Below are 45,501 nucleotides of genomic sequence, written 5' to 3'. Positions count from 1 at the left end.
GTCAGCGCCCGCTTCGACGACCTGGTCAACCTCGTGCCGGCCCCCACGAGCTCGCGGGCGTCGAGCAGCGCCTGGCCCTCGTCCTCGTCGTCCTCGTCCTCGTCGAGGTCGTCGTCCTCCTCGTCCGGGTCGAGCGGCGGGAAGGCGGCGTAGACCGGCAGGGCGGCCGACGCGGGGACCCCCGGCCCGGCCTCCTCCCCGAGGACCACGGGCATGTCGGCGACCTCGGCCTCGAGGCGGGCCACGACCGCCTCGACCTCGGCGGCCGCCGTGCCGCGGGACCGCTCGAACGTCGCCGTCCCCCAGGCGAGGTCCGGCCCCAGGGCCTCAGCGGTGATCTTGACGTCGCTGCGGCGACCGCCGTCCTGACCGGTCCACTGGTCGGTGCGCAACCGGCCCTTGACGATGATCCGGTCCTTGACCCGCACCGACTGCTCGGCGTTCACCGCCAGCGCCCGCCAGCACGTCACCGTCGCCCAGGTCTCGGCGCCGTTGACCCAGGCGCCGGTCGCCCGGTCGAACCGGCGCTCGGTCGAGACGAAGCGGAAGCTCAGCAGCCGGGTGCCGTCGTGGGACTTGACCTCCGGGACGGTCGCGACGACGCCGGTCAGGGTCACGTGGGTCTCGTTCATCTCATCCTCCTCCGCCCGGCGCGGCGCCGGGTCGATGGAGGCAGTCCACCGCGGACGACCGACGTCGCGCTGGGCCCGGACCCGCGGCTGTGGACAGTGGGACGAACGGCGGAACTGTGGACGGGTCGAGCCCGCCAGGTCGTCCGGACCCGTTCGCGCGGAAGAGGTCCCGGACGCGGTCAGCGTCTCAGCGTGCGGACTCGAGCGCCTGCCGCGCGGCCCGGTGGTCCGCGAGGACCTCGGCGACCGGCGACACGACGTGCTCGAACGCGACGGCGGACACCGCCTGCCGCAGCAGCGCCGCGACCCTGGCCCGGCGCCGCCGCGCCCCGACGCGCACGGCCCAGCGCGAGCCGAGGGCCAGCGCGAGACCGCCGAGGAGACCGCCGTAGAAGAGCCACGACGGCACGTAGAACGGCCCCACGGTCGGGGTCTCGGGGAACGTCCCCACGGCCGCCATGACGAACAGGTAGAGGAACCACGCCGTCCCGACGGCCAGCGCCGCGGCGAGCAGGTAGTGCACGACGCGCACGACCGACCACCACGGCGGCGGCGCGTACTCGAGGTCGACGGACATGACGGCGCCGTCGAGCGCCTCGGCCAGGTCCGCCCCGGGGGCCGTCGACGCCTTGCGCACGGCGTCGCCCCACCGGGCGGGCAGCGCGTTCGCCGCCGACGACGTCACGGCCCGGACGGCGATCTCGACCCGGGCCTGCTGGGACGGCGACATCGCCGGCAACGAACGCCGGGTCAGCCGGCGCAGCTCGCTCTCGGCCTCCCCGAGACGCAGCTTGCGCAGCGGGTCCGGGCGCAGCGCGTGCCACCAGCGCACGAGCGGCCAGCCGACGAGGGCTCCTGCACGGCGCCGGTAGTCCGTCTCGACGGCGTTGAGGACGACGGGCAGCCCGGCGGCCGCGGCCAGCGCCCCGACGAGCTCGTCGGCGCCGTTGAGGGCACGCGCGTCCGGCTCGGTCGGCGACAGGCTCTTCTCGAGCGCCTCACGGGCGCCGTCCAGGTCGGCAGCAGCACGCTGCGCCGTCGTCGCCTGCCGCCGGACGACGTCCGACAGCACGCTGCGCAGGTCCTCGACACCGTCGCCGCGCGTCGCCGACGTCGCGACGAGCTTGACCGGGCCCAGCCCGTCGGCGTCGAGCAGCCGGCGCAGGTCGGTCAGGCAGGTCTCGGTGCCGGCCGGGCCGAGCTTGTCGACCTGGTTGAGCACGATGAGCATGACCGACTCGTGCCCGACGAACTTGCGCAGGTAGTTCGCGTGGAGCACCTCGTCCGCGTACTTCTGCGGATCGACGACCCAGACGAGCAGGTCGCACAGGTCGACCAGGCGGTCGACCTCGAGCCGGTGCGTGACGTTCGTCGAGTCGTGGTCGGGCAGGTCGAGCAGGACGAGCCCGTTGAGGGCCGCCTCGCGCTGCCCGTCGAGCACCGACTCGCGCGCCGTGCGGTGCCGGCCCGGGACGTCGAGCCAGTCCAGGAGCGGGTCGGCGGTGTCCGTGCCCCAGACGCACGCGACCGGCTTGCCGGTCGTCGGACGGCGGGCTCCGACGTCCGACAGGTCCATGCCCGCGAGAGCGTTGAAGAGGCTCGACTTTCCGCTACCGGTCGCGCCGGCGAGGGCGACGACGGTGTGCCGCGACCCGAGCCGCATCCGCTCACCGGTGCGCTCGAGTGCGTGCCGGGCCTGGGTGACCGCGGCCGGTTCGAAGCGGTCGCCACCGACCTTGAGGGCCTGCTCGACGGCCTCGACCCGGGCGGCGATGTCGGGGGCGCCGCGACGGCGTCCGCCGGATCGCCCGGACGACGCGCGCTCGGCCGCGGGGTCCGCGCCCGACGGCTCGTCGGTCGGGCTGCTCGTGGGCAGGGTCGTCGGTCCGCTGCTCACCGCGCCTCCTCCAGAGCGCCGACCGCGGCCCGGAGCCGGTCCCCCGCGTCGTGCAGGACCCCGGCGGCGTCGAGGACGCCGACGATGCGGGCCCGCTCGGACTCCATGAGGGCGTCGACCCGGGAGACGAGGTCCGCGTGCGCCTTCGCCGTGAGGCTGCGCACCGCCTGCTCGCCGAACACCGCGACGAGCATCCGGTTCGCCAGTGCTGCGGTGCCGGCCGCGGCCTCGGAGTCGTTGCCGTCGCCGAGGGTGTGGCTGAAGACGACGAGGGTGAGGATCGCGGCGGTGCCGTCGACGCCGAGCGAGAGCGCGCGGGCGGTGAGCCGGCGGCTCTGGCCCTCGACCTGGACGAGCTCGACGACGCCGGCGTGCCACTCGGCGACGGCCCGCGCGAGCCGGACCTCGAAGTCCGGCGCGAGCGTCGTCGTCGTCGCGGCCCGCTCGATGAGCGCGGCTCCCGCCGGGATCGCGCGCCAGCCGAGCACCGACTGCTCGAGCGTCGCCTGGGCGGAGGCCCGGACGATGGCCTGGACGCCGGTCTGGAGGGCCTCGCCGAGCGGCTCGACCGGTGCCGGCTTGCCGCGCAGCGACGCGGTGATCCGGTCCCGGATCCGGCCCATGCTCGACTCGAGCGTCCGCATGAACTCGCCCGTGCCGACCCACTCCTGCCAGCGGGCGAGGACCTCGCCGCGCAGGATCGTGCCGTCGGACAGGCGCTCGCGCAGGACGCCGGTGTTCTCGGCGAACGTGGCCTGGAGCGCCTCGCGCAGCGCCGCGTCGGCGTCGCGCTGGGCGTCCGCGGCGTCCGCGACGACGTAGACCCGCTCGCGGAGACTGTCGAGCGCACCGGCGAGGGTCCGCCGGACGATGACGTCCCGGGAGCGGGCGTCCTTCGCGAGCCGCTGCAGCCAGGTGAGCAGCGGTTTGACGACGGCGTCGGGCAGGAAGCCGTCGGACAGGCGCGCCTCGGGGATCGTGAAGAGCGGGGACGACGCGAGCCCGCGGTCGCGCAGGAGCGTCGCCAGGTGGGTCCGGACCTCGCGGATCGACTCGCGCGGCACCCGGTCGAGGATCACGGCGACGGACGCACCCCGGTCGGAGGCCGTCCGCAGCATCTCCCACGGGACGGCGTCCGAGTAGCGCGAGGCCGTCGTCACGAACAGCCAGAGGTCCGCGGCGGCGAGCAGCTGGACGGCGAGCTCACGGTTGGTGTCGACGACCGAGTCGATGTCGGGGGCGTCGATGATCGCCAGCCCTGCGGGGACGCCCTCGTGCGGCACGAGCCGCAGCGCGGTGATCCGCGGCGCGTCGACGTCGATCGGCTGGATCGGCTCGGGCGCCTCCGCGGTGACCCGCGCAAGGTTCGGCAGGATCCGCTGCGAGAGGAACGCACCCGAGTCGTACGGGTGGTGCACGAGGACCGGCGAGCGGGTCGTCGGCCGGAGCACGCCGGACCGCGTGACCTCCTTGCGCACCAACGAGTTCGTGAGCGTCGACTTGCCGGCGCCGGTCGAGCCGCCGATGACGGCGAGCAGCGGCGCGTCCATCCGGCGCAGCCGCGGGAGCAGGTAGTCGTCGAGCTGCGCCTGGAGCCGCTCCCGGTCGACGCGCGACTGGTCGACGTCCTCGACGACGAGCGGCAGGTGCAGCGCCGAGACCGCCTCGCGCAGCCGCTCGCTGGACTCGAGGATCCCGGGGTGGTCGAGGACCGGCGGCGGGCCCGCGGGCGCGACGCCGACGGGCGGGGTCGCGGCGACGGGCGACGCAGGTGCCGGGGCGGACGGCGCGGCCTGCTCACCTGTCGCAGGTGCGGTCTCCACGGCGGTCGCGGCGGCCGCTTCAGCCGTCGGCGCGGTCGGTACGGCGTCACTGAGGGTGCCCGACGGCGACGGTTCGCGGACGGCGTCAGCCTGCGTGTCCACGCGTCCCCTTCCCGTGCATAGCGGAACCCCCTCGGGCCAGGGAGCGCGCGCCGACCATGACGAGACGACATCGGCCGTGCTCACGCACCTGCCGACCGGCCCCGTCACGACGCTTCGGACCGCGCCCCGGAGGCTCATCTTGCCAAAGCGCGACGGTATCCGTGCATCGGATCACCGGGCATCCCACGGCGACCATCACATTCCGTCATATAGCACCCCGCATGATCACACTTCCGACCTCCTTGGCGACATACAGTCACCGCTCGTCGGTGCTGCCTACCGGATCCCGCGCGGGCTGTAGCCGCGGTTCGTGCCCTGACCGCCCCATGCCCGCCGGCGGGACGTTCAGTCCCCGGACCCGCCCGCCGTCCGGCGCGGGCCGCCGCCGGCCTTCTGTCGCCCGCCCACGCGGGGGCCGCTTCGTGGCAGCATTGCGGAGGGCCGGGGCGGGTCGACCGCCGGCGGCCCGGGCGCCCGTAGCTCAGTGGACAGAGCAGCGGACTTCTAATCCGATGGTCGCAGGTTCGACCCCTGCCGGGCGCGCAGCCTCTGACCTGCAACGATAGCCGAATCATGATCGTCCGATAGCGACTCCATGGATCAAATGTGGTGCGAACAGAACTTACGCTCGCACCATGGCGGTAGGACAGCAGCGACCACGACGTGCGCGCGGCTCGATCGAGCAGCTCTCCAGCGGCGCACTACGGGTGCGCGTCTACGCCGGCTACGACTCGGTGACCGGCCGCCGCCGATACCTCGATGAAGTCATCCCCGCCGGCCCGCGCGCGGCGACACAGGCGGAGCGGGCTCGCATTCGACTGCTGAACCAGGTCGCTGAACGGCGGCATCCCAAGACGAGCGCCACGATGAACCAGCTGCTCGACCGGTACTTCGAGGTTCTCGACGTCGATCCGAACACCGCCAAGACCTACCGGTCGTATGTAGACCGCCATGTTCGACCAGTCATCGGCCACCTGCCGCTCGCCCGGGTCGACGGCGAGACCCTCGACTCCCTCTACGCCCAGCTCCGACGCTGCCGGCGACGCTGCAAGGGCGCAAAGGGCCTGGTCGACCACCGGCTGAGCGGCGAGCACGCATGTACCGACAAGTGCCGACCGCACGCTTGCAAGCCCTTGGCCGCAGGCACCGTCCGACAGATCCACTGGATTCTCTCCGGCGCGTTCGATCGCGCCGTGCGATGGGACTGGATCAGCGTTACGCCCGCCGGGGCAGCGTCTCCCCCGCCCCCGCCACGTCCGAACCCGTCACCACCCACACCCGAGCAGGCTGCACTGATTCTCAACGAGGCGTGGCTCGACGAGGACTGGGGGACCCTGGTCTGGCTGGCCATGACGACCGGCGCCCGGCGCGGCGAGCTGTGCGCGCTCAAGCGCAGCCACTACGACGCTGCCACTCGCACACTGACGATCCCAGCCAGCGTGACCGGATCGCGGAACTCCCTGCGCGAGAAGGACACGAAGACTCATCAGCAGCGCAGGGTCGCGCTGGGCCAGGAAACCGCCGCCCTGCTCGACGCGATGCTCGAGCGGCAGAACAAGGCAGCCAGGAAGCTGGCGATCCGCCTGAGCGACAAGGCATACCTGTTCTCCAACGACCCCGACTGCTCCCAGCCGCTGCTACCCGGCACCGTGACCCAGCGATACAACCGCCTGGTAGAGCGCCTCGCGATAGAGACGACGTTCCACAAGCTGCGTCACTACAACGCGACGGAGCTCATCGCTGCTGGCGTCGACCTCCGCACCGTCGCCGGCCGCCTGGGGCATGGAGGCGGAGGTGTCACTACTCTTCGGGCGTACGCGGCCTGGGTTGCAGACGCCGGCCGCGCGGCCGCCGAAGAATTTGACGCGCGGATGCCATCTCGCCCGTCCCGGGCCTCCAAGAAGCGTGAGTGGGCAGTGCCAGAGTAACGCGGGCCTGCGCTGCAACACGTGCCCCTGGTTGCGTGAACGCGGTGTCCATTTCGGCGGCGGCCTCACGCGTCGAGAGCTGACCGCTCAACTCTACTCTCCTTGAAGCGTGACCCCCGAGATGTACGCAGAGTGCCCTGACACATGGCGAGTGACATTGCGATCTTTGATTCGTGCGAACTTGGACTTGAATCCGGCCTGACCCACCGCGGTCTCCCCCACCTCAGCGAGCGAATACAGCCAGCGAAGGACTCCGTCATTCTCGGACCAGTAGTTCCATACATGGCCTGAGACGGCCTGATCGAGGCATCGCCAATCCCCGTCGCGTCCCACTGCTGCACCGAGAAGGTGCATCGCCTCGATTCGCGAAGGGCCGGATCGGGTTCCTAAGGCCAACGCTGCCGTGACCATGACTCGGGCGCCCAGACTGTGCCCCATGAGCACATACGGACCTTCAACGCTCCGAGAGATCAGGTCTGCCAGCGCGGCTCCAGTCATCCCGGCCCTTACTTTCGCGATGGTCCAAGGATTCGTAGCCACGCCGTGAAGGCCCAGCAGCCAGCCGATTCCAGGAAGTCCAAAGCTCCTACTCCCCCGTCGAGCACCTTGGGCGACGATCTCATGGACGGCCGCCTTAACCGTGCTTGACGTAACGAGCGCTGTGAGGTGCTTGAGTTCCTTCGCACCCCAGTGCACCTGGTACACGGGTGCGTCCGGGTACCGAGTGTCGACGAGACGCTGCCACTCCTTCCAGCCCGCCTGTCCTTCGGTGAGGAAACCGGTCGCGAACACCACTGGACTCCCGGTCCCTGATCTCATCTGTTCGATACCGAAGGACGGGTCTGCGCCCGCGTATGCAGTCACGGTAGTGGCCCCCAGGACCCCGCCAAGCGCAGTACCTGTTGCGGTCACAACCGCGGCGCCTCCTGCCATCCCGAGGCCACCTGAAGCAACGGCGCCGCCTCCAAGCATCGCGAGACCATGACTCGTCGCAGCAGCGCCGGTTAGCGACCCGCCCAGCATCGAGCTCCCCAGCGCTGCGCCGACGGCCGGGGCGGCAAAGAACGCCATTGGCGCCACCACTGCCGCAGTTCCGAGCGTCCCTACTGTGATCTTGGTGATGCGAGCGGCGTTACGGACTTCGAAGCTCAAGAAGTCCTTGGAGTCGCCTAGCGTCTCGATCTTCGACCTAATCTTCTCGAAGCCTGGGATCGCGTGACGATGTGCGGCGCAGTAGCCCATGTTCACGCGAGCCCTCGTCGTGAGGGTCGCATGGTGGGCGCACCCGGGGACGCCGCAATTGACGGTCGGCGTTCCGCACGTACAGCAAAGGTAGGTGCGGAACGGACGCTCGGCGCCACGGACGTGTTGATGGCTCGTCTTCTCGAAGCACCCCGAGCACCAGGCGGTGACCGTGCGATCTCCCAATCGGACGACCATGTCAGCGAGGCCGAGCAGGTCCTTCCTTGCCGCGTCGGCGGCCGCACGATGACTCGCTCGCTTCTCGGCGGCGCGCGACCTGCGGTAGGCCATCTCGTTGGCGGCGAACCCCAGCGCTAGCGCCATGAGGGCAACATTCCGAGTGAGCTCAGGATCACCAGAGACTTGCGAGTCGCCGTCACCGACTCCTCGACCTTCCACGCATAGCTGGAGACTCCCGGCCTCCAGCCTCACCACGAAGCCGAGCCCTTGTGGACGGTAATCGACGGTCGCCACTATCGAACCTCAGACGCTAGGCACCAGCCGCGAAGACGTGTCAACACACACCCGAGGCTAGAGCGGGCGCCGAGTCCAGGGGGCTCACCTACACGAGTCTCGTACCTTCTCCGGACGCGACCAGCCCAGAACCGCCGGGAGCCGCGCGTCCTTGGCGCGCACCGATCGCATCGCCTGACGTGTCCGCTGCGACCACACCATCGATCACGCAGGTGCGACCGATGCCTTCATCACTACAGCGCCTGGTAGTAGTCGCGAATGATGGCCGCCATCAGGCGGCGACGACGAACCAGAAACTCTGGGTAGTCTCCAGCCGTAACATTGATCAGATCTTCCGGGACGGCGTTCTCGGCGAGGTTTGCGAGAAGATCGTCCTCGTTGGTGATCTCTCCTAGGGACAGCACCCCGGACTGTACCTGCGCGATCATCTCTGCCATGTACTGTGCCGGCGGCCTGTTGCTGATGCTGATGTTGATCGACGTCTCTGTAAGTGCGAAGTTGGCGACCTGGTTGTAGTCGCCTCGATCCGGAAAGCCATTCTTCTGAAGATAATCCTTCGGCACGATGTGATGGATGTCGCCGGACTGTTGAGTCATGGCGGACACGGTGATCGCCTTGGACAAGAATCCGCGCGCGTTGTTTACAACCTGAGCCGCGAGAAACGTCTGGAAGAACGGACTTACGGTACTAGTCGTTTCCAATGCCGCAGGCAGAGTCACGGCCCAGAACGCGTCAGAGAGCTCAGAGTCTTCCACTTGCTTGAGGTAGTTGGCGGCACCTTGGTCACCGATACGGCGTATGTCTTGCTCCCAGGTCGACTCAAAACTGCCTGAGTGCCGTCCAGTCAGCATAGACATCACGAACCAGCGCTTTACGATACGCTTTCGCTCTCCCTCGCTCATCGTCTCGTCTTGACGCAGCCTGAGATAAAGCGCATAGCCGAAGTTGAGCGCATTGCGCGAGTTGACCATTCCCGACGTGATGAACCCTGCCGACTTGATCAGCATAAGGAAGTTGTCGAAATGATACTTCCGAACGATCTCCAGCAGGGCCCGCTCCAACTTGTCGTAGGCGAGTGGGATCCGCTCCTCATCAACCTTGCGCGTCTCAGGGTCACGGCCTGAAAGTTCACTCACGATGCTTGACGCCTTGCCCCTGTGGAAGCCGACAAGCCCAGCTACTCGAATGATGTCGCTGTATTGAGGGTCGTATAGATCCTCAGCCTCATCCTTCAGCCAACTGATCGCCTTGAGGTATGGGGTCGCCGCGAACTCAGTGTCGTTCTCCAGCACGTCGCTGTACGCATGGGGAGCGACGGCCAGGTGACAGAAGTAGTCGATGAGCTTTCGAAGATTCCGCCCACGATCACCATAGGTGGCTATCTTGCTCATGGCGAAGTCGGCACTGCTAAGCGGTACACCCTTGGAGTTGATACGAATGAAGATCTCCGACACAGTCTCAACGTCCAGATCATCGGCGAGGCCGATGATTCCGATCTGAGCATTCTGAATGCTGCCCAGACGGGCGAGACTAGTTTCAAACAGTTTCGCGTCCACCCCGGGATTGCGCTCAAGGTACTCCCGGGCGAACGATAGAGGCGAGTCAGAGTTGAAGTACTCACTGATGTCTGCGATCCACTGCGGATCCTTGCGAATGACTGGCGTTGCGGTCGCGAACTCCTCCGTCAGAGGATTGAACGCGATGATGATCCTGATCTGCTTGTATCTCTTGTCGATGACCTTGAGGCCGGCAACCGCAGCCCGGAGCGCGGTGATGCGCTGCTGGCCGTCGATGAGGATCTGCTGGTGAGCAGCAACCTGCCCACCCTTCAATTTGGCCCCCACGGACTGCCACGTAATCAGGTATCCAACGGGATAACCTTTATACAGGGAGTCCATGAGATCACGGACCTTGACGCTGTCCCAGACGAAGGGGCGCTGGAGCTCTGGAATCGCAATCTTGTCGCTCTTGACGTCCGAGAGCAGTTGCGTGACTGCCGACTGCGTCACCGAGTACTTGGCCATGACTCCCCTTCGCTCGATGTGGCTCACGCTAGTGCAGTCCTCGCATGGATGTACTCGCTGCCGGCAACCGCAGCGAATGTCTGGGGGCCGACTCGCCACGGTTGTCGGAGGCGGCTCACATAATGCAGACGGCCTGAAGCAGCAGGCAGCGGATAGGAGGCTCGCATGTCAGCGACTGGCTACCTGGGCAGTGTTGGCGCGCCAGATTGGTTGAAGCACGAAGTTGATCTGTGGTTCTTGGCCGACGTCGCCAGGGCTATCCAGTGGGACGCCCGGTTCGAGGACTCGCTCGGCCTCGAGCCGCAGAGCCGCGAACTACATCAGCAGGTCGCTTCGGGAACCGTGGACACATTGCACTGGGTGCTGGGGGTGGTGCTGGTGTCGCCAACCAGCGGTCAGCGGTTCGTCGACCGGTCCCAGCACGGCCTCGTCGACGAGCTGGAGGTCACGATCGCGCGTCGCGGCCGAGCCGAGCGCGAGTCCTCGGATTGGTACTACCTGGGTGGGGTCGCCGACGCGCTGGAGTTCTCCCTCGGGCTGCGTCGAACGTTCTGGTGGGTGCCGCTGCCGGCGTCACTGATCGACGGCCCGCCGAGGCGTGACGAGCACGGTTTCAGCGCGTAGCGCCGACGATCTGAGAATCGGCTGTTCTGCCGGGTTTCGAGGCATCCCCGGGACGGGCGCCGCTCTGTTTCATAGGTTCGATGCCCTCGGGGCGGGCGAGAGACGCGGGGGCACGAGGTGCGGTTCTACCGGGAGAGTTCCTCGTCGACGCGGGTTTTCGGCTACCAGGATGACGGGACGGCCGCTGTGGTCGCGGACGTCACGACCGGCGAGCAGTCCTGGATCCTCAGCGAGTGGATGAGCACCGGCCGGGCCGAGCTGGAGACTGCCCTAGCACGCTTCGGCGAGCTGCCGGTGCTCGAGAGCGCCAGCAACTTCGTTGCGGCGGAGTCGACGACCACGTCGGCGACGGCGCAGGGAGTCGACTTGGCCGCTCAGGTGCCCGGTGCGGCGTTGCTCGAGGAGATCGCCGCAGTGTTCGCCGCGGCAGGTCCCGACGGATCATTGACAGAGGTACAGCGGGCTCGGGTGCTGCCCTTCGCTGCGGGCTTCGTCGGTGAGCAGGAACTGGCGCTGGAGCTCGCCCGCCTGGACTCGGTCCGGTGGCAGGTGCTGCACAGCGTTCGGGTGGGGGCCGGCGGGGCGGACGTCGACCATCTCGTGATCGGCCCGGGCGGGGTGTTCACCGTGAACACCAAGCACCATCGCGGGCAGCGCGTCCACGTCGCCGGGGCCGGGGCGGGCGGTGGTGCGATCTACCTCGGTGGGACGTTCCAGCCGTATCTGGCGCGAGCTCGCGCGGAGGGCGACAGGGTCTCCTCACGGCTCGCGGCGCGTCTGGGGCGCGATGTGCCCGTCCGGCCGGTGATCGCGGTGGTCGGTGCGCGTCTGACTTTCAAGGCAGCACCCACAGACGTGCAGGTGCTCGACGCGGCGCATCTGGTCGACTGGCTGTCGAACCAACCTGAGCTGCTCGACTCGGCGGCCGTCGAGGCGCTCTTCGCGGTGTCCCGGGACGCGGACACGTGGGGAGTTCTCCCGGTACGCGGGGCCTCCCCCGCGGTCGCCGAGCTCGCGCGCCGGCTCGCGCACGAGCACGCCGCGGCGGTGTCTGCCGGCCGCGGCTCGTCGAGGAAGCCATCATCCGGTGCGCGATCTGGCAGCGTGCGTCGTCGGCCCTCGGGCCGTGCAGCCGGGCGGAACAGCCGGCCCGGAGGGCGGCCGGGCATGGGTCGGCGGTCGCTGGTCGCGCGGTTGGCGGTTCTGGGCCTGTTCCTGGTTGCTGTGGCGACCGGTCTGGTGGGCGCGATGGGCGAGATGTTCGGCCAGGTCATCGGGTCGACGCTTGCCGATCAGGTCGCCGACTCAGCCACCCGCACAGCGGAGCCGACGCCGCGCTCAGGCGCGACGTCGGGTCCCGATCCGACGTCGACCAAGTTCCTCGCTCCGGTCTCGTTGCCGCAGAAACTGGTCGGCGCAAGCTGCACCAAGGGCGACCGGAAGGCTCGGCGCGGACAGCACCTCCTGGTGTGCCTGACGGATCCGGACACGGCTCGACGGACCTGGCAGTACGCCGACCCGGACAAGCGGCTTCCGATGGCTCTACGAGGGCAGCCGTGCGACCGTCGCGGAGACCGGGCACGGAACGCAATCGGCGTCGGGTTCCTGTCGTGCTCAGGGCCGGCGACGGCGCCAACCTGGCGCCTGTCGCCGGGACCCTCGCCGACTCCCTCGGCGGCACCGTCGTCAACCTGACGGCCGTTTACGCGACGCCGTCCTCGGCGCCGAGCCCCCCGGACGACGCTGCGACGTTGATGCCGTTGTCGGCGCCGTAGTCCACGCCGTGGTCCTCAGCGCCTGCGTCGTGCCAACGTCCGGTCTGGGCGACGGCGTCGTTCTCCGCATTGATCTGGGCGGACCGACGCGCGTCCCACGAGCCGTCATCAGCAGTGTCCTCGGTGCGAGCGGAGGAAGCGCGACCGTCGTCCGCGAGATCCTCGGTGGCAGTTGCGGCGGCGTTCTGGCTGGCCTCGTCAGCCAGGCGCTCGGCGGCTCGCACCGCGGCGGCCGCCGCGGCCTCAACTTCCGCGGTGGCCGCGCCGGCGGTCAACGAAGCGACAGCTGAGGGCCCGCCTGCGTCGTCCTCGGTGCCGGTGCGGGGTTCGCTGACTCGGCGGGCGGTGCCGGGGCGGCCGAGCCCGGCGCTGGCGAGGTGTTCGATATCGGCCAGGGCTGCGGCGACCGGCGGGCGAAGGCTCTCGTCCGTCCTGGCGGCGTCGGTGTCCGGCACGACCGGTGTCTGGACGTCGATCTCAAGGCCGTGGACGGCGGCGGCATCGATGATCTGCTGCCGCTCGACCTGTGTAACCCCGCGCGGCAGGCCCTCGGTGCGACGCCACCCAGCCCAGCGCACGTCCTCCGCCTCATGGAGTTCGGCGCTGTGGACCTCGCCGCCATCGAGCTCGCTGACATCGGACTCAGTGATGGTGCGGTGGGCGTCATCCTCGATGCGGGCGCGTTCTTCGGCCTCGAGCCACTCGCGGTACTGCAGGAGCTCCTGTGCGCTGGTGCGGTCTGCCTCGAGGCGGGGACCGAGGCCTCGGCGATAGAGCTCGGCCCGCGCGCTGTCCCCGGCGGCGAGCGTTTCGGTGTGATGGAGCAGCCAGCGGGCCCTGGCGTCGGCGACTTCGTCGAGTTGCGTGGCGGCGGAGCGGTGTTCGGCGGCGGCTGCGGCGAGCTGGTCTGCGTCGTCAGGGCGGCTCTGGGCTCGGGCGAGGACCGAGTCGCGCTCGGCCTGGTCGGCGAGACGGTGGCGTTCGCGTTGGGCCTCGTAGACGGCGGGCGGGGCGATGGCGCGGGCGCGTTCGGCGGCGCGGGCGCGGACGAGGAGCCGGCCTTCGGTCATCTCGGCCTCGGGGCGCTGTTCTTCGGGCATCCCTGCCGCGGTGTAGGCCGCGTGCCAGGCGGCGCGCTTCTCGGGAGTGGAGACGCCGGGGCAGCGGCCGAGCGCTATGTCGGGGTGGGTCCATCCGGACGCCTCGCGTTGCGCGGCGACCGCGCCGACGCGGGCGGTCCACTCTTCCCGGGTCAGCGCTGCCGGTCGCTCCACGTCTACCGCGCTGCCTGTTGACGCGTACGTGTCAATAGGGAGCGTCTGCCCGTCCTCCGTACGGACGTCGGTGGGCATCGGCTGGCCGAGCGTTCTGGTGACCCAGTTCGGGAGCGAAGCAGGATCGGCGTCGGCCACGGCGGCGAACTCGGCCCCGAGCTCACGGGCACGATGTGCGTAAAGGCCGTGCAGCTGCTCGAGGTAGGCCGCGCGCTGGTCGTGGACTGGGAGGGCCTTGCTGCTCGTCTCCACCGCGGCGTCTGTCGGCACGGCGGCCGGGGCCTGGGGCCAGGCGGCGGGCGTTGGCAGCGGGTGGCGCTTGTCGATGCGAGCGGCGACGACCTGAGACAGGGCGTTGACCTTGGTGAAGTCCCCGGCCGTGACACCGTCACGGAGCAGCTCGAGGGCGTCGGCGCCGGCGTGCTCGTGGGCCCGCAGGAGCTTCGCGAGGTGCTCTGTGCCTTGCTCTGCACCGAACCTGGCGCGCTCGGTGTCCGTGAGGAGGCCCTCCGCGGTGAGCGTGTCCAGGTGCTCGTCGAGGCGGGCCCTGGCGGCGAGGCGGGTCTCATCCTCTATGAGTCCGAGCAGTGTCCCGGCGTCGCGGCGTGCACGGGCATCAGCGTCGGCGATGTCGACGGCTGCGGCGTCCGCGCGTGCCCGCAGGTCCATGCCTGCGCTGGCCTCGTCCGCGCCGGTCTCGGTGGCCAGGGCGCGGGCGAGCAGTCCTCGGGCGGTGTGGACGGTCGTCCCGGTTGGGGCGTCGGGGTTGGGGATGCCGGTGTCGGTGATGGCCCAGGCGGTGTTGGACTCGCGGCCGCGGGTGAGGCCGACGTAGGCGCCGGCCCGGTCGGAGGTCGGGGTTAGCAGGAGGTGGCTGGTGTCGACGGTGCGGCCTTGGGCGCCGTGCGCGGTCGACGCGTACGCCAGGGACAGGTCGGCAGCGGCGTAATCGGCCGGGATGGTGTGTGACTGGCTGGTGCGGGTGCAGGTGGCGGTGAGGGTGCCGTGCTCGTCGACGGCGTCGATCCGGTAGACCTCGCGGTTCACCAGGCCAAGCTGGCGGTCGATCCGGCGGGCCTGGACCAGGTCGCCGACGCCGGCGGTGGTCCCGTCCCGGTCGAGCAGGATCGAGGCTTTGCCGACGTGGCCGACGTCGGCGAGGTGGCGGCGGACGGCGGCCGCGACTTGGGCGGCGTGCTCGTTGCTGCTGGTGATGACGACGGTGTCCTTGCCGGCGAGCCGGTCGGCGGCGGCGGCCCGGGCGATGGCGGCGATGGCGTCCTTCTCGCGGCCGGCGTCGATGAGGCGGCCGTGGGCGTCGTAGTCGGTGACGGCGTCGGCGTGGCCGTCTCGGAGTCGGAGGGAGGCGGTGGCTTCCCAGTCGTGGGTGAAGCGGCGGACCTCGCTGAGGGTGAAGGTCTGGGCGTTGCGGTCGATGGCGGCGCGCATCATGCCGCCGGCGCCGACCGGACCGAGCTGGTGCGGGTCGCCCATCAGGACCACGCGGGCGCCGGCGGTGTCGGCGGCGGCCTGGAGCCGGTTCAGAGAGGCGGTGTCGGCCATCGAGGCCTCGTCGACGAGCAGGACGTCGTTCGGGCCGAGCCGCCATCGCTCGTCCCCCGCGAGGGGGCGGCCTTCGGTGAGGCGGCGTTGGGCGGTGAGGAAGGCGGCGATGTTCGCGCTGTCGGTGACGCCGTCCTCGGCCAGGACGTCGGCCGCGGCCTGGGTGATGGCGACGCCGACGGCGCGGCCGGGTCCGTAGCGGGCGCGGACGTCGGGGTTGCGGTGCTCGGCGAGCTGGGCGGTGAGATCGCGCCAGGCGACATCGAACGCGGCGGCGGTGAACGACTTCCCGGTCCCGGCCGGTCCGACGAGGACGGCGGCCGCAGCGTCGGACGTCGCGAGGCCGAGCAGGGCCTCGCGCTGCGCCGGCGAGAGCGCCTGGCCGACCGGCTGGGCCTCGAGCCAGTCCTCGACAACGAACCGTGGCAGCGCCGTCCGGCCGTGCTCCCCGGCCGACCGCAGGACGGCCCACTCGGCGGACAGGTGCCCGCGCGTGGCGTACGCGATCCGGGCGGGGTTGACCGTGTCGGCGGTCCCGTCGGCTCGGCGGGCAGAGTCCGGGACGCGCCCGACCTCGAACCCGGACACCTGGACGACGTCCGCTGACTGCATCGCCTCGTCGGCGAGGTGCTCCAGGAGCCGTTCCGCTTCGCCGGGGGCGAGGGCACCGAGGTCGTCCGGCAGAGCGAGGTTGATCTGGCGGATGAGGTCGTGCCGGGTGAAAGTCGACTTCCCGTCCGACCCATGGCAGGCCTCTAGCGCCTCGGCGAGCACCGCGCGCAGCGAGAAGGTCTCCCCCTCCCCCGGGCCCTCGGGCCCACCGGCGAGTCGATCCGCGAGCAGCTGCTCGACGTCCGACCCGACCTCGGACCCGGCGGTGTCGAGGGCGGCCGCGCTCACCCGCGCAGCGCTCGCTGCGTGGTCGAGGACGTGCCGGAACCGGTGCGCCTGGCCGGACAGTCCGCCGGCGACGCTGCCGGATGCCTCGGCGTGCCAGCGGGCGTTGAGCTCGTCCGGCGACTCACTGAACCCGGTCTTGCCCGGCCGGGTGGCGAGGGTGACCTTCTTGACGATCGTCGCCCGCTCGATCGCGTTCGCGGGCCGGCCGTACATAGCCTCGAAGGCGTCGAGGCGGCGCTCGGCCTCTGGACCGATGACGCGGGTGCGCGCAGAGAACAGGTCCTCGAGCTGCGGGTCGACGCCGACGACGCGGCGACCGACGCCGTCCTCGCGCATCTCCCACTGGATCCCGAGGCGGCGCGTGAGGTCGAGCTCGAGGGCGCGCTCGGCGATCGCGCCGGCCGCCGATCGGGCGGCGTGGACGGCTTCGCCGTCGAGGGCGAGCCAGCGGCCTTCTGCGGTCTGGACCTTGTTCAGGACGGCCTGGTGGACGTGCAGCTGGGGGTCGCCCTCGCGGGAGGTGTGCTGGCGGAACCGGGCGGCCGTCAGGCCTTGGGTGTCGGCCCAGTGCCCGGTGACGGAGCGGGCGCCGTGCCGGCCGGTGCGGGTGAACGCGGCGGTCCGCTCGACGTAGTCGAGCGCTCGGGCGGAGGCGTCCATCAGGGCGTCCTCGACCTGGTCGGCAGCCCACTGCCACCCGGCCGCTGTGTCGGCGTCGCCGGCCGCGTCAGCCTCGGCGGCGGCGCGGGTGAACGCCGTCCACAGCACGGTCACGGACTTGTCCGGGCTGAACGTCAGGTCGTAGAAGTGCGCCGCCGCGGATACGTTCTTCTCCGCCTCGAGTCGCCAGGCCTGTATCTGCTCCGGCGTCGGTGTACTCGCGTGCTCCGTGGTGTACTCGCGGGTACGGTCCTCGACGATCGCATCCGGCGTCCTGTACTCCTTCGGCCGGTTCCCCAGAGTGCGCGAGCCGTATCTCGTCTCGGGGTCGGTGAACCGCTCGTCGGTCGGGTCCAGGTAGCGCTCGTACAGCGCCGACATGACGTCGGCGTCGACCTCGCCCTCCAGGCCCAGCGCCTCGGCGCCCTTGCCGTGCCAGACGCCGGGCGGCTCCCCCGCCCCGACCGCGCCGGTGTAGTACGACTCCATGCCGGCGCCGACCTGGTTCGTGAGGTAGCTGGCCGAGTGGCCGGGCGTGACGCTCAACAAGGCAGAAGTCCTTCCGTGGAGGGGGAACGAGCGGTCGAGCTGCACGTGCCAGAGCCGGCGCAGCAGCTCTGCCACGCCGTCCCGGTCTACTGACCCGGCGGGGAGACCGGCCCGCGCTTGGGGAGTTGCGGCCGCCGATCGCTGCGAGTCCGGTTGATCAGTCGGGTCGACCTCGGAGCGATGACGGCATTCCGTCGGGGGTTCGGGGAATGCGTGTGTAGCGCATTCTTTGTAGATCTTGATCTTGGCCGACTCGGTCGGGATGCATGGGTCTGGTGAATGCTCTTTGGCTGGTCGCACTTCTCGGATCTTGAGTTGATCTTGGTTCTGGACTTTTCAGTTGTGGATCTTGTCCGGTGATTCTTCGGTGTCGTCTCTGGTCGGGTTCTAGCTGTCCTCGCGGTGCTCTTGTTCGTGGCCGCTGTCCTGGCTCTCCCGGTCGGTCTGGTTCTGCTCCCGGTGGGTGTCCGGGTCGTCGTCCTCGTGGCGCGACTGCCGGTCTGGTCGCCGTGTGGTCGGGTCGTCGTCGGTGGGACCTGTCGGCGGGGGCATCGCGGCGCCGCCGCGATGCCCCCGACCAGCGACAGGGGACGTCGCGCGGGCGCGGCGGGTGGTGGCCTCGCGGTGGATCCTGGTGGCGCGGGCCTGGCCGATGCCGTGGTCGCGCATCAGGGCCCGGATCGACGGGAGGTCTTCACCGGCGGGCTGAGCGTCGAGGTGGGCGAGCACCTCGTCGTCCGACGGGCTCACCACGGTCGCCGTGACGGTCGACCGGGCGCCGCCCGAGCGGCCAGGGGTGCGGGAGGCGATCGCACCGGATACGGCTGGGCCCTTGACGGGCCGCGCCGGTGAGTACGGCGCTTGGGCGGCGACCGCGGGCCGGGCTGAGGCAGTCACCACGGGTGCACTCGTCGCGGTGCTGGGCGCCGTATCCGGGACGACGGTCAGGGACACGGGGACGGGTGCAGCTGCAGTTGCGGTCGCGGCGTGCGTTGTGTCCGTCGGGGTGGCGGCGGCGAGGTGCCAGAGCAGGGATGCGGCGCCGAGGACGAGGACCGGCAGAGAGGAGACGAGGGCGACCACCCAGGCGGGGGCGGTGGTGACGCCCCGGGCGGCGAGCAGGTGGTAGGCGATCTGCCCACCCATCCCGAGCAGGAGGGCGCCCGCGGCGGAGGCCCAGGCCCAGCGGCGGGCCAGCCGGGTGAGCGGTCGCGCGTCCGTGGCGACGGCGAGGGCGTAGACGGCGTAGGCCTCGACACCGATCGGCAGGGTGATGGCGGTGTTGAGGGTGAGGTCGTCCCAGATACCAGGGAGGGGGTGGACGACGCCGAAGCCGGTGAGTTCACCGAGACCGACCCACCCGGACCACGTCGCGGTCCCGGCGGAGGCACCGATGAGCAGCAGCGGCCAGCGGCGCCGGCCGTCCTCGCCGGCGGTCGGAGCGAAGGTGTCAGCCACGGCCGGCCTCCAGCCCGTCGGCCGGGACGGCGTCGGCGACTGCCGTCAGGTCGACCTGGTAGCCGGCGGCCGCGAGGTGGCGGCTGGCCTCAAGGTCGTACGCAGCCCGGTCGTACGCGACGGCGTTGACCGCTCGGGAGGCTGGGGCCGCGTCGACGCGAGCAGCGAGCCGGTCGCCAGCCGGGCCGGGCCGCTCAGCGGACCGGGCAGCGGCGCGGTCGGCGCGGGTGCCGTGCCCGGCGGAGCGGGGCGCAGGCTGTGCGTCCCTGCGGAGGCCGGCGATGATCCGCGCGACCTCGGGCCGGAGCGCGCCGTCGGGGGTGGGCGGGAACGTGCCCTCCGGGACGACGGAGCACTCGATGCAGATGAACGAGTTGTTGGCTGCGGCGGTGGCGTGGATGAGGTCAAGCTCGGACTTGGTGAAGCCGCCCCGGGCAGCGCCGGCGGGAGCCGGGCGGGCGCCTGTGGTGGCGGGCCGGTTGGTCTGCCGGGTGGGCTGGGTGCGGTACGCGTCTCGGTGGGTCACGACGGGTCCCTTCCAGGAGAGCGAGTTCGGACGGTCAGCGTTGACGCGTACGCGTCAATCACGGTGTGGCTCCGGCGGTCCGGCGGTCCTTCGCGTCTGGCTCGGAGCACTGCTCGACGGCTGTCGGGTCGGTGGGTGGCGGCAGGCCCCAGGAGGCGTAGATCCGGGCGCGGTAGGCGGCCACGGCGGCCGGGTCGTTGCGGTCCGGCTCGTCGGCAGCCGGGGTGCCGGTTCGGGCGCCTGCGACGTCTACGGCCCGGGACGGGCGGAGCACGGCGAGGGCGCGGGCGGCGGCGTCGAGGGCGCTGCGGGCCGCGAGGTAGCCGGCCGCGTACCCGGCTTCGTAGCCGGCGGTCCAGTCCGCCACCGACACCTCCACCGACACCTCCACGGCCGTACCGGCGGCCTGGACCGCAGGGTCGACGGTCGGGTGGTCAGTCATTGCCGGTCGCGTTCGGGGCGGGGATGGGGGTGGTGTCGCCGCGGTAGGCCTGGATGGCGGTCATCCAGTCCCGGACGAGGGCCTCGCCGGCGGGGTCGAAGCCCCAGAGCATGCCGACGGCGAAGGTGACGGGCTTGTCGTCGGAGAACGCGGCGAGCAGGCGAAGGCGGCTGATCTCGGTGCGGGACATCACCCCGAGCGCCTTGACCCGCTCCGACGGCCGCGGGCCGTTGTCGACCCAGGTGTCGTAGCGGCGTTCGTCGGCCTCGTTGCGCACCTGCGGGGCGCGGTGGGTGCGCGTGTACTCGGCCCAGGCGCCCAGGTGGGTGTCGAGGTCGGCGAGGGCGTCGGCGAGGATCCAGGGCAGGACGTCGCCGTCGGTGTCGACGGCGCCGGGGATGCGGGCGGCGAGCTGGTGCAGGACGGGGTGGCGGACGACGAGCCAGCACACGGACGCGAATAGGTGTCCCTTGGGGGCCGGTGCGTGGAGGCGGTGGGCGTAGTAGGCGATCGACGGGTCGGTCGTGGCGAACTGCGACATGGCAGCGTCTCCTCTGTGACAGCGGGTCTGCGGGACGGGGTGGTCAGAACGGGGATGGTCAGGTGGTGGGTGCTTGGCGGGACTGCATCGCCGCGCACAGCGCGGTGAGTTCGCCGACGGCCAGGCAGTCGGCGCAGGTGACGTGCGCGGGCGAGTAGGCCAGGAGCCGCGGCCGTTGCCTCGTCTCCCCGCCCTCACCGGCGGCCGGCTCAACAACCGGCCCGGTGTGGTGGGCGGCGGCCGCGGCGCGGGTGAGTTCGAGCTGGTCGCGGCCGCACGCGAGGGCCATGTTCGGCAGCACCATGTGCGTGACCGTCAGCGGCGACGTCCCGACGGCGGCCGCCGTCGAGGCGGCCGTCTCGGCGGCGAGCAGGTCGAGCAGGTCGCCCTGCCCCGACACCCCACCAGCACCGGCCGACACAGCCGACCCGACGGGCCGGGCGTGCTGGACCGGCGGGCCGGACCGGACTGCCCGGCCCGGCTGCGCCCGGTCACGCCGCCCCCTCCTCGTCGCAGGGGCACAGGCCGTCGCTGTCGAGGTAGTGGCCGGTGTCGATGTAGTGCTGCCGCGACACGCTCCCCGCCGTGTCCTCGTCCTCGACTGGCCCGGCGTCATCGGCCTCGTCGTCGGCGTCATCGTCGCTCTCGTCGACCGTGGAGCCGGTGGTCGGAGGGGTGTCGGGGATGGTGAAGGGCTGGCCGCAGATCCCGCAGGTGATCGGGCCGAGCGCGAGGACGGACGCGGTCACCCTGATCCGTCGACCACACCCGCACCGCGCAGCAGCGCCGTTCCGCGACCCGGCCCCGGACGCCGTCCCGCCCGTGCCACCGGCCGGACCGGGCGCGGCGGCGCCGTCCTGGTCACCGGGCGTGGCCGGGACGAGGGTGCCTTCGGCGCGGCGGTGGATCCGGATCGCGGCCGACAGCGCATCGAGCACGTGCGCGTAGTCAGTACGGGCGGCCTCGGGAACGAAGGTGTCGGACCAGCCGATCCCGGGGGCCTCGGCGACGAACAGGCCCATCTCCTCGGCCAGGTTCCGGAACCGCCGGTTGTGGTAGCGACCCTGACGCGACGTGTCCTGCACCTGCCGGACGTGCGCCAGGGCGTGGGTGGCCTCGTGCAGCAGGGTCCCCAGGACGTCGACCGCGCCGAGCGCGAGGCCCTCGCCCCCGACGAACACCTCGGGCATCCCGACCTGCTGCTCAGCGTCGCCGGACTCGACGGCCGGGCCGCGCTGGGTGCCCGGTCCGGCGTGGGTCCAGCGGCGTGCCGCGAAGTGGCCCAACTTCAGGGCCCCGCGCGGGACGCCGACGGACCCGGCGGCGACGACGATGACGACGTCGGGGATCTCGGGGTGGCGGTGCTGGATCGCGGCCCAGGTGGCCTCGAGCGCCGCGACCAGCGGCGAGGCGAGCCCGGACTCGGCCGGGTGGGTGGGGTTCTGTGCAGTGGTGGTGTGGGTCATGTCGGTGGCTCCTGCCGCGAGGGGGTTTGGCGGTGTGGGCGCTGCCCCTTCTGTTGGGGCAGCTGCCCTTAGGCGCCCTGTAGCGGCGTCGTAGGGGCCCCGGCGCCAGGGCCGCAGGGGTCGTCCGTGCGGACAGCGCAGCGGGTCTTTCCCACCCCGCTCGCACCCCGCCGTCAGCCGAACCGGCACGCCCGCGCGGTCGACGACCACACGCACCAGTGGGCGGGGTGGGAAAGATCGTCCGAACGGATGCGCCCCGGAGTGCCCTGGCGGTGGGGGGACGGCGCTGCTACCGCCCCCCGGAAGGTGACCAACAACGGCGTTTCCTGACGCCGCAGGCGGCAACGGCTTGCCTGACGCCGCAGGCGGCACCGCCTCGCACCGGATGGGCCGAACAGGGCTGCGTGCCGTAGCTGGTCCCGGTGAGCGTCGTTCGTCCCCGTCCGACGGGCACGACTGGAGGGTCACCACTGGGTTCCCTCCTTCGAGATCCCGGGTGGTGGCTGGTTGCGGTCGGTGCCGTGGGTGGTGGCCCACCAGACCGCGAGCTCGTCGAGGCAGGACGTGTCGTAGGTGTGCTCGAGGCCGCCGATCTTGTGGTGGCCTTCGGCTCGCTCGCAGCCGCCCATCAGCCGGCCAACGCGCTGCATCGCGCTGGGGCGCCAGCGGTCGTGCCAGGCGGCCAATGCAGCCGGGTCGGCGTCCTGGATGGCGTCGTGCCAGACGTGGCGGACGACGAGGAGTTCGGCGACGACGGCGGGGTGCCAGGGCCAGCAGCCGGGGGTTCGGGTCTGCAGGTGCGGCTGCCAGACCGCGGGAACCCAAAGGGCGAGGTCGCTCAGCCAGGCGACAGCCTGGGCGGGGTCGGTGACCGTGAGCCAGGCAACGCCAGGCGGGTCACCGTCCTCCTCGTCCTCGGCTACCTCGTTGGTGACGCCGTCCGTTGGGCCGCTCCCGCCCCCGGTCGAGCCGGTCGCGGCGTAGGAGGTGGCGCCGGCGACGGACTGGGCGAGGGTGGCGAGGGCGCGGGTGTGGGAGGCGACGTCGTCCTGGAGAACGGTGCTGGTCTTGCTCAGGGCGCGGACGTCCTCGCGGAGCTCGTCGAGGGCTCGGGCCAGGCCGGCGAGGGCGCCGTCGACGCCTGCGGTGGTGTAGCGGCGCATCAGGCGGCACCGCCCTCGGCCGCCTCGTCGGTCCGTCCCCTGCCGTCGACGTCGTCGCCGGCGGAGTCGGTATGGGTGGCGCCGTGCCCCTGCGCGGCGTCGTCGACATCGAGGTCGGGGCGGGCGAAGAGTTCCTCGAGCTCGGCCAGGACCGCGGCCTCGCGATCCGCAGGCTTCGCATCGGCGTCGTTGAGAGGGACGCCCTCGTCGACATCGTCGACCTCGGTGACGTCGCGGGCGTCGATCTTGAGAGTGCGGTCGGTCGTCGTTCCAGTGACGGCCGTTGTTGCGGCGACGGCGGGCGGGGTCGCATTGCGCGCAGTCAGAGCTGCGGTGACCGCCCCGGCGCCAGTGCGGATCGTCGTCCGTCCGGCCGTGACCGTCGCTTGGACGACCCGGGCGACGAGCGAGAGCAGCGCCCGGATCGCGCGTACGAGAGCGGAGGGTTCGCGGTCCCAGACCATCGGGGCTCGGCCGACGATCGGGCGCATTCCGTTGCGCAGGACCAGGGCGCGGCCGACGGGCAAGGTGGAGATCTCGGCCGGGGTGAACACCGGGAGGGGCCGGTTGTCGTCCGCGTCGACGGCGACGAGGCGGGTGCCGGTGAGGGTGGACAGGTCGTGCAGGTCGTCGGCGGACTTGATGCCGCCGAAGACAAGCAGCGCTGAGGTGTTGCCGAGGATCGCGCCGGCGCGGTCGGGGCCCCATACCTCGCGCAGCTGCGCGAGGGACTGGACGGCGATGTGGAGGGTGAAGTTGCGGCCGCCCATGTCGGCGGTCCAGTCGTGCAGCGGGATCGGCCCGCAGGTGAGGGCGGCCTCGTCGAGCAGCGCCGTCATCGGCGGGTCGAGCCGGCCACCGAGGCGTTCGGCGTGCATCCGGACCTGGTGGGCGACCTCGGCGGTGAGGGCGCCGATCAGGGTGTGGGCGCCGCCGTCGCGGCCGATCAGGTAGAGGCTGTCGCGGCCGCCGGAGACGAACGCTGCGACGTCGAGCAGGGCCGGGTCCCGGAGGTCGGCGTCGGCGACCGCGGCGATGGTCGGGTCGTTGACCCACCGCAGGTGCGGCAGCAGCGTCGTCGTGATCGACGTCAGCGTCCGGTCGTTGGTCTGGTAGAGCGAACGGATCTGGTCGACCATCGACCGCACGGCGCTCGACGTGACGCCAGCGCCGTCCGGGTCGCCGGCGCCGGAGCGGCGCAGGGCGTTGAGGATGTCGTCGCGGGCGATCGCGTCCGCCGGGGAGATCCAGCCCAGGACGGTCCGCATCGTGCCGCCCTTGAGCGCAGCAGCGTGCAGGAGGGTGGTGAGCAGGCTGCGGGCCTGCTCGTCCCAGCGTGCGGCGTCCGTCGACGTCCCGGACAGCGGGATGAGGTCAGCGGCCCGACGCATCGCGGTCGCGTAGTCCGTGCAGCCGGCGATCGGCGACCACCGGACGGTCGACTCGAGGTCGCCCAGGCCGGTCGGGTTGAACACCTCGACCCGGCCGCGGGCAGCGCGAACGTCGCGGGTGGCGTTGAGCAGATCGGTCCGGGACGTGGTGACGAGCAGAGCGCCCGGGGCGTCCAGGCCGTGGCAAGCAAGCGACCCGGACTTGCCCGACCGCGGGCCACCGATCCGCAGCGTGACCTCCTCGCAGGACGCGTGGACGTGGTTGGCGACCGGCAGCCAGCTCGTCCGCGCGAGCCGCACCGAGAACGCCTCGGGGCGGATCACGAACCGCCGCAGCGGACGACGCAGGCCGCGGGTGCGGCGTCCCAGCTCGGGGCGCAGCCGGGCGCCCTTGGCGCGGACCTGCGCAGCGTGCTGGCCGACATCGGTCCAGGTCGCGACGCCGCGGGCGTGCACGCTCGCGTCGTCGCGGCGGTCGACCCAGCGGCGGGTCGAGATCGCCGGCGCCAGCCACCGCAGCGTCCAGTACCCGCCGACGACGGCGGCCCAGAGCAGGCCGGCGCTGCGGGCGTGGTCCGTGAGGGTGTGCAGGCGCGGCTGGTGGCCGGTCAGCCAGGCCAGGGCGAACAGGATCACCGCGGCCGACAGGGCCCGAAGCGGCAGGTGCCGCAGGGCCCGCAGGATCAGGTACGTCGAGGACATCGAGACTCCTGGGAGAGACACGGAACGGGTGTGAGGGCGTGCCGGACTCCCGCCGTGGCGTTGACGCGTACGCGTCAACCCGAAGCGGTTGCGAGGCAGGGAGTTTGCTCTGCAAGGAGAGCGGGGCGAGGTGGTTGGTGGAGCCGGGTGACGCCCGGGGACGGGGGTTCCTCCGGGCGCCACCCGGGCCTGTGGGCGACCGGGCCGGCGCAGTGGCCTCGGTCGACGAGTGGCGTCGAGCCGGGTGAGGTGGCCGGCTATCCGGCGGTGCTTGGTCCGCCGCCCCCGCGGGGGCTGGCGGCGACCTGCCGGTCGGCGAGGATTCGCGCGACGCGGCGGCGGTCGCGGCGTCCGAGCAGCCAGGAGTCGACGGCCGCCGTGATCAGGAACCCAGCGACGCCGACGAGGACCATGTGCACGAACGCCGTCCGGTCTCGGCCGCCGAGCCAGTAGGTCGCCAGGGTCGAGATCGCGACGAGTGCGAGCAGGCCGACCGAGGTGACGATGTCCCGACAGCAGACCGGCAGCCGGATCCGTCCCGACCATCCGCCGGGCGGGACGTCGCCGTCCCATCGCGGCCGCCACTCCCCCGCCGAGTCACCGGGGTCGACGAGCGCGAACTTGTCGGACTGGCTGGCGGCGTTCGACGACGCGGACGGCGGCTCTGTCGGCATGGGCTCGCCGACGACGGTCAGCCGGCCGGGTCGAGCGGTCCAGACCTCGGCGCCGACGACGTCCGAGCCTTCCAGCGGGATGCCGATGCCGTACGCCAGGACGGGCGCACAGTCGCCGCAGACCGCGAACGGCGGAACATCCGGCAGCAGCACCTCGGCCGTCGAAGGGCGAAGCCCGCACGACTCGCAGGTGAGCGAGGCGACGAAGACGGTGCGCTCCAGGTCTGCGGCAAGGTCCGCTCGCAGGCCGGCGAGGATGTCGCGGAGCCGCTGTGGATGCTGGCGCGACACCCTCGAGTGCGGGAAGCCGGGGGCGCTCACGGCGCACCGGTCAGGTGGGACAGGATCCGCTCGAGCAGCAGCGGGCCGGCCCAGGTCACCGCGAGGACGACGGCGGCGAGCAGGTAGCTCGCCGGGTCGGCGAGCGGCATCCACCGCCGCAGGGTCACCTTCCAGGCCGGCAGCTCGCGGCGCGCGGCGGTACGCGGGTCGGCCGTGCGGCCGGGGTAGGTCGCGGGCAGGCGGTTCACAGGGCACCGTCCTTTCGGGGGACGAAGTCCGCGGCGTCGACCTGTCCGTCGCGCAGGGCGGCGGCGACCATCTCGTCGATGGCGCGGGCGGGGATGATCAGGCGGCCGCGGATCCGGACGGCGGGGAACTCCCCCGCCTCGATCGCGCGGTAGAGCGTCATGGCCGACATCCCGAACATCCGGGCGGCCTCGCGGACGTTGTAGAACGCCCGCGGCGCAGCCGGCTCCCGGGCCGGACGCGGGTACTGCGGCGGGCTCGTGCTGAGCGGCTCCGCGCTCATGGGGCACCTCCGGTCGACTACCGCCACAGCGGGCGAAAATGTCTGCTGCGGACTTCTTAGTCCCCACTGTGCGGACTAATTATCCGCCTGTCAAGCCTTAAGAGTCCGCTCTTGCGGACGCGGAAGTCCTGGAAGCGGACTGCACAGTCCGCCACACTGGTTGACATGGACCTCGGAGAAGTCATCCGGCGTCGCCGCGTCGAGCTGGGCATGTCCCAGTCCGACCTGGCCCGCAAGGCCGGCGTCGACGCCCGCCAGATCCGCCGGTACGAGACCGGCGAGCAGCAGCCGGCCTTCATGGTCGGCGTGGGCATCGCGAAGGCACTCGACATCCCGATCGCCGACCTGGCGGGAATCCCCGAGCACAAGGTGAATCTCTCCGGGGACTGGTTCGCCGGCTGGCAGTCGTACAAGGACGGCCAGGAGGTCATCGCCGTCCAGCCGGTCAAGATGCAGCAGCAGGGCGAGCTCATCCGGGTCGAAGCCGTCGCGCGCGGCCGCTCCGTCGAGGACGGCGGCTACCTCTGGAGCGGCGAGCTGCGCCTCTGGGACAACGAGATCCTCATGGGCTGGTACGTCTCGGTCGACTCCTCGGTGCGATCCAAGGGCACCCTGTTCTTCGTGCTCCACCCCCAGGGCCTCGAGATGCAGGGCCGCTGGGTCGGCTTGTCGTACGACGGGAAGAACGTCACGGGGCGCGGCTCCATGGGGCGCACCGACGAGGACGCCCGTCGCCTCATCCGAGAGGCCGCCAGCCAGGACAGCGCAGACGATCCGGCAGGAGCCACACCCTAATGAACCCCCAGCACACGCGGGCCGCGCAAGAACTGGCTCTTGACGACCTATGCGAAGTCGTGATCACCGCCCCCGACCGAACTTGGCTCGAAGAGTTCGCAAGGCTCTTGATCAGCGACCGTCTGTGCGCAGGGACGCACATCACCCAGATTCACTCCCTCTATCCATGGGAGGGCAGCACACAGGAAGCGCTCGAGGCTCGCGCGGCCATGCGTACGCGACGATCGCTCGTCCCGGAGATTCTGGAGCTCACGCTGGCCCGCCACCCATACCAGGTACCAAGCCTTGTCGTCGTTCCCCTCATCGCCGCCAGCCCAAACTACGCCGACTGGATCCGTGACAACACGCGGGCAGACAGCGCAGCGAACTAGGAACGTTGCGTCCGCAACTGCTGGCAGATCGCTGCCTGCGCCAGAGGACATGCGCCGCCGGGTCAACGGAGCACGAGGCAGCCCACCACTACTCGTCGCGCGCGATCACCGTGTCATAGAGGCCGAAGTGGCTGAGACCTTCGTGGCTCTCAATCCCCGTGTACGAGAGCGATGAATCCTCGTAGCGTCTGAAGGCAAACACCGCCTGGTTCATGTGAGCACTATTGAAGACGTTAAGACTAACAAGCAAGTTAAAGTCGTCAACAGTCAGTCCAGTCACAGTCTTAAACAAGTCCGGCTCCAACTTCGTGATCACGTCCCGAAGCGTGTTCTCCCGAAAGTCAGTCAAGTACATGAATGCCGGAATTCGAGTCGCGAACTTGACTAGCTTCTCCTGAATCTGCTTTCGCTTCGACTTGTAGTCCTTCTCCTCATCACTAAGCTCCTTGCGTTCCCTGGGTGAGATATCCTCCCCCTTCTCCTTCTTCGCAGCCTTCACCTGCTCACTCTTGTTGATCACAGTTTCGATCACATCCGCACCGAGAGACCGAAAGCCTTCGATCTTCAAAATCGCCGAGAGGGCCTCGGGACTATCCAGAATGCGTCTGAGCGTCTCATTATCGACATTCACCAGCAGCGCGGACTCCCACTTCCGTGCCAAGAGCGTCGCGGATGTACCCGACATCGCAATATCCAGGATACCGCCCGCATCAATCTGAGTCATATGCGACCCATCGAAGGCAAGCACCGGCAGGAATCCCACCAGTTCTCTCAGCGCTTCCTCCGGGTTGGACGCTTCCGGGGACAGCCCAGAGCCATACTCCGAGATCTGGCGAAGCGCTCGAGTCGGGGCAAAATCGAAGACAAAGCAGACCGGCTTGAGGACCTGCTCCTCGCCAGGATTATCTCCATTCGGATTCTTGATAACCCACGGCGACTGCACGCGGAACGCTGCCTGGAAGTACGTCTCCGGTGAATTCAAGTTGCGGAGCATGAGGATCGAAGACCACTGCGGCACAGTAACGCCGGTGGTCAGCTTTCCACACGAGAGGGTGATGGTCTTTGATTCATGTCCGCCTCCGATTGCCTTCCGTACCGGGGGAAGAGCAGCCAGGCCTACCCCAGCGCCCGTGCCGGCCACCGTCAACACAATATAGTCATGAAAGAAGACATTCTGACGCTCGGCCAGAAGATTCGCCATCGCATAACAGGAGGCGACCGTCGGCAAGAACCACAGCGAGTGGTTCAAGTATGGCAGTAGCCGCACATCCGAATACGGAAAGGGCGGCTTCCTTGACCCAAGCTTCAGATTGTCGACCTGAGTAGCTGCATACGAACCACGGATGATGTCCAGCCACTTCTGAACATCTCCCTTGTGCTTGAATTTGGCTGCCTCGCCCATCCCACTTGCCGCAAAGAACTCGTTGAGATCAAACTCGTCGAACTCGCCTTGTTTGGCAATGGCAACTAACTCGTCCGGCATCTGATAAGTGAGCAAGCGCATCTCAGGCAACGACGAATACGGATTCCTCTTCGAGCCATTCTTGAGCGGCCAATCACGCTTTGCTCGCTGCTCGTCCGTATATGTCCAGTTGAATATCTGCTCTTCGATGAACTCACCCGTCGCGAGCGCCTTGAACGGCGTCCCCGACAAATACAAGTAGGCCTTTGTCGTGATGGGGAGGAAGTCAGATTCTTCCTCCCGTAGCTCATCCAACTCCTCATTGAAGCCTTCAAGGTCCGGATGGAACTCTGCTAGCAGTTCTCGCTGAGCCTCCTTGTCATCTTCGCCTTCGAAGAGTTCCTTGGCGCTCTCGCGCCAAGCGCCAAAATGATACTCGTCAAACACTACGAGATCCCAGTTAGTCTCGTGTAGCCACTCGTTACGCGCCTTGATGTTCCCGGACTTGTCCCTACCAAGGAGATCCTGGAAGGAGCCGAAATAGACGAGGGGCCGCCTCTTGTCCGCATTGGTCGGATCGGTGCCCGTAGATTTCGAGAGGTACTGCCAGCCATCGAAGTCAGCATGTTCGTCAAGATCTGCCCGCCAAGCATCCTCTACGGCGGGCTTGAAAGTGACCACCAGCACCTTGGTCGCACCGAGCTTCTTGGCAAGCTGGTAGGTGGCAAATGTCTTGCCAAAACGCATCTTCGCGTTCCAGAGAAATCGAGGGACCGCGTGTATGTCCTCCTTCCAGATGGAATGGAAGTAGGCGTGGGTCTTGGCCACAGCGGCAGCCTGCTCGGGCCGCATTCCAAAAGTGTGGTGATGAGTCCCCGACAGCGTCACGCCGTTGCGCAGCTCGGCAATGGCCACAAGAACGTCTGCCGGCTCGCACTTCATCCACTCGAGGTCGACCTTCGTGAATCCCTTGCCCCGAAGGCGTGCTCGAACCTCGTGATCGGAGAACAGCGTTCCATCCAAACGCTCAGCAGGCTCGTCTACGTGGATGGTGTAGTTCTTGACCATGGCCGTCTTGAGTTGCTGCTCGACCCGCGTCTTAACGCTCTGAGTTGTCTGCCCGATCTTCAACATTCCCTTATGGGCGTCATCGTCGATCCCATACGCATACAGCCTCAGCCTCGCTTGTGGCTTGGCTGGAAGAAGTTCTTCGATGGCCTTAGACATCGGCCAACTCCATCGGACGAATCAGCGACTCAATGTACGAGATCTCTTGCGGCGTCAGGTCATACTTTGCATACAAGTCTGCATCTGTCCACTCCTGATCCCAGGATTGCAGCGGCACCCAGGTGTAGGTGGAATGAGTGGCGTCCTGAGTGATCTTTCTGAGGGACACGAGGAAGCGGAAGAATCTTGTCGCATAGTATGACCTGAGACTCTCGACCTCCTTCTTGGTCTGAACGTAGAAGAACAGGAACGACTGAGTACACACCGAGGGAGGCGGAGCTACCTGAGCTGGCCCGAGCACCAGGTCCACACCCGTCTTCTCACGTTCTCGTCCGGATCCAACCTTCGGTACGAGAAGTTTCCAGGTGTCCACAAGGTTTTGACTCTTCAGGATCTCAGAGCGAGCGATGAACCCGCGCCCGCGCTTCATGGAACGGATAAAGTAGATGGACACGTCCCCGGGACTCTGCTTGTCGTGAAAGCCGTTGAAGTTCGACGTCCACCCAAATTCCTTGTCGCGGGCAAGGATCGATTTGATGGACTCCTCGCCTTGAGCGAGAACCTTCCTAAGGATAGTCAAGGCGCGCTCGTCACGAACCAGGACGTCATACTCGCTCAAAGAGCGAGCGCTCGGGCCAATAGCCTCGCCGCCGCGAACCATTGTTACATTGCAGTCACCATCGTGCGCCGCATCCCAGAGAAAGTAGCAAACACCGCCATTGATGCCGACAGAAGGGAATACGTCGGCGGCATTCGGATAATCCACCAGGTCTCTGATGTGTCTATCGCTCAGCATCGTCCGCCGGAACTCGGCGAGGCCAAGTCCACCCGCCATCCAGCGAGACGGGATCACCATCGACAAGTATCTCGGCTCAAGCTTCTTCGCTTGTTCAACGAAGTGCTGATAGATCGGAATATCCCTGGTACCGCCGTCAGACTGCAGTTGATAGGGGGGGTTGCCGATGATCACATCGAAGTGCATGTCTTCTCCGAATAGCTCAGATATGCGGGCGGCCACGTTGTCCGTGTGGATAAGCGCGTAGGCGTGCTCTTCGAGGCCGTCGTCGCGCTCCCACATCCGCTGACTGGCGCCGCAGTACTTGCACCTCCCATTAACGAACTTCTGCACCTGGTTGCCTTCTGAATCGGCGGTCAGCACCCACTCGGTCCCGCCAACCCAGGTGTGCCGCATACTCTCGTACCAGATGTTCCCATCCGAAGTGTCGAACGAGGAGGCGACCGAATGCCTTCCATTGGCCCACTTGGAGCAGTAGACACTCCGTCGAGCGATCATGCTTGTGAGTTGTGTAATTCCTATCCCATACACCTGCTTGCTAAGCACGTGGTCCACCCGCTCAGCGAGGTCAGGAATCTGGCCTTCAAGGCCCTTCACCAGCCGGCGGGTTACCTCTCGCAGGAAGACGCCAGACTTAGTAAAGGGATCAAGAAATCTAACGTTTCTATCTTCCCAGATGCTCGCCCCGTCGTGTTGGGTTGCCCAGGCGGCCGCGACCCCATCGAGCATGCGGTTAGCGAACTCTGGCGGCGTGAAGACCTCGTCGTTGGACAGGTTTGCGATGCATGAGAGCACGTCCGGGTTGCGGTTTCGCAAAGCGAAGCTGGCTTGCTCAGTCATGAGCGGACCCCGCAATATCAGACATCGACAGTTTTCCATGATCGCGTGTCGGCGTGAAGATGTCGTGCTTTCCAAGGTCAGCGAAGAGAGTATCTTCTGCACCGAATGAGGACATCTGCGTCAGCGTGTCAAATCGGAAATCGCGACGCCCAAAGGTGCCCTTGCCGAGATACGACCACTCGGCGAAGCTAATTGGCTGCGGATCGTCAGCAAGGGTCTGCATCGTTCGAGCGTCTCCATGAACAATGTTCAGCGACGTTACTGCTTCGGCCGCGCGAAGGCATACATCATCTCTGGGCAGGGCTAGATCGGCCGCGAAGATCTCGACAAGATTCGCTCGACACTCGCCAACATTGTCGCCAAGCAGTTCAATGCCATAAATTGACATCAGACCAAGCAATCCTTGATGTCGCAATTCGAACTCGCTCTGACGATAGCGCGCGTTGACGGTCGCCAACTTGCGCCTCAATACAGGCAGCAGGAAGTTGCCCGAGCCGCATGCGGGTTCGAGAAAGCGGGCGTCGACACGGGCTGCCTCGGACGCGACGAGGTCGATCATGGCGTCAACCACGCTCCCGGGGGTAAACACCTCGCCGTGGTCCGCCACGCGCTGCTTCGACTTCACCAAGTCCACGGGGCCATCTTGCCGCGCTACCCTGCCGCCCGGAGCACCTTGACACGATCGGGCCTGGTGGCTGCCTGTGCAGCGCTCTCGTTGCCGCACCCTCAGGGCGTTGTGGAGGGCAGGCTCGGTGACTGACCACCGTCACAGAGCGCGGCTGGGGCGCAGCGGTCTCAACTCCCGTTCTCGCCGGAAGCCGAACCTAGATTGCGCCTCGAGGCGTTGATGATCTGTCTCCTGATGAGCCGCCCCTGGGGATGCCCAGCGGGAGGGTGCTCGGTTACGTGGCTGTCCGGTCCGCAGACGCGCCCCCTCAGGTCGGAGCCCTCGGGAGCGAGCGCGTCGCGGCTGAGGGTCGCCGCGAGCCACGGTTCCGACCGAAGCCGAACTGGCTGGTGCCGGTCGTCCCTCTAGTTCGCCAGTCCGCCACGCGAGCCATGGTCGAATGCGTCGCCGCCGGCAGCGGGAAAGCCTGCCTCCTACTTGCCTGCCGACTTAGGCTGCTACAACACGGGCGCAGCAGGGGCTGCCTCGGCCGAGGTGAGGACTGCACGTGCGGCTCAAGCGGGTGTACATCAGGTTCTACAAGTCGTTCAACTATGACTACGAGCGCAAGGCCAAGATCGGCGCCAAGCCACTCGAGTGTGAATTGACAGACGAAGGCTGGTACCCACATGTCCGGGTCGACCTCGATCCTGAGGTCACGGCTGTCGTCGGCGCCAACGAGGCAGGCAAGAGCCACCTCCTCGATGCCATTGAGATCCTCCTGAAGGGCGACGGGATCGAACGGCGAGACTTCTGCCGCTACTCGAGCCTCTACTCGGTGGAGAGCGGCCGGATGCGCTACCCCGAGTTCGGCGGTCTGTTCGAGGTCGTCGACGACGCGGACCTCCAGTTCCTCAGGGACGTCGGTGTCAGGACACGCGGCGATCAGGTGTGGTTCTTCCGACCCGGCGAGGGCTCGACCTTTCTGCTCGGCACGGACGACGGACCGCGCCGCGATCTGAGCGCCGAAGAGCTGAAGCGGTTCGAGGCCCTCCTTCCCGCCTGGCTCGCGCTTCAGACCGACATTGGGCTACCTGACAGCATCCCGATCGCGGCCCTTAGCGGCCGCAGCTCCTTGGGCCTGGATCGACGTCGGCGAACTCAAGTTCTCGACGTTTTGTCGTCCAAGTCGTGGACGAGTTCTGAGGAGCTCTTGGCTCAGGTCCCGGCATTGCACCAGGCTCTCGCAGACCTGGAACGGGCCGATGCAGTCAGACAAGCCGAGCACGAGCTGGGTCGGCAACTTCTACTGACGGTGGCGAAGGTCGACGAGAAGGCATTCGCCGACCTCGCGGATGCAATGGCCGCGGGGCGGGAAGGCGAGGTCAATGGGATCATCCAACAGATGAACGACGCACTAGCGCGGCATCTCAACCTCTCGCGCTGGTGGGCCCAGGACGATCAGTTCCAGCTCCGCCTGTCCCCTCGCGAGTATGAACTAGTCTTCACTATCCGCGACCGGACGGGGACGGACTACTCATTTAGCGAGCGCAGCCGCGGGCTCAGATACTTCCTCAGCTACTACATCCAGCTCCGCGCCCACCAGCGTCCCGAGGGGCGAATCGAAATCCTGGCGATGGACGAGCCAGACGCGTATCTGTCCAGCTCCGGACAGCAAGATCTGCTGCGCATCCTGGAGGACTTCGCTCGACCCGAGAACGGTGCGCGACAGGACCAGGTTGTCTACGTCACGCACTCCCCATTCCTGCTTAATCGGAACGCAGGGCACCGGATCCGCGTTGTGGACAAGGGGCGCAGTGACGAGGGAACGCGGGTCGTGCACGACGCGACAAAGAACCACTACGAGCCTCTCCGCTCCTCATTGGGGGCTTACGTGGCTGAGACGGCATTCATCGGGGGCGCTAACCTTTTCGTAGAGGGCGCCGCCGACCAGGTGCTGCTTGCGGGCCTGTCCACGTGGATTCGCTCGAGCGGAGCCCCTCACAGTGAGGTTCTGGACCTGAATGCGGTCACCATCGTGCCCGCCGGCTCAGCCGACAGCGTGCCGTACATGGTCTATCTCGCCCGTGGACGCGACCAGACGAAACCACCGTGCGTGGCGCTCCTCGACGGCGACGAAGCGGGGGTGCGCGCCGTCAGCAAGCTCAAGCGCGGCGAAGCCAACGGCAAGCCGCTTCTTCGATCAGATCTCATCGTCCAGCTCTCGGATTGGGCGGAGGCTCAGGAGCTCCGAGTAGACGCAGGTGTGGTCGTGCGTGAGCCAGAGGACCTGATTCCCGTCGCCATTGCCGTCGCTGGCGCCCGCCGGTACGCCGTCAACTTCTTGCGGCTGTCGTCTCGGGACGCCGACAGCCTCACCACGAAGGATGTCCTGGATCGTCTTCATCAGCATGATGGCTCCATGTGGAACGCGCTCAGATCTGCGTTCGCCGATCGCTACGCCGAGGCCGTTCCCGATGCCCACATCGAGAAGATCGGCTTTGCCCGTGAGGTGACTGCGCTCGTCCCCTTCCACGCGAACGATGGAGCTAGCACGATCAAGCACAACTTCCAGGCACTCTTCAGAACCCTCGCAGGGCTCCTCCGGGATGCGGCGGCGTTCGAGGACGAACGCCGCCGTACAAGGCGACTGGACCGCGTCGTGAACGGCTTCATCCACGACTACCCTGAGTCCGCCTCGCGCGACCGGGTCAACACCATGCTCAAGGAGATCGAAACCTCTCTGGGTGACGGTGACGACGACAACGCGGTGCGGGTCGCGATCCTGCGTATCCGCCGGGACCACCGGCTGGCCGAGAATCCAAACACCCCTGTTGACGATCACGTCAGGTTGCTGGTCGATGTTCGCGGCCTCAAGTACCAGGAGCGCCTCGCTATGCAGGAAGTGGCAGCTGCGGGCGTGGCGGACAGCGTTCCGCGTCCATCTGTCGATCGTCCAATCCGGACTGCTGACGCTGCTCGTCGAGGACGTGCTGTCCAACCCCGTTCACCTGCGGCTCGGAGTACGTCGCAGCAAGCGCAGTCAGCGGTGAAGGACGTGGATACAAAGCCCGAGGCGGAGACCAACGATTGACCTGACAACCAGAGGTCTCTGGTCGGGCGCGACGCGCCTCCACCTGCAAGAGTGAGACCCTGGGACACCGAGCAGGACCGGTCTGTCAGACGACCAAGTCGTCATGGATCTGGGGTGGCGGATCCAGACGGCAATCCGGTCGGACTGACCACCTAGGGCCATGCGCCACCTTCGGAGCCCATCTGCTCGGGTTCGACATCGAGCAGTCTCGCCGGCAAACGCGACGGGGCCATGACCAGCCACCGGCCCCTCATGTACCAATGCGGGGCCCGGACGAGTGACAACGACTCGGGGGGACCATGCACGACGAACGAGAGGCCCGCTCGCACACAGCCTGGGCCCTCAAGCACTGCATCCGCGGCCACATAATGAGCCAGCAGGAGATCGCCATAATCCTCGCCGTGGCCGCAGCGCTCGACGAGGGACGGTACGCGGTTCTCCCCAACCGCGGCCTCGAAGAATGGGAGCTGCTACTGCACCTCTGGCTGGACGACGGGCAGAAGCCTGAGTGGCGCCAGGTCGCCCAGAAGCTCATCGACGACGGGCTCATCATCCCAGCTGAACGGCCGAGCTGGGACGACGCCTCCGAGGACGACGAGCCGCCCGCCCGGCGCTACACGACACCGACCGCGTCCTGGACCTGAGCGCGCCACACGAGGGGGAGGACAGCATGGGCCACGACGAGATGTCTGAGTTTCTGGCCAAGAAGGCCTACCTGAACATGCGGGGGACCTCGCCGCCGATGGCTGAGACCGTCCTGGACCTCGTGGACCACCTCAAGTGGCCCGTGGTCGTCGTATTCGTGGTGCTGCTCTGGCGCAAGGAGGCCGCCCGCCAGGCCGGCAAGCTCGTTGACCGGCTGCGCCGAGGCAAGTACCGCGACTTCGAGTTCGACCTCCAGGAGGACGCCAGCAGCGACAGCGTCGCGGCGACCGTAAACCACGGGGTGGAGATCCTTCAGCACCAGCTGGCGAACGCGATCCGTGACCTGAACGCGGAGCGCCAGAAGGTCACGGAACTCGGAGTTAACCTCGCCGAGCGTGTGCGCGAGGTCGAGATGTGGCGCAAAAGGACGACCGAAGCCGAGGGGCGCATCGAAGACCTGCGTGTGGAGCTCGGCGCTTTCGAGGACGACTGGCGAAAGCGCGACGAGGAAGACGCCTTGATTGGCGGGACCCATGAAGAGGAGCGCGACGAAGCGCGCCGGCAGCTCGCCTGGATCTGTGAGGACGTCAGGACGGCCGTCACGCAACTGCTGACACCGGGGAGCAGCCTAGATGAGCAGGAGCGGGCCAGCCTCCGAGCGCTCAGGCAGTCAGTGGTGGACGCAGCCGCTCGCCAACAGCTCTGACGTCGGTTGCCATTGCCTTGCCTCTGTCGCACCAACACCGTCGAACTTCACGGTGCGTTGATCATGACTGTCCTTGAGCTGCTTGTCAGCGTGGCCGGAGCGTGTCGCCGGCGTCCTTGCAGTCGCCCCGCGTCCGGACGTGACGGCTACGATCGCATCGACGGCAACCGAAGGGAGAGGCACGCGATGTCCGCCGAGCCCGTTGGTCCGATCCAGCCACAGACGGTGACGGACCCCTACGAGGTGATCCACCTCGGCGGCCAGGCCGCGGTCATCGTCCCGCTCGCCGAGTTCCTCCGCCTGCGCGCCCTCGACGCCACCGCCACCCGGGAGGCCCTCGAGGACGCCGAAGACGCCGCCGCCGCCCAGGACTGGCTCGCCCGCGAGACCCGCGGCGAGACCAACTACGTCCCGCTCCCCGAGGTCCGCCGGCGACTCGGCATCGCCGAATAGCCCGCTCACACACCCTCTCCGTGAGCCGACAGGTCACCCTCGAAGAGAAGGCCATCCACCAGGCCACCGCGGTTCCTCGCCGACGACCCCGACGGACTACGCGCCGTCCTCGCCGCCATCGACGCACTCACCACCGAGCCGTACCCCGATGGTGCCTTCCCGTTCGGGTCGACCGGGCTTCACCGGCTGCGGGTCGGCCGGTACCGGGTGCTGTACACCGTCACCGACGACCTGATCTCCGTCGGTCACATCGCACGAACGGCAGCCGAGACGTGACCCTGCAGACGCATCCGCGAGTGGCCCGTCATGGGATCAAACGTGGTGCGAAACCGCGGTCACTGGTGTGCCGTGGAGCCAACGGAGTGACCGACCGCGAGGACAAAGTGCCTGGTAGATGCGCGATTGGACGACGGCAGATCTCTTTCTAATCCGCCGGCCGTGAGTTCGACTCTCACCGGGCGCACCCAGTTACCTGGTAGCCCCCGTGCACGTTCGCGGGCTTCCCGACACTGGGCACGGCTTATCGTGATCGCCAGCGGTCGGCCGCCGCCGACGGTAACGTCACACTCGGTCTGTCGGGGTTGTGGACTCAGCGGAGGGAAGAGCCACGTTCACTCAGTTTGCCGCCGTGAAGATTTCTTCCGAAGCGGATGGGCGCGGTGCCAGCGCGAGTGTCACGTCGCCCGAGCTTCCGGCATGGTTCACTCCTCGGGATCTCCACGTCACCACGCTCTTGCCCGGCAACGTGAGGGGAAACCACTTCCACCGCCACAAGAACGAAGTGCTTGTAGTGGTTGCGCTAACCGAATGGGTCCTCGCACACGAAGATTCAGCCGGCATACCTGTGCACGAAGAGCAAGGGAGCGGCATCTTTGCAGTGCAGGTGCCACCCCTGATCTCTCACGCCGTGGTGAACGTAGGCGAGCAGCCTCTTGTCATTCTAGGTATCAGCGATAGGGATTTTGACCCAGGCGCACCTGACTCGGTGCAGCGGCTTGTTTGGAGCAGCACATGACTGCCGACGCTCAGTTCCCCACCTTCTGTCACATCAACGATCATGGTCATCTGGTGTACCGGCGCCTACACCGGATGGTTGCCACAAGCCTTCCTCTCAACCTCTGGTCGCCTAGCAGCGCCTACATCAACGACCCCAGCTGCCGCCTGAGCGGCCGAGAGTTTGTCTCCCTCGTAGAGACAGGGCTGATCAGGATCGCCGGTCGGGAGAAGTGGCTGTTGGACCAGAACTGGCGGTCCAAGCACCCATTTCCCGGCGCCTCGTGGGACAAGACGGTCGACGGGGCCATCCGGTCCATCGCACTTCACGATCAGGGCATCCCTGACGTCACGCAACGTCGTGTGATCATCGCTCGCGACGAACGTGGCATCGAGAAGGCTGATCAGTACCTCGAGGAGCATCCACTCGAGGTCGCAAGGCTAGCCAAGCTGGCGCGACAGAAGAATGCCCCTCGCAAGGTCCACCCAGGCACCCTTGAGGTGGCCTTTCGGGAGGCCAGCGGCCTTAAGGGGCCCGCGCAGGATCGGAAGATCGCCGCCACCATCCTTCGCGCCGCTTTCAATCACGGCGACGCATTCCAGGATGTGGGAGCACGCGCCCCCTACCTCATCAAGGATGTTGACAAGGCCTTCCTGTCTATCGTCAGCGACGATGCCAGCCGAGTGACCATGGCCGCACCTAAGGACTCCCGGTCACTTCGCGCTGACGCGCAGCTGGCAGAGAGCCTCCTCGAGCTTCTCCGGCTGCTGGACATCGCCTCCCCGCCGAAGAGGCGGTTCCGCACCCTCGTCAAGTTCTACGGAGGAGAGGAGCACCGCGCCCTCATCACTTGGCAGGCCAACCTGGCGGACGAGTTCCAGATCAGGGGCCAAGCGGCAACCGTGGAGGGAGTGACACGAAGTCTGCTCGACCGCCTGGAAGAGGGGCGGATGGATTGGATGTCTGGGTTCGACAAGGGTTCGATGGTCGCTGGTGGGGGCGCGGTAGTCCTGGACCTGACCACGAGCGGGTTCGGTCCCGTCGCGATCCTGGGCGGCCTCCTACAGACTATCTCGGCGGGACACGCGGGGCTGAAGAAGCTCGGCTACGTCGATCAGGAGTACTCCGGACCGCACTGGCCGTTTGCATACATCGGCCTAACACGCAGTCCAGCGAATCTCCAAAGGCTCGTATCGCTGCTGGAAGAGCAGATCGACAACTAGCAGCCTCTCCCGCGGGAGTTCGCTCGTGACGGTCTGGGGAGCCGTCCCCCTCGCATTCACGCGCTCACCACGCGGTGGATCGTCGCGATCTCGAAGGCTTCCTGCTGGTGACTCATCCAACATCACACGAAGACTCTCCATGTCGATGACCGACAGGTTGCGAGCGGCGCTCGTCATGGAATCAAACGTGGTGCGAAACCGCGGTCACTGGTGTGCCGTGGAGCCAACGGAGTGACTGACCGCGAGGGCAGAGTGCCTGGTAGATGCGTGTTTGGACGACGGCGTATCTTCTTCTGATCCGCCAGCCGTGAGTTCGACTCTCACCGGGCGCACCCGGTTACTAGAAGCACACTGTCCGCCGGACGTCGCCCGATTGTCGCGTACGCGTCAAACTCGTAACGTCGATCGCGGACTGCCCGCTGTCGTTGGCTAGGTGCGGGCTGAGTGGAACGACCTCCTGGCCGCCGTGTCCACGCGGCACTCCAAGTTGCTTCAGCGTGACTGAGATAGCGAAGTACCCACTTGTGGACCCACTCAAATGGACTCACTCTGTAGCGGACGTCTTACGCGCCTTCGGCCTTGTATTCGTTCGATTGCGTCGAGCGCTTGTCGGCTGGGAAGCCTTGCCCTTCTCATGTTCCGACTGAGCATTCTTGGCTGCATAGATGGCCAAGAGCTCCAGAAACCTGTCCGGCGAATGATTCCAGTGATCCAGCTTGACTGGATCCACTCCGAGATTCGAGCAGACTTGCTGGCAAAGGGCCTCGAACTTTGGGGCAACTAATGGCGTCACATAGACAGTTGCATAGCTCTTGGCGATAGTCTCATCCACATCCTTGACGACGTCGTAGCCAAAGGCCTCGGCCACCTCTGAGTTCTCTTGGAAGATTGAGAACAGTCCGGACGGCAAGGAGAAGACCAACTCGTAGTCAGCCTCAATTCGGTAGCGCTCGGTGTCGAAATCCACATCCATGCCGGTAGCTACATATCGCCACTCGATGTGGAAACCGTTCGCACTTACGCGCACCTTGTGCGACTGCTTTACCGTAGACTCGACTTCAGAGCCCTCTAGCAGATCTCCGGTCGACACCTTGAGACCGACCAGGCGCAGGTCCGAGAGCGCGACGCTGCGGTCAACAGCTGCGAGAGTCTTAGTGATGTCTGGTGCGTTAGACATTCTGGATCAGTTCCTCGAAGACTGCGTTGATCTGCGCCATATCCGATACTCGGTCAGTGTCTATGCCGCCGGCTGGGCCGCTATGAACTCGCGAGACTCGTTGAGTTGGTGATTGCAGGGCGCCTGTCCCGACAATCATGACTACCTTCTTGATCAAGGCCTCCACGTGAGCGTCTCCGATCGCGCCTGTAGACCTCAAGGGGTCATGATCCCCGGAACTCGCCCCCGCATCGCCGACTCGTCCCACCTCCGGCGTAGACGGCCGGGAGCCCGTGACCTCCCCTACGGTGACTTCGACCGCATCGCTCGCATCCGGAAAGCGAACCCGGAACTCGAGCTGCCCGCCCATCGCCTCGACGTAGGAGCGCAGAGTGGAGAGGTAGAGATCCGCCTGATTCTCAATTCGGCTAACCTGCGCCTGGCTTACTCCGAGCGACGTTGCAAGGCTTCGCTGAGTGAAGCTTCTCGCCCGCCGAAGGTCGCCAAGAGTTTTCGCATGCTCTGCAAGTTCGGTTTCAATCCGCTGCCTAGCCGCCCTATAGCCAGGGCGCTGCTCTACATCGGGGCCAAGCGTGCGCGATCTGAGTTCCTTCCAACTCCCTCGACCACTCACAGCAACCCCTCCTGTCTAAGTTCATCCAGGTAGCACTCGTACAACTCATCCGCAACAGGGATGAACTCGCGGTACCACTCCGACCAGCGATCCCGCTTGTCGCCCCCGATCAGCAAGATGGCGACTTGCCGAGGATCGAAGCAGAACAGGATGCGGATGCTCCCGCACCGCAGTTCCTTCATGTTGGGGGTGGCCGACTGCGTGACCGTGTCCACGAGCGGACGACCTAGCCCTGGCCCAAACTCCACGAGCTTGTCCACCCTCGCCGCGATCTCCTCCTGATCGTCTTCAGACAGCGCTTCGAACCAGTCCCCGAACTGGTCGGTCTGCTCGACCTCCCACTCCCGCGCCGGCAACCTGCCACCTCCAATATACGGGCTTGCGTATACTACCGCCACTAGGCCGACTGGGTGGTCCATCAAGGGAGGGCAGCCGAGCGACAGGTGCCCATGAGATCAGACCGCGCGCGCCCGAACGACGCAACGTTCAGCGTCGCCGTCACGCATGACCGCAGCCGTACCCGAGCCTTCTCGCCGTGACACCGTCGTGACACGAACACCCGTCGAGCCCGGCGCCCGCGAGCAACGAGCGTGACGGGCGCGACCTTGGACCCGGGATAGGTCAGCGCATCCATAGCGACGACGTGCTTCATGAACGACCGGGGCTAAGGACATGACCAACGCGTGCAGGCGTCATGGGCACCAAGCGTCAGGCCGGCCATTCCCTCGTCGCGGTCGCGCAAATCAGACCCATCGAGGCTCCAGACGCAAGGGTCACCGTGCGCACGACCGCATCGGCCTCGAGCACCGCCTTCAAGGAACTGATCCGAGACCAGGTCGGCGCGCCCACTCCCCTGCACGAGAGACCAGTAGGTCTCCAAGTCGCCTTCGTCGCCGGGACGCGCCCAACCGGCTAATGCTGTGGAAGCCGCCCACCGAAGCGCTCGGCGCGTTCCTCGGGCTCGAGGGCGCCCTGGAACCCACAAGACGGACGGATCACGCGGTGGTGGCGCCACGCCAACGAGACCGGGACACACAACGAAGGCACCGCCGGGAACTACGACCCGGCGGCGCCGAACTGGGCGTCCCTTAACATGACGGCACTACATATCAGCCCAGCCAGCCGAAAGCCGTCGCAACGAAGCCGGCCCCAACCACCACCCAGAGAGCCACGATGAGGCCGGCCAGGATCCTTGCCCGCCGCTGCTGGACGGCATCGGCTGCCGCCAGCGTGGCCCTCTCTTCTTCGGTAAGGCCGGTGAATCGCGACCATCGCCGCCGCTCAAGCATGCGCACTTCATCACGCCGCTCCCGACGCCTCAACCGCCCCGGGAAGATCCGGTCGAGTCGATCCGAGACCCACGCGAGTCGATCAGAGATCTTGTCAACCACGACGACTACCAGAATGCCGGCGGTGTATAGAAGTACCAGCAGCTGAACGATCGGCTCGTTCGCCAGTGCCAGCCCTCCCATGTGGACCATGGTGCCGCACCAACATCAAGAATCGTGGGGGATCGGCACGCCCGAGGGCGGCCTCTCACGCTGACTGGGGTCCTGGACCCCGAGCGTTATCCCGGTCTTGACCTTGCGACGGCTTCACACCCATCAGGGCGCTGCACGGAAACCTGCTGGGTCAGCGACCGTTCGGTGGGCAGGATGGTCTTCGTGGGTGGGGATGCACGGCTGGCCGAGCTGCTCGAGCGCCTTGCGGTGCTCGTGCAGTCCGCCGACGACGACCGCGCCCTTTCGCTCCGCAAGGACCTCGAGGCGCTGCACGGCGACCAGTGGATGCGCCTGGACGAGCTCGCGCGACGGATCGAGTCCGACGTTCTTCTTCCCGGGACGGCACGCGGGACGGCGTGGCCGGTCTCCGGTGCGGTGCCGCACCCACTCGCTGCTGTCGCGGCGTCCATGTCGCGCGACGGACGAGTCCGCGAACGGGCCGTGGAGCTGCTGGCCAACTCCCGCGGCCCGGCCGTAGCCGCCGCGGTCGCCGTCCGATGCGATGACTGGGTCCCGAACGTTGCCGAACGTGCCGCCGCCACCCTTCACCGCTACGACGACGCCAACGAGGTCGCCGCCGTCGTCGGCGTCATGCTGCGGCTGGTCCATCGCCGGCGCGGGTCGAGCTCCGCGTCCGACTACCTGACGGGTGTCCGCGATGGTGAGCCTGACCAGTTGCTCGCCCTGACTCGGGTCGGTGAGCGCGCCTGCCGCGTCTGGGCGCTGTCGGCCGCACGCGCACGCGACCTGCTCTCCTCGGACGATCTGCTCGACCGGGCGCTGCGCGACCCGGATCCGCCGATCGCCCTCTGGTGCGCTCGCCAGCTGATCCAACGGTCCGCGGACGGCGACCAGGTCCTCGTCGACCCGGCGCGGCTGCTGGAGTCCCGTCGCGCGATCGTCCGCGTGACCGCCGTCGAACTGCTCCCCGACGCCGACCTCCTACACAAGGACGGCGACCGCCGTCGGCTCGAGCCGCTCCTGCTCGACCCGTCCGGCGGCGTCCGGATCCTCGCCCGCTGGCGCTGGACCCGCGCCGCAGGAGCACCCACCACCGTCTACCGCGCAGCGCTCGACGAGGCGACAAGAGCGTCCGGGTCCGGCCGCATCAGGCGGGTCGTCGTGGCCCTCGAAGGCCTCAGCGAATGCTCCTTCGAGGACGCCGTACCCGACGCGAGGAAGCTCGTCGCGGACCGCAGCCCGCGGGTCCGGGCGGCCGCCGTCCGCGTTCTCGGCCGCGCGCTGCAGCGCATGTCGGTCGACGTCGACGTCCTCCTGCCCGTGCTCGACGACCCCGCCAACCGGGTCGCTGCCCTCGCCGTGCGCTACCTGCGGGACCGGGCCGGCGAGATCCCCACCGAGACCGTCGAACGCCTGGCCGCCTCCACGAGAACCCGGGACCGGATCACAGCCCTGCGGTTCCGGCAGCGACTCGGCGCCTGGGAACGCGTCCGACGCAACCTAATGGCCATGAGCGACCCGGCCCTCGAGATCCGCGACCTCGGCCGCTCCGACCTGCTTGCCTGGCTCCAGAACGGCGCCGCCAGCACCTACGGCCGGCCCTCCCCCGAGCAACGCGACGACATCGCTGCCGCCCTCGCCAACGCCGCCGCCCACGGCCAGCTCAAGGAGCACCAGGTCCGCGAGATCACTTTCGTCAGCGGTCTGCCCACGACGACAGACCCGTCGACGTCGCCGGCGAGACCGTCACCCCCGGAATCGTCCTCCTCGGCGACGATCAACAGACTCCGTCGCCTTCTGCGCCGCCGCACGTAGCTTCAGCAGGTGCCCCATTGCGTGCTTGATGGACGCCCCAGAGGCCGCCCTCAGTCCGGAGGTGACGGCTACGATCGGATCGACGGCAACCGAAGGGAGAGGCACGCGATGTCCGCCGAGCCCGTTGGTCCAGTCCAGTCGCAGACCGTGACGGACCCGTACGAGGTGATCCACCTCGGCGGCCAGGCCGCGGTCATCGTCCCGCTCGCCGAGTTCCTCCGGCTGCGCGCCCTCGAAGCCACTGCTTCCCGGGAGGCCCTTGAGGACGCTGAGGACGCCGCTGCGGCCCAGGACTGGCTCGCCCGCGAGGCCCGCGGCGAGACGAACTACGTCCCGCTCACCGAAGTCCGCCGGCGACTCGGCATCGCCGAATAGCCCGACCGCGCGCCAGCCCCCGTGAGCCGCCAGGTCTCCCTCGACGAGAAGGCCATCCACCAGGCCACCGCGTTCCTCGCCGACGACCCCAACGGGCTGCGCGCCGTGCTGGCCGCCATCGACGCACTCACCACCGAGCCGTACCCCGATGGTGCCTTCCCGTTCGGGTCGACCGGGCTTCACCGGTTGCGGGTCGGCCGGTACCGGGTGCTGTACACCGTCACCGACGACCTGATCTCCGTCGGTCACATCGCACGAACGGCA

The 45,501-nt window shown here is 68.0% G+C and carries 37 protein-coding genes and 1 tRNA gene; 14 read left to right on the top strand and 24 right to left on the bottom strand.

The window, feature by feature from the left end:
* The 3 genes from ECOMGDLI_RS24175 to ECOMGDLI_RS24165 all read right to left on the bottom strand — a co-directional run.
* A partial coding sequence (locus ECOMGDLI_RS24175) for a single-stranded DNA-binding protein (RefSeq protein ID WP_088319414.1) occupies positions 1–632 on the bottom strand: 632 nt, incomplete at its 3' end.
* A 187-nt stretch (positions 633–819) separates the two neighbouring features.
* Entirely contained in the window at positions 820–2,529 is a 1,710-nt protein-coding gene (locus ECOMGDLI_RS24170) for a GTPase (protein ID WP_088319413.1), read from the bottom strand.
* On the bottom strand, positions 2,526–4,454 hold the full coding sequence (locus ECOMGDLI_RS24165) for a dynamin family protein (RefSeq protein ID WP_198955143.1): 1,929 nt from the start codon (positions 4,452–4,454) through the stop codon (positions 2,526–2,528). The genes ECOMGDLI_RS24170 and ECOMGDLI_RS24165 overlap by 4 nt, the downstream gene beginning before the upstream one ends.
* Before the next feature lie 470 nt (positions 4,455–4,924).
* On the opposite strand from ECOMGDLI_RS24165, the gene ECOMGDLI_RS24160 reads away from it, so the two are divergent.
* Together ECOMGDLI_RS24160 and ECOMGDLI_RS24155 are read left to right on the top strand one after the other, a co-directional pair.
* Positions 4,925–4,997, top strand: a tRNA-Arg gene (locus ECOMGDLI_RS24160).
* 92 nt (positions 4,998–5,089) lie between these two features.
* Positions 5,090–6,382 (top strand): site-specific integrase, encoded by a 1,293-nt coding sequence (locus ECOMGDLI_RS24155; protein WP_088319411.1) that lies wholly within the window; start codon positions 5,090–5,092, stop codon positions 6,380–6,382.
* Between the two features lie 93 nt (positions 6,383–6,475).
* Here ECOMGDLI_RS24155 and ECOMGDLI_RS24150 read toward each other — a convergent pair whose 3' ends face one another.
* Positions 6,476–8,098, bottom strand: coding sequence for a DUF726 domain-containing protein (locus ECOMGDLI_RS24150; RefSeq protein ID WP_143447892.1), 1,623 nt, complete (start codon positions 8,096–8,098; stop codon positions 6,476–6,478).
* Between the two features lie 233 nt (positions 8,099–8,331).
* Positions 8,332–10,122, bottom strand: coding sequence for a DUF262 domain-containing protein (locus ECOMGDLI_RS24145; RefSeq protein WP_088319417.1), 1,791 nt, complete (start codon positions 10,120–10,122; stop codon positions 8,332–8,334).
* Positions 10,123–10,287: 165 nt separating this feature from the next.
* Between ECOMGDLI_RS24145 and ECOMGDLI_RS24140 the strand changes: the two genes are divergently transcribed.
* Entirely contained in the window at positions 10,288–10,746 is a 459-nt protein-coding gene (locus tag ECOMGDLI_RS24140; RefSeq protein WP_088319409.1) for a hypothetical protein, read from the top strand.
* Positions 10,747–10,863: 117 nt separating this feature from the next.
* Entirely contained in the window at positions 10,864–12,441 is a 1,578-nt protein-coding gene (locus ECOMGDLI_RS24135; RefSeq protein ID WP_088319408.1) for a nuclease-related domain-containing protein, read from the top strand.
* Between the two features lie 7 nt (positions 12,442–12,448).
* On the opposite strand, the gene mobF is transcribed toward ECOMGDLI_RS24135, so the two are convergent.
* The 12 genes from mobF to ECOMGDLI_RS24075 all read right to left on the bottom strand — a co-directional run bounded on the left by mobF (position 12,449) and on the right by ECOMGDLI_RS24075 (position 26,641).
* On the bottom strand, positions 12,449–17,542 hold the full coding sequence (gene mobF / locus ECOMGDLI_RS24130; protein WP_143447891.1) for a MobF family relaxase: 5,094 nt from the start codon (positions 17,540–17,542) through the stop codon (positions 12,449–12,451).
* A 312-nt stretch (positions 17,543–17,854) separates the two neighbouring features.
* Positions 17,855–18,925 (bottom strand): hypothetical protein, encoded by a 1,071-nt coding sequence (locus tag ECOMGDLI_RS24125; protein ID WP_088319406.1) that lies wholly within the window; start codon positions 18,923–18,925, stop codon positions 17,855–17,857.
* Positions 18,918–19,451, bottom strand: coding sequence for a hypothetical protein (locus ECOMGDLI_RS24120; protein WP_088319405.1), 534 nt, complete (start codon positions 19,449–19,451; stop codon positions 18,918–18,920). Before ECOMGDLI_RS24120 ends, ECOMGDLI_RS24125 begins: the two co-directional genes overlap by 8 nt.
* 58 nt (positions 19,452–19,509) lie before the next feature.
* Positions 19,510–19,893, bottom strand: coding sequence for a hypothetical protein (locus ECOMGDLI_RS24115; protein ID WP_088319404.1), 384 nt, complete (start codon positions 19,891–19,893; stop codon positions 19,510–19,512).
* A complete protein-coding gene (locus ECOMGDLI_RS24110; protein ID WP_088319403.1) occupies positions 19,886–20,434 on the bottom strand; it encodes a hypothetical protein in 549 nt (182 codons plus the stop codon). The genes ECOMGDLI_RS24115 and ECOMGDLI_RS24110 overlap by 8 nt, the downstream gene beginning before the upstream one ends.
* 58 nt (positions 20,435–20,492) lie before the next feature.
* A complete protein-coding gene (locus ECOMGDLI_RS24105; protein WP_088319402.1) occupies positions 20,493–20,834 on the bottom strand; it encodes a hypothetical protein in 342 nt (113 codons plus the stop codon).
* 91 nt (positions 20,835–20,925) lie between these two features.
* Complete coding sequence (locus ECOMGDLI_RS24100; RefSeq protein WP_198955141.1) at positions 20,926–21,900, bottom strand: hypothetical protein; 975 nt, start codon at positions 21,898–21,900, stop codon at positions 20,926–20,928.
* Between the two features lie 464 nt (positions 21,901–22,364).
* Positions 22,365–23,063, bottom strand: a complete 699-nt coding sequence (locus ECOMGDLI_RS24095; RefSeq protein ID WP_088319401.1) for a hypothetical protein — start codon at positions 23,061–23,063, stop codon at positions 22,365–22,367.
* Positions 23,063–25,156 carry a type IV secretory system conjugative DNA transfer family protein gene (locus tag ECOMGDLI_RS24090; RefSeq protein ID WP_088319400.1) on the bottom strand — a complete coding sequence of 698 codons (2,094 nt, stop codon included), beginning with the start codon at positions 25,154–25,156 and terminating at the stop codon, positions 23,063–23,065. The genes ECOMGDLI_RS24095 and ECOMGDLI_RS24090 overlap by 1 nt, the downstream gene beginning before the upstream one ends.
* A gap of 257 nt (positions 25,157–25,413) precedes the next feature.
* The gene (locus ECOMGDLI_RS24085; RefSeq protein WP_088319399.1) at positions 25,414–26,151 is read right to left on the bottom strand and encodes a hypothetical protein; all 738 of its coding nucleotides are present in this window, start codon (positions 26,149–26,151) and stop codon (positions 25,414–25,416) included.
* Positions 26,148–26,360, bottom strand: coding sequence for a hypothetical protein (locus ECOMGDLI_RS24080; RefSeq protein WP_088319398.1), 213 nt, complete (start codon positions 26,358–26,360; stop codon positions 26,148–26,150). Before ECOMGDLI_RS24080 ends, ECOMGDLI_RS24085 begins: the two co-directional genes overlap by 4 nt.
* Positions 26,357–26,641, bottom strand: a complete 285-nt coding sequence (locus ECOMGDLI_RS24075; RefSeq protein WP_088319397.1) for a helix-turn-helix domain-containing protein — start codon at positions 26,639–26,641, stop codon at positions 26,357–26,359. Before ECOMGDLI_RS24075 ends, ECOMGDLI_RS24080 begins: the two co-directional genes overlap by 4 nt.
* Before the next feature lie 165 nt (positions 26,642–26,806).
* On the opposite strand from ECOMGDLI_RS24075, the gene ECOMGDLI_RS24070 reads away from it, so the two are divergent.
* Both ECOMGDLI_RS24070 and cutA read left to right on the top strand, forming a co-directional pair.
* The gene (locus ECOMGDLI_RS24070; protein WP_088319396.1) at positions 26,807–27,436 is read left to right on the top strand and encodes a helix-turn-helix domain-containing protein; all 630 of its coding nucleotides are present in this window, start codon (positions 26,807–26,809) and stop codon (positions 27,434–27,436) included.
* Positions 27,436–27,807 (top strand): divalent-cation tolerance protein CutA, encoded by a 372-nt coding sequence (gene cutA, locus ECOMGDLI_RS24065; RefSeq protein WP_088319395.1) that lies wholly within the window; start codon positions 27,436–27,438, stop codon positions 27,805–27,807. Before ECOMGDLI_RS24070 ends, cutA begins: the two co-directional genes overlap by 1 nt.
* 88 nt (positions 27,808–27,895) lie before the next feature.
* On the opposite strand, the gene ECOMGDLI_RS24060 is transcribed toward cutA, so the two are convergent.
* From ECOMGDLI_RS24060 to ECOMGDLI_RS24050, 3 genes are read right to left on the bottom strand one after another with little or no spacing between them, the layout of a single operon-like run.
* The gene (locus ECOMGDLI_RS24060; RefSeq protein ID WP_088319394.1) at positions 27,896–30,436 is read right to left on the bottom strand and encodes a restriction endonuclease; all 2,541 of its coding nucleotides are present in this window, start codon (positions 30,434–30,436) and stop codon (positions 27,896–27,898) included.
* Positions 30,429–32,072, bottom strand: coding sequence for an Eco57I restriction-modification methylase domain-containing protein (locus ECOMGDLI_RS24055; RefSeq protein ID WP_088319393.1), 1,644 nt, complete (start codon positions 32,070–32,072; stop codon positions 30,429–30,431). The genes ECOMGDLI_RS24060 and ECOMGDLI_RS24055 overlap by 8 nt, the downstream gene beginning before the upstream one ends.
* Positions 32,065–32,706, bottom strand: a complete 642-nt coding sequence (locus ECOMGDLI_RS24050) for an N-6 DNA methylase (RefSeq protein ID WP_088319392.1) — start codon at positions 32,704–32,706, stop codon at positions 32,065–32,067. The genes ECOMGDLI_RS24055 and ECOMGDLI_RS24050 overlap by 8 nt, the downstream gene beginning before the upstream one ends.
* A gap of 541 nt (positions 32,707–33,247) precedes the next feature.
* Here ECOMGDLI_RS24050 and ECOMGDLI_RS24045 point away from each other — a divergent pair.
* From ECOMGDLI_RS24045 to ECOMGDLI_RS24020, 5 genes are all read left to right on the top strand, one after another.
* Positions 33,248–35,773 (top strand): AAA family ATPase, encoded by a 2,526-nt coding sequence (locus tag ECOMGDLI_RS24045; protein WP_088319391.1) that lies wholly within the window; start codon positions 33,248–33,250, stop codon positions 35,771–35,773.
* A gap of 299 nt (positions 35,774–36,072) precedes the next feature.
* Positions 36,073–36,417 (top strand): hypothetical protein, encoded by a 345-nt coding sequence (locus ECOMGDLI_RS24040; RefSeq protein WP_088319390.1) that lies wholly within the window; start codon positions 36,073–36,075, stop codon positions 36,415–36,417.
* 26 nt (positions 36,418–36,443) lie between these two features.
* Positions 36,444–37,124, top strand: coding sequence for a hypothetical protein (locus ECOMGDLI_RS24035; RefSeq protein WP_088319389.1), 681 nt, complete (start codon positions 36,444–36,446; stop codon positions 37,122–37,124).
* Between the two features lie 225 nt (positions 37,125–37,349).
* A complete protein-coding gene (locus ECOMGDLI_RS24030) occupies positions 37,350–37,577 on the top strand; it encodes a hypothetical protein (protein WP_088319388.1) in 228 nt (75 codons plus the stop codon).
* Between the two features lie 1,011 nt (positions 37,578–38,588).
* Entirely contained in the window at positions 38,589–39,794 is a 1,206-nt protein-coding gene (locus ECOMGDLI_RS24020) for a hypothetical protein (protein ID WP_143447890.1), read from the top strand.
* 544 nt (positions 39,795–40,338) lie between these two features.
* Here ECOMGDLI_RS24020 and ECOMGDLI_RS34005 read toward each other — a convergent pair.
* From ECOMGDLI_RS34005 to ECOMGDLI_RS24000, 4 genes are all read right to left on the bottom strand, one after another.
* The gene (locus ECOMGDLI_RS34005) at positions 40,339–40,971 is read right to left on the bottom strand and encodes a hypothetical protein (RefSeq protein WP_143447889.1); all 633 of its coding nucleotides are present in this window, start codon (positions 40,969–40,971) and stop codon (positions 40,339–40,341) included.
* Positions 40,964–41,584, bottom strand: a complete 621-nt coding sequence (locus ECOMGDLI_RS36965) for an XRE family transcriptional regulator (RefSeq protein WP_198955140.1) — start codon at positions 41,582–41,584, stop codon at positions 40,964–40,966. Before ECOMGDLI_RS36965 ends, ECOMGDLI_RS34005 begins: the two co-directional genes overlap by 8 nt.
* Positions 41,581–42,003, bottom strand: a complete 423-nt coding sequence (locus ECOMGDLI_RS24010) for a type II toxin-antitoxin system RelE/ParE family toxin (protein WP_088319386.1) — start codon at positions 42,001–42,003, stop codon at positions 41,581–41,583. Before ECOMGDLI_RS24010 ends, ECOMGDLI_RS36965 begins: the two co-directional genes overlap by 4 nt.
* A 690-nt stretch (positions 42,004–42,693) precedes the next feature.
* A complete protein-coding gene (locus ECOMGDLI_RS24000; protein ID WP_143447888.1) occupies positions 42,694–43,056 on the bottom strand; it encodes a hypothetical protein in 363 nt (120 codons plus the stop codon).
* Between the two features lie 183 nt (positions 43,057–43,239).
* Here ECOMGDLI_RS24000 and ECOMGDLI_RS23995 point away from each other — a divergent pair, with 183 nt between their 5' ends.
* The 3 genes from ECOMGDLI_RS23995 to ECOMGDLI_RS23985 form a co-directional block, all read left to right on the top strand.
* Positions 43,240–44,862 carry a HEAT repeat domain-containing protein gene (locus ECOMGDLI_RS23995; protein WP_088319383.1) on the top strand — a complete coding sequence of 541 codons (1,623 nt, stop codon included), beginning with the start codon at positions 43,240–43,242 and terminating at the stop codon, positions 44,860–44,862.
* A 147-nt stretch (positions 44,863–45,009) separates the two neighbouring features.
* Positions 45,010–45,237, top strand: a complete 228-nt coding sequence (locus ECOMGDLI_RS23990) for a hypothetical protein (protein ID WP_143447887.1) — start codon at positions 45,010–45,012, stop codon at positions 45,235–45,237.
* 21 nt (positions 45,238–45,258) lie between these two features.
* A partial coding sequence (locus tag ECOMGDLI_RS23985) for a type II toxin-antitoxin system RelE/ParE family toxin (protein WP_088319415.1) occupies positions 45,259–45,501 on the top strand: 243 nt, incomplete at its 3' end.

Origin of the sequence: Kineosporia sp. R_H_3 (assembly GCF_002198675.1) — a bacterium.
GTDB lineage: Bacteria > Actinomycetota > Actinomycetes > Actinomycetales > Kineosporiaceae > R-H-3.
This window is presented reverse-complemented; position numbering and strand designations above follow the sequence as displayed.

What these genes read in the sequence shown, in the direction of transcription:
- ECOMGDLI_RS24155 (WP_088319411.1), top strand. Translation starts at nt 5,090, where the DNA reads ATGGCGGTAGGACAGCAGCGACCACGACGTGCGCGCGGCTCGATCGAG.
- ECOMGDLI_RS24145 (WP_088319417.1), bottom strand. Translation starts at nt 10,122, where the DNA reads ATGGCCAAGTACTCGGTGACGCAGTCGGCAGTCACGCAACTGCTCTCG.
- ECOMGDLI_RS24140 (WP_088319409.1), top strand. Translation starts at nt 10,288, where the DNA reads ATGTCAGCGACTGGCTACCTGGGCAGTGTTGGCGCGCCAGATTGGTTG.
- ECOMGDLI_RS24115 (WP_088319404.1), bottom strand. Translation starts at nt 19,893, where the DNA reads ATGACTGACCACCCGACCGTCGACCCTGCGGTCCAGGCCGCCGGTACG.
- ECOMGDLI_RS24110 (WP_088319403.1), bottom strand. Translation starts at nt 20,434, where the DNA reads ATGTCGCAGTTCGCCACGACCGACCCGTCGATCGCCTACTACGCCCAC.
- ECOMGDLI_RS24100 (WP_198955141.1), bottom strand. Translation starts at nt 21,900, where the DNA reads ATGACCCACACCACCACTGCACAGAACCCCACCCACCCGGCCGAGTCC.
- ECOMGDLI_RS24095 (WP_088319401.1), bottom strand. Translation starts at nt 23,063, where the DNA reads ATGCGCCGCTACACCACCGCAGGCGTCGACGGCGCCCTCGCCGGCCTG.
- ECOMGDLI_RS24090 (WP_088319400.1), bottom strand. Translation starts at nt 25,156, where the DNA reads ATGTCCTCGACGTACCTGATCCTGCGGGCCCTGCGGCACCTGCCGCTT.
- ECOMGDLI_RS24075 (WP_088319397.1), bottom strand. Translation starts at nt 26,641, where the DNA reads ATGAGCGCGGAGCCGCTCAGCACGAGCCCGCCGCAGTACCCGCGTCCG.
- ECOMGDLI_RS24070 (WP_088319396.1), top strand. Translation starts at nt 26,807, where the DNA reads ATGGACCTCGGAGAAGTCATCCGGCGTCGCCGCGTCGAGCTGGGCATG.
- cutA (WP_088319395.1), top strand. Translation starts at nt 27,436, where the DNA reads ATGAACCCCCAGCACACGCGGGCCGCGCAAGAACTGGCTCTTGACGAC.
- ECOMGDLI_RS24060 (WP_088319394.1), bottom strand. Translation starts at nt 30,436, where the DNA reads ATGTCTAAGGCCATCGAAGAACTTCTTCCAGCCAAGCCACAAGCGAGG.
- ECOMGDLI_RS24055 (WP_088319393.1), bottom strand. Translation starts at nt 32,072, where the DNA reads ATGACTGAGCAAGCCAGCTTCGCTTTGCGAAACCGCAACCCGGACGTG.
- ECOMGDLI_RS24040 (WP_088319390.1), top strand. Translation starts at nt 36,073, where the DNA reads ATGCACGACGAACGAGAGGCCCGCTCGCACACAGCCTGGGCCCTCAAG.
- ECOMGDLI_RS24035 (WP_088319389.1), top strand. Translation starts at nt 36,444, where the DNA reads ATGGGCCACGACGAGATGTCTGAGTTTCTGGCCAAGAAGGCCTACCTG.
- ECOMGDLI_RS24020 (WP_143447890.1), top strand. Translation starts at nt 38,589, where the DNA reads ATGACTGCCGACGCTCAGTTCCCCACCTTCTGTCACATCAACGATCAT.
- ECOMGDLI_RS34005 (WP_143447889.1), bottom strand. Translation starts at nt 40,971, where the DNA reads ATGTCTAACGCACCAGACATCACTAAGACTCTCGCAGCTGTTGACCGC.
- ECOMGDLI_RS24010 (WP_088319386.1), bottom strand. Translation starts at nt 42,003, where the DNA reads ATGGACCACCCAGTCGGCCTAGTGGCGGTAGTATACGCAAGCCCGTAT.
- ECOMGDLI_RS24000 (WP_143447888.1), bottom strand. Translation starts at nt 43,056, where the DNA reads ATGGGAGGGCTGGCACTGGCGAACGAGCCGATCGTTCAGCTGCTGGTA.
- ECOMGDLI_RS23995 (WP_088319383.1), top strand. Translation starts at nt 43,240, where the DNA reads ATGGTCTTCGTGGGTGGGGATGCACGGCTGGCCGAGCTGCTCGAGCGC.